The 56847-nt window shown below is 70.8% G+C and carries 48 protein-coding genes and 1 pseudogene (2 of these 49 cut by a window edge); 19 read left to right on the top strand and 30 right to left on the bottom strand.

Features of this window, described 5'->3' with window-relative positions:
• On the bottom strand, nt 1-485 hold the 5' portion of the coding sequence (locus AB0C46_RS08420) for a class I SAM-dependent methyltransferase (RefSeq protein ID WP_362826733.1). Its footprint begins 388 nt before the window's first position; 485 of the gene's 873 nt are visible here — the first part of the coding sequence; its start codon is at nt 483-485; the stop codon falls past the left edge of the window.
• A gap of 62 nt (nt 486-547) precedes the next feature.
• Nucleotides 548-1195, bottom strand: a complete 648-nt coding sequence (locus tag AB0C46_RS08415) for a TetR/AcrR family transcriptional regulator (protein ID WP_362826731.1) — start codon at nt 1193-1195, stop codon at nt 548-550.
• Nucleotides 1196-1715: 520 nt separating this feature from the next.
• Between AB0C46_RS08415 and AB0C46_RS08410 the strand changes: the two genes are divergently transcribed.
• Nucleotides 1716-2531, top strand: a complete 816-nt coding sequence (locus AB0C46_RS08410; RefSeq protein ID WP_362826729.1) for an SAM-dependent methyltransferase — start codon at nt 1716-1718, stop codon at nt 2529-2531.
• A gap of 78 nt (nt 2532-2609) precedes the next feature.
• Here AB0C46_RS08410 and AB0C46_RS08405 read toward each other — a convergent pair whose 3' ends face one another.
• Nucleotides 2610-3518: a helix-turn-helix transcriptional regulator gene (locus AB0C46_RS08405; protein ID WP_362826727.1), complete on the bottom strand. Its 909-nt coding sequence runs from the start codon at nt 3516-3518 to the stop codon at nt 2610-2612.
• Nucleotides 3519-3734: 216 nt separating this feature from the next.
• A complete protein-coding gene (locus tag AB0C46_RS08400) occupies nt 3735-3977 on the bottom strand; it encodes a DUF397 domain-containing protein (protein ID WP_362826725.1) in 243 nt (80 codons plus the stop codon).
• Between the two features lie 196 nt (nt 3978-4173).
• Here AB0C46_RS08400 and AB0C46_RS08395 point away from each other — a divergent pair, with 196 nt between their 5' ends.
• Together AB0C46_RS08395 and AB0C46_RS08390 are read left to right on the top strand one after the other, a co-directional pair.
• A complete protein-coding gene (locus tag AB0C46_RS08395) occupies nt 4174-4683 on the top strand; it encodes an ATP-binding protein (RefSeq protein WP_362826723.1) in 510 nt (169 codons plus the stop codon).
• Nucleotides 4684-4797: 114 nt separating this feature from the next.
• The gene (locus AB0C46_RS08390; protein ID WP_362826722.1) at nt 4798-5760 is read left to right on the top strand and encodes a LysR family transcriptional regulator; all 963 of its coding nucleotides are present in this window, start codon (nt 4798-4800) and stop codon (nt 5758-5760) included.
• Nucleotides 5761-5843: 83 nt separating this feature from the next.
• On the opposite strand, the gene meaB is transcribed toward AB0C46_RS08390, so the two are convergent.
• From meaB to AB0C46_RS08375, 3 genes are read right to left on the bottom strand one after another with little or no spacing between them, the layout of a single operon-like run.
• The gene (gene meaB / locus AB0C46_RS08385) at nt 5844-6851 is read right to left on the bottom strand and encodes a methylmalonyl Co-A mutase-associated GTPase MeaB (RefSeq protein WP_362826721.1); all 1008 of its coding nucleotides are present in this window, start codon (nt 6849-6851) and stop codon (nt 5844-5846) included.
• Between the two features lie 10 nt (nt 6852-6861).
• The gene (scpA, locus tag AB0C46_RS08380; protein ID WP_362826719.1) at nt 6862-9135 is read right to left on the bottom strand and encodes a methylmalonyl-CoA mutase; all 2274 of its coding nucleotides are present in this window, start codon (nt 9133-9135) and stop codon (nt 6862-6864) included.
• Complete coding sequence (locus AB0C46_RS08375) at nt 9135-11018, bottom strand: methylmalonyl-CoA mutase subunit beta (protein ID WP_362826717.1); 1884 nt, start codon at nt 11016-11018, stop codon at nt 9135-9137. Before AB0C46_RS08375 ends, scpA begins: the two co-directional genes overlap by 1 nt.
• Nucleotides 11019-11239: 221 nt before the next feature.
• Here AB0C46_RS08375 and AB0C46_RS08370 point away from each other — a divergent pair, with 221 nt between their 5' ends.
• A complete protein-coding gene (locus tag AB0C46_RS08370) occupies nt 11240-12517 on the top strand; it encodes a hypothetical protein (protein ID WP_362826716.1) in 1278 nt (425 codons plus the stop codon).
• 52 nt (nt 12518-12569) lie between these two features.
• On the opposite strand, the gene AB0C46_RS08365 is transcribed toward AB0C46_RS08370, so the two are convergent.
• The 4 genes from AB0C46_RS08365 to AB0C46_RS08350 all read right to left on the bottom strand — a co-directional run bounded on the left by AB0C46_RS08365 (nt 12570) and on the right by AB0C46_RS08350 (nt 16052).
• The gene (locus AB0C46_RS08365) at nt 12570-12971 is read right to left on the bottom strand and encodes a DUF1992 domain-containing protein (protein WP_362826714.1); all 402 of its coding nucleotides are present in this window, start codon (nt 12969-12971) and stop codon (nt 12570-12572) included.
• A 122-nt stretch (nt 12972-13093) separates the two neighbouring features.
• Nucleotides 13094-13753: a hypothetical protein gene (locus AB0C46_RS08360; protein ID WP_362826713.1), complete on the bottom strand. Its 660-nt coding sequence runs from the start codon at nt 13751-13753 to the stop codon at nt 13094-13096.
• On the bottom strand, nt 13750-15348 hold the full coding sequence (locus AB0C46_RS08355) for a HAMP domain-containing sensor histidine kinase (RefSeq protein WP_362826711.1): 1599 nt from the start codon (nt 15346-15348) through the stop codon (nt 13750-13752). Before AB0C46_RS08355 ends, AB0C46_RS08360 begins: the two co-directional genes overlap by 4 nt.
• On the bottom strand, nt 15345-16052 hold the full coding sequence (locus tag AB0C46_RS08350) for a response regulator transcription factor (RefSeq protein WP_362826710.1): 708 nt from the start codon (nt 16050-16052) through the stop codon (nt 15345-15347). The genes AB0C46_RS08355 and AB0C46_RS08350 overlap by 4 nt, the downstream gene beginning before the upstream one ends.
• A 150-nt stretch (nt 16053-16202) precedes the next feature.
• On the opposite strand from AB0C46_RS08350, the gene AB0C46_RS08345 reads away from it, so the two are divergent.
• On the top strand, nt 16203-16967 hold the full coding sequence (locus AB0C46_RS08345) for a polysaccharide deacetylase family protein (protein ID WP_362826709.1): 765 nt from the start codon (nt 16203-16205) through the stop codon (nt 16965-16967).
• A 304-nt stretch (nt 16968-17271) separates the two neighbouring features.
• On the opposite strand, the gene AB0C46_RS08340 is transcribed toward AB0C46_RS08345, so the two are convergent.
• The 3 genes from AB0C46_RS08340 to AB0C46_RS08330 form a co-directional block, all read right to left on the bottom strand.
• A complete protein-coding gene (locus AB0C46_RS08340) occupies nt 17272-17685 on the bottom strand; it encodes an SsgA family sporulation/cell division regulator (RefSeq protein ID WP_362826707.1) in 414 nt (137 codons plus the stop codon).
• Nucleotides 17686-18147: 462 nt separating this feature from the next.
• Entirely contained in the window at nt 18148-19794 is a 1647-nt protein-coding gene (locus tag AB0C46_RS08335; protein WP_362826705.1) for a PH domain-containing protein, read from the bottom strand.
• Entirely contained in the window at nt 19791-20309 is a 519-nt protein-coding gene (locus AB0C46_RS08330; protein WP_362826703.1) for a PH domain-containing protein, read from the bottom strand. Before AB0C46_RS08330 ends, AB0C46_RS08335 begins: the two co-directional genes overlap by 4 nt.
• Nucleotides 20310-20452: 143 nt before the next feature.
• On the opposite strand from AB0C46_RS08330, the gene AB0C46_RS08325 reads away from it, so the two are divergent.
• Nucleotides 20453-21103, top strand: a complete 651-nt coding sequence (locus AB0C46_RS08325) for a TetR/AcrR family transcriptional regulator (RefSeq protein WP_362826701.1) — start codon at nt 20453-20455, stop codon at nt 21101-21103.
• 221 nt (nt 21104-21324) lie between these two features.
• Here AB0C46_RS08325 and AB0C46_RS08320 read toward each other — a convergent pair whose 3' ends face one another.
• Nucleotides 21325-21738, bottom strand: coding sequence for an SsgA family sporulation/cell division regulator (locus AB0C46_RS08320; protein WP_362826699.1), 414 nt, complete (start codon nt 21736-21738; stop codon nt 21325-21327).
• A 461-nt stretch (nt 21739-22199) separates the two neighbouring features.
• On the opposite strand from AB0C46_RS08320, the gene AB0C46_RS08315 reads away from it, so the two are divergent.
• Nucleotides 22200-23441 carry an oxidoreductase gene (locus AB0C46_RS08315; protein WP_362826697.1) on the top strand — a complete coding sequence of 414 codons (1242 nt, stop codon included), beginning with the start codon at nt 22200-22202 and terminating at the stop codon, nt 23439-23441.
• A 269-nt stretch (nt 23442-23710) separates the two neighbouring features.
• Here the strand turns inward: AB0C46_RS08315 and AB0C46_RS08310 are convergent, their stop codons facing one another.
• Nucleotides 23711-24217 carry a MarR family transcriptional regulator gene (locus tag AB0C46_RS08310; protein ID WP_362826695.1) on the bottom strand — a complete coding sequence of 169 codons (507 nt, stop codon included), beginning with the start codon at nt 24215-24217 and terminating at the stop codon, nt 23711-23713.
• A 72-nt stretch (nt 24218-24289) separates the two neighbouring features.
• The gene (locus tag AB0C46_RS08305) at nt 24290-26020 is read right to left on the bottom strand and encodes an FUSC family protein (RefSeq protein ID WP_362826694.1); all 1731 of its coding nucleotides are present in this window, start codon (nt 26018-26020) and stop codon (nt 24290-24292) included.
• A 481-nt stretch (nt 26021-26501) separates the two neighbouring features.
• Between AB0C46_RS08305 and AB0C46_RS08300 the strand changes: the two genes are divergently transcribed.
• Nucleotides 26502-27119 carry a TetR/AcrR family transcriptional regulator gene (locus tag AB0C46_RS08300; protein ID WP_362826692.1) on the top strand — a complete coding sequence of 206 codons (618 nt, stop codon included), beginning with the start codon at nt 26502-26504 and terminating at the stop codon, nt 27117-27119.
• 66 nt (nt 27120-27185) lie between these two features.
• Here the strand turns inward: AB0C46_RS08300 and AB0C46_RS08295 are convergent, their stop codons facing one another.
• From AB0C46_RS08295 to AB0C46_RS08275, 5 genes are all read right to left on the bottom strand, one after another.
• A complete protein-coding gene (locus AB0C46_RS08295; protein WP_362826690.1) occupies nt 27186-27497 on the bottom strand; it encodes a hypothetical protein in 312 nt (103 codons plus the stop codon).
• Nucleotides 27476-28048, bottom strand: coding sequence for a hypothetical protein (locus tag AB0C46_RS08290; protein ID WP_362826688.1), 573 nt, complete (start codon nt 28046-28048; stop codon nt 27476-27478). The genes AB0C46_RS08295 and AB0C46_RS08290 overlap by 22 nt, the downstream gene beginning before the upstream one ends.
• 260 nt (nt 28049-28308) lie before the next feature.
• Entirely contained in the window at nt 28309-29112 is an 804-nt protein-coding gene (locus AB0C46_RS08285) for a DeoR/GlpR family DNA-binding transcription regulator (protein ID WP_362826686.1), read from the bottom strand.
• A 244-nt stretch (nt 29113-29356) separates the two neighbouring features.
• Nucleotides 29357-30238 carry a class II fructose-bisphosphate aldolase gene (locus AB0C46_RS08280; protein ID WP_362826684.1) on the bottom strand — a complete coding sequence of 294 codons (882 nt, stop codon included), beginning with the start codon at nt 30236-30238 and terminating at the stop codon, nt 29357-29359.
• Nucleotides 30239-30298: 60 nt separating this feature from the next.
• A complete protein-coding gene (locus AB0C46_RS08275; protein WP_362826683.1) occupies nt 30299-31204 on the bottom strand; it encodes an SIS domain-containing protein in 906 nt (301 codons plus the stop codon).
• Between the two features lie 326 nt (nt 31205-31530).
• On the opposite strand from AB0C46_RS08275, the gene AB0C46_RS08270 reads away from it, so the two are divergent.
• Nucleotides 31531-32985, top strand: coding sequence for a sugar porter family MFS transporter (locus AB0C46_RS08270; protein ID WP_362826681.1), 1455 nt, complete (start codon nt 31531-31533; stop codon nt 32983-32985).
• Between the two features lie 167 nt (nt 32986-33152).
• Here AB0C46_RS08270 and AB0C46_RS08265 read toward each other — a convergent pair whose 3' ends face one another.
• Together AB0C46_RS08265 and AB0C46_RS08260 are read right to left on the bottom strand one after the other, a co-directional pair.
• Complete coding sequence (locus AB0C46_RS08265) at nt 33153-33452, bottom strand: YciI family protein (protein WP_362826679.1); 300 nt, start codon at nt 33450-33452, stop codon at nt 33153-33155.
• Between the two features lie 179 nt (nt 33453-33631).
• Nucleotides 33632-35053: an amidase gene (locus AB0C46_RS08260; RefSeq protein WP_362826678.1), complete on the bottom strand. Its 1422-nt coding sequence runs from the start codon at nt 35051-35053 to the stop codon at nt 33632-33634.
• A gap of 274 nt (nt 35054-35327) precedes the next feature.
• Between AB0C46_RS08260 and AB0C46_RS08255 the strand changes: the two genes are divergently transcribed.
• Nucleotides 35328-36032: an endonuclease V gene (locus tag AB0C46_RS08255; RefSeq protein ID WP_362826676.1), complete on the top strand. Its 705-nt coding sequence runs from the start codon at nt 35328-35330 to the stop codon at nt 36030-36032.
• Between the two features lie 31 nt (nt 36033-36063).
• Here the strand turns inward: AB0C46_RS08255 and AB0C46_RS08250 are convergent, their stop codons facing one another.
• Nucleotides 36064-37251: a saccharopine dehydrogenase NADP-binding domain-containing protein gene (locus AB0C46_RS08250; RefSeq protein ID WP_362826675.1), complete on the bottom strand. Its 1188-nt coding sequence runs from the start codon at nt 37249-37251 to the stop codon at nt 36064-36066.
• A gap of 386 nt (nt 37252-37637) precedes the next feature.
• On the opposite strand from AB0C46_RS08250, the pseudogene AB0C46_RS08245 reads away from it, so the two are divergent.
• From AB0C46_RS08245 to AB0C46_RS08220, 6 genes and pseudogenes are all read left to right on the top strand, one after another.
• Nucleotides 37638-39151: pseudogene (locus AB0C46_RS08245) on the top strand (sialate:H+ symport family MFS transporter).
• A gap of 317 nt (nt 39152-39468) precedes the next feature.
• Nucleotides 39469-39861: an MmcQ/YjbR family DNA-binding protein gene (locus AB0C46_RS08240; RefSeq protein ID WP_362826674.1), complete on the top strand. Its 393-nt coding sequence runs from the start codon at nt 39469-39471 to the stop codon at nt 39859-39861.
• Nucleotides 39862-40040: 179 nt separating this feature from the next.
• Nucleotides 40041-41228, top strand: coding sequence for a CaiB/BaiF CoA-transferase family protein (locus tag AB0C46_RS08235; protein ID WP_362826672.1), 1188 nt, complete (start codon nt 40041-40043; stop codon nt 41226-41228).
• Between the two features lie 296 nt (nt 41229-41524).
• Complete coding sequence (locus AB0C46_RS08230; RefSeq protein WP_362827012.1) at nt 41525-42667, top strand: acyl-CoA dehydrogenase family protein; 1143 nt, start codon at nt 41525-41527, stop codon at nt 42665-42667.
• A gap of 64 nt (nt 42668-42731) precedes the next feature.
• The gene (locus AB0C46_RS08225) at nt 42732-43946 is read left to right on the top strand and encodes an acetyl-CoA C-acetyltransferase (RefSeq protein WP_127153985.1); all 1215 of its coding nucleotides are present in this window, start codon (nt 42732-42734) and stop codon (nt 43944-43946) included.
• A 34-nt stretch (nt 43947-43980) separates the two neighbouring features.
• Entirely contained in the window at nt 43981-46161 is a 2181-nt protein-coding gene (locus tag AB0C46_RS08220; RefSeq protein ID WP_362826671.1) for a 3-hydroxyacyl-CoA dehydrogenase NAD-binding domain-containing protein, read from the top strand.
• Nucleotides 46162-46197: 36 nt separating this feature from the next.
• Here the strand turns inward: AB0C46_RS08220 and AB0C46_RS08215 are convergent, their stop codons facing one another.
• Nucleotides 46198-46959 (bottom strand): MerR family transcriptional regulator, encoded by a 762-nt coding sequence (locus AB0C46_RS08215; protein WP_362826669.1) that lies wholly within the window; start codon nt 46957-46959, stop codon nt 46198-46200.
• A 553-nt stretch (nt 46960-47512) separates the two neighbouring features.
• Here AB0C46_RS08215 and AB0C46_RS08210 point away from each other — a divergent pair.
• Complete coding sequence (locus AB0C46_RS08210; RefSeq protein ID WP_362826667.1) at nt 47513-48973, top strand: amino acid permease; 1461 nt, start codon at nt 47513-47515, stop codon at nt 48971-48973.
• Between the two features lie 314 nt (nt 48974-49287).
• Here AB0C46_RS08210 and sph read toward each other — a convergent pair whose 3' ends face one another.
• From sph to AB0C46_RS08195, 3 genes are all read right to left on the bottom strand, one after another.
• Nucleotides 49288-50268 (bottom strand): sphingomyelin phosphodiesterase, encoded by a 981-nt coding sequence (gene sph / locus AB0C46_RS08205; protein WP_362826666.1) that lies wholly within the window; start codon nt 50266-50268, stop codon nt 49288-49290.
• 145 nt (nt 50269-50413) lie between these two features.
• The gene (locus tag AB0C46_RS08200) at nt 50414-52090 is read right to left on the bottom strand and encodes a hypothetical protein (RefSeq protein ID WP_362826665.1); all 1677 of its coding nucleotides are present in this window, start codon (nt 52088-52090) and stop codon (nt 50414-50416) included.
• A gap of 34 nt (nt 52091-52124) precedes the next feature.
• Complete coding sequence (locus AB0C46_RS08195; RefSeq protein ID WP_362826663.1) at nt 52125-52334, bottom strand: hypothetical protein; 210 nt, start codon at nt 52332-52334, stop codon at nt 52125-52127.
• A gap of 721 nt (nt 52335-53055) precedes the next feature.
• Between AB0C46_RS08195 and AB0C46_RS08190 the strand changes: the two genes are divergently transcribed.
• Nucleotides 53056-53907, top strand: a complete 852-nt coding sequence (locus AB0C46_RS08190; RefSeq protein ID WP_362826662.1) for an oxygenase MpaB family protein — start codon at nt 53056-53058, stop codon at nt 53905-53907.
• 67 nt (nt 53908-53974) lie between these two features.
• On the opposite strand, the gene AB0C46_RS08185 is transcribed toward AB0C46_RS08190, so the two are convergent.
• Nucleotides 53975-55462: a M1 family metallopeptidase gene (locus tag AB0C46_RS08185; protein ID WP_362826661.1), complete on the bottom strand. Its 1488-nt coding sequence runs from the start codon at nt 55460-55462 to the stop codon at nt 53975-53977.
• Between the two features lie 355 nt (nt 55463-55817).
• On the opposite strand from AB0C46_RS08185, the gene AB0C46_RS08180 reads away from it, so the two are divergent.
• Nucleotides 55818-56847 carry the 5' portion of a Xaa-Pro dipeptidyl-peptidase gene (locus AB0C46_RS08180; protein WP_362827010.1) on the top strand. Its footprint extends 887 nt past the window's final position, so 1030 of the gene's 1917 nt are visible here — the first part of the coding sequence; it begins with the start codon at nt 55818-55820; the stop codon falls past the right edge of the window.

Raw genomic sequence — 56847 nt, 5'->3', positions numbered from 1 at the left:
AGCAGTGAGCTGACGATCCCCGCCCAGGCGGTCAGATCCGGCAGGTAGCACAGCGCCCCCTTGCCGGTGTAGACCACGTCGAACCGCCGTGCGCCGAGCGCCTCCGGGGCCCGGTGCACATCCGCCTGGACGAACTCCATGGTCCGGCCGGCCTCCTCGGCGAGCCGCCGTGCCTCCGCGACCGCCGCCGCGGAGAAGTCGAGCCCCACCGTGTGCGCCGCGCCCCGTTCGGCGAACGCGGCCGTCTCGGTGCCCAGATGGCACTGCAGATGCAGCACGTCCCGCCCGGTCAGCTCGCCGAGATCGGCCCACTCGAACGGCGCGAACCAGTCCTCGGCGGTGCGGGAGCCGTCCAGTCCGTAGAACTCGCTGGCCACATGAACCGGGGTACGGGCGTCCCAGTTCGCCTGGTTGGCCAGGACCATCTCCCCGGCGGTGGGCGGGTTTCCCGGAAGGGGCGTCAGTTCACTCTTGTTCATGGTCATCCGTCCCTCCTACCCACCGGGCCGGGAGCCCACCAGTAGGGACGGCTGGACGACGGGCGCCCCTACCCCTCCGCGGCCGGTGTCGTCCACACCTCCCCGTCGAGGACATTGCGCATCCCCACCCACACCATGTTCATCAGCCGCAAGGTAATCCGCTCCGGGGGCTCGTCGGGATGCAGCACCATCCAGTCGGTGAGCGAGTCCGCCGCCCCGACCAGGGTGTACGCCACGAAGTCGGCCTCGTCGTCGGGGCGGGCGGGACCGGCGCTCTCCGCGCTGCAGGTCCGGACCAGTCCGGCGACCTCGGTCAGCACCGCCCGCCGGGTCTGCGCCAGCTCCGCCGCTATTGCCGGGCTCAGCTCCGCCGCCTGGCGGTGCAGCACCACCCAGCTGTCCGGGTGTTCGGTGACAAAGGTGAAGAACGTCAGCAGCCCCGCCCGCAGCCGCAGTTCGGGGGAGGGCGCGGGGCCCGCGGCGGCCCGGAACGCGGCCACCAGGCGCTCGGCCTCACGGCGCAGACAGGCGAGGAACAGTCCTTCCTTGGAGTCGAGGTAGAGATAGACCATCGGCTTGGAAATTCCGGCGAGTTCAGCGATCTCGTCGACCGAGGAGGCGTGGTAGCCGCGCTTGGCGAAGACCCCGATCGCCGCGTCGATGATCAGCTGCTCCCGGACCGGCCGGGGAATGCGTCGCCTGCGTGTATCGCTCATTCGTGCCAGCCTACCCCAGCCTTACTGTCGAGTAAGTTTACTGCGAAGTAAGGTGGCTGGGAGGGGGCGCTGCTCGCCGGTGCCGCCATCGACAGGTGTAAAGCGGGGTGACGGTGGTAGGCGTTCCCACGCAACGCTCCATTCTGCAACGGCAGTTGTCCGGGTGGCTGCCGAGGTGGACCGGATGCGGCAGGGCCCGGGTGTGTTCCTGGGCCGGGCCCGGACCGCACGGGGGGCGTGCCCGGCGTCGGGTGTCGCCGGCAAGGAACGGGCCGCCGCCCGTGAGTGGCGTGGTGGCGGCCCGTACCCCCGCCCGCGTCGGCCGTCATCTCTTTCCGCGCCTCGCCCGTGTGATGACACACCGTCACCTCACAACTGGGCACAAGGAACACAGTCGCTCGTCTGCAACAACCGCCGTCCGCTAGGTATGTTGGGGACTGCGGGGCGTGGTCGTACAATCACGCAACGATCGGCCGCTGCCCCCTGGCTGATGGCTGCCGAAGCGACGGGAAAGTGTGGAATGAGCCAAGAAACGCGACCGCAGTCCAGCGCCGTCGACGTCAGCATCCCGAGTGTGGCGCGGATGTACGACTACTACCTCGGCGGCAAGGACAACTACGCCGTCGACCGCGAGGCCTGCGAAGAGCTGAGCAAGGTCGTACCGAGCACCCAGGTGCTGGCGATCAACAACCGGCGTTTTCTGCAGCGGGTGGTCCGCTGGCTGGCTCGTGAACACGGCATCCGGCAGTTCATCGACCATGGGTCAGGCCTGCCGACCCAGGACAACGTCCACCAGGTCGCCCAGCAGGTCGACCCGGAGTCCCGCGTGGTGTACGTCGACAATGACCCCATCGTGCTGGCGCACGGCCGTGCCCTGCTGGAGGAGAACGCCAACACCGCCGTCATCCAGGCGGACATGCGGGACACCGGCGGCATCTTCGGCAGCCCGGAGGTCGAGCGGCTGATCGACTTCGACCGGCCCGTCGCCGCGCTGTTCGTCTCCGTGCTCCACTGCATACCGGACGCCGACGACCCGGCCGGTCTGATCAAGCGGGTCGCCGACCGGCTGGCACCCGGCAGCTTCCTGGTGGTGTGCCAGCTGGTCAGTGAGGACACCGCGACCCGCGACTTCGTCACCGAATTCATGCGGGTCAGCACCCACGGCCAGTGGGGCCGGGTGCGGCAGGCCCATGAACTGGCCGGGTTCCTGGAAGGACTGGAGGTCCAGGAACCGGGCCTGGTGGAGGTCTCCACCTGGAAGCCGGACGCGGACATCGGCCCCAAGCAGCTCACCCAGGAATGGATCGAGTACGGCGGCGTCGCCCGCAAGCCGTAGCGCGGACACCCCGCGATGCGGGAGCGGGGCGGGGCACCCCCGTGGATGCCCCGCCCCGCTCCGCCGCAACCGTGCGGATCAGCTGTCCTGTTTGAGCAGCCGCTCCAGGATCGCCACGGATTCCCGCGGCGACTCGGACTGTGCGCTGAGCCGGTCCATCACCGCGAGGTAATGATCCACATCATCGCGCTTGTCCAGGTAGAGCGCGCTGGTCAGCTGTTCCAGATAGACGATGTCGGGCAGATCCGGCTCCAGGAACCGCAGGATCGTGATCGGACCACCGGCCGCCGCCAGCCCACCGAGGCTGAACGGCGCGATCTGCAGGGTGACATTCGGCAGCTCGGTCATCTTCAGCAGATGCCTGAGCTGGCCGGCCATCACTTCCGGCCCGCCGAGCGGGCGGCGCAGTGACGCCTCGTCGATCACCGCCCACACCCGGGGCGCGTCCGGGACGGCCAGCAGCTCCTGACGCTTCACCCGCAGCTGCACCCGGCGCTCGATCTCCTCGGGCGAGGACCGCGGATGGCCGAGCTGCGCGACCGCACGGGCATAGTCCGGGGTCTGCAACAGGCCCGGCACGAACTGGACTTCGTACGTGCGGATCACCGAGGCGGCCTCTTCGAGGCCGATATGTGTCTCGAACCAGCCGGGCAGCACATCGCCGTACTGATGCCACCAACCGGGGCTGCTGGTCCGGCGGGCCAGCTTGAGGAAGTCGGCGCGGACCGCCTCGTCCGTGACGTGGTAGAGCGTCAGCAGATCCGCGACATCCCGCTCCTTGCAGCTCACCCGGCCGAGCTCCAGGCGGCTGATCTTGGCGTGCGAGCCGCGGATGGCGTCCCCGGCGGCCTCCCGGGTGATGCCCGCGCCCTCCCGCAGCCGGCGGAGCTGGGTGCCCAGCACGATGCGCAGGACGGTCGGGCCGCCCCGCGGGTGGTCGAGATAGCGGCGCAGGGACGGACCGCTGCTCGGCTGCGCGGCACTCATGCCGGAACCTCGCTTCGATGGGCCTCGCACGGGCGAGGCGCGCGCCTTTCGATGGCTCTCCCCCCACCTTCGGCCGGGGGGACTCCCCTGCGGCGCTCGCTCATGCTGACTCCCCTGAGTGGTCGGGCGAACGCCCAGTGTCCCACCGCCCCGAGGCTGCGTACAGCCGGGGCGACTATCCGGTCGACATATGCGCCAATCGCGGCGGCGTCCGCGTCAGTTCCGGGCTATGAGATCGTCGAAGTCGCCGTCCTTGGCGCCCTGGACGAAGGCCGCCATCTCCTCGCGGGTGTAGAGGAGCGCCGGGCCGGAGGCGAACCGGGAGTTGCGCACCGCCACTCCGCCGTCCGAAAGAACCGCCAGTTCAACGCAGTTGCCACTGGGGTTGCTGCGGCGGCTCTTGCGCCACACGGCGCCTTCGATGCTGGTCGCCTGCATGCCGTTGCTCACCGACTCCATCACACCTGCTCCCTTGCTGGAGGGCATTCCTCCGACCGATGCCGGGCCCGCGATCACCTTGGCGTGAACGAGCCCCTGTGCCGCCGTCCTTACCGATGTAATTGCAGATGCACTTGCACCGGGCGACGGCTGCCGAGGATATTAACCCTCCGAGGCAGTCCGGCCCAGCCCCGAAATCCCCTTCGCGGAGATGTTGATGACCACACATCCGGCAGAGACCGTGCACGACGCGCTTCGGGAGGAACCCGGTGAGGACACCTGGTGGACCCCTGCCCCGGACGGCTTCGCCGCCTGCGCCCTCAGTGGCTCCGCACGCACCGTGCCGGAGGCCCGCCGGTTCACCCGGGCGACCCTCGAAGGCTGGCAGGTGTGCGCCGGCCTCGCCGACGACGCGGTCCTGGTCGTCTCCGAACTCGTCAGCAATGCCCTGCGCCACGGCTTCCAGGACCCCGGACCGGACGGCGAGGGCACCGCGGCACCCGCACCCTTCTGCAATGCCTGGCTGGCGCTGACCCGGCAGGAGACCACCGTGCTGTGCGCGGTCTCGGACGCCGGCCCCGGCGCCCCCGTCATCAGGCCGCAGGACGCCCTGGCGGAATCCGGGCGCGGTCTGCACATCGTCGATCTGCTGAGCGACTCCTGGGGCTGGACGCCCCCCGACCGGTCGGGGAAGACGGTCTGGGCGGCGATGTCGATGCGCGGCTGAGCCCCGCCCTACGGGAGGCCGCGCCTGGCCCGTTCGGGGAGAACGGGCCATGAATCTGCCGTATGTGACGATTCCCGGGTCGCCGTCATCTCAGCGGAAAGGCCCGAGAAGTCGATGGATCTGCTGTCCCTGCGCTACTTCCGGGCGGTCGCGCGCCGGGAGCACATCAGCCGGGCCGCCGAGGAACTACGGGTCGCCCAGCCCTCGGTGAGCCGGACGATCGCCCGGCTGGAGGCCGAACTGGGCGTGCCGCTCTTCGACCGGCACGGCCGCACCATCCGGCTCAACCGTTATGGTGCTGCGTTCCTGGCCCGGGTCGAGCGGGCGCTGGACGAACTCGACGACGCCCGCAGGGAAGTGGCCGATGCGGCCGGACTCGGCGACGGCGGGATCGCCGTCGCCGCGGAGACCCTGCTGCCGCTCACCGAGCTGCTGGCGGGATTCCGCGCCGCCCACCCCGGGGTCACCGTCCGGTGCCTCCAGTCCACCCCCGAGGTGATGCGGGATCAGCTGCGGGCCCGGGAGGTGGACTTCTGCATCGCCTCGCAGCCGCTGCCCGGACCCGGTCTGGGCGCGGTGCGGCTGCTGCACGAAGAGGTGCTGCTCACGGTCCCGGCCGGGCATCCGCTGGCCGGCCGGGAACGCGTCACGGTCGAGGAGATCGCGGAGGAACCCTTCATCACCACCCGGCCGGGCCACTGGCAACGGGTGCTGCTGGAGCGGCTGTTCACCGCGATCGGGCGCCGCCCGGTGATCTCCTGTGAGGGCGACGAGCCGGGCGCCACCCACTTCCTGGTCGCGGCGGGTCTCGGCATCGGTCTGATGCCCTCGCTGGCCCGCCCCGACCTCGCCGCGGTGCCGCTCGCCTGGCTGCATCTCGACACCCCCGACTGCGTACGGACCCTGAGCCTGGTCCGGCGCGAGGACAGCTATCTCTCCACGGCCGCCGCGCGCTTCCAGGACCTGGCCGTCGCCCATTTCGCCGAACGGGCACAACGCGCCGTGCCTGCAAGGGAGTTGCGGGAATCCGAGGTGTCAGTCGCCGCCGCGTATGAGGGAGGTGTCCTGGACCGATGAGGTGTCGGTGAACGGGGCCGGTGCCGTACCGAGGCACCGTGATCGCGATCTCGTCCCCCGAGGGGTCCTCCCCGGGGGAGCTCCTATCCCTCTCCTGCTGCGCGATCCGTCAGGCCGAACGCCGTCAGCAGCCGTTCGGCGGCCAGTGTCGCGGTGATCTCGCCGTCGCGCACCGCACGTTCGACCTCCGGACCCAGCCGGCGTACCTCGGGGTGTTCCTGGAGGCGGTCGATCAGCCGCTCGCGCACCATCGACCAGGTCCAGTCGACCTGCTGGGTACGGCGGCGCTCGGCCAGCGCCCCCGTGGACTCCAGCAGGGTGCGATGCTGCTCGACCCGCTCCCAGACGCCCTTCAGGCCGGTGCCTTCGCGGGCGCTGCAGGTCAGCACGGGTGGCGTCCAGGCCGCGTCCGGCGGCTGCAACAGCCGTAGCGCACCGGCCAGTTCGCGGGCCGCGGAGCGGGCGTCCCGCTCGTGCGGGCCGTCGGCCTTGTTGACGGAGACCAGGTCCGCCAGCTCCAGCACGCCCTTCTTGATGCCCTGGAGCTGGTCGCCGGTGCGCGCCAGGGTCAGCAGCAGAAAGGTGTCGACCATGCCCGCGACGGTGGTCTCGGACTGGCCGACACCGACCGTCTCCACCAGGACCACGTCATAGCCCGCCGCCTCCATCACCACGATGGACTCCCGGGTGGCCCGTGCCACCCCGCCCAGCGTGCCGGACGTCGGAGAGGGGCGGACGAACGCCGCCGGGTCGGTCGCCAGCCGCTCCATTCTCGTCTTGTCGCCCAGGATGGAGCCGCCGGTACGGCTGGAGGACGGGTCGACGGCGAGCACCGCCACCCGGTGTCCCATCCCGGTCAGCAGCGTGCCGAGCGCGTCGATGAAGGTCGACTTGCCGACGCCCGGCACCCCGCTGATGCCCACTCTGCGGGCCGCGCCGGAGTACGGCAGCAGCTCGACCAGCAGCCGCTGGGCCGCCGCCCGGTGATCCGGGCGGGTGGACTCGACCAGGGTGACGGCGCGGGCGATCCAGGCCCGGGAACCCGCCCGGACCCCCTCGGCGTACCGTTCGACATCGATCGTCGCAGGCATGACCCCCCGCTCAGAGCTCGTGGCCGAGGACCGATGCCAGGTCCCGCACCAGATCGTGGGCGGCCTCGGGGATCACCGTGCCGGGCAGGAAGACCGCGGCGGCGCCCATGTCGCGCAGCGGCTGCACATCCTTCGGCGGGATCACCCCGCCCACCACGATGGTGATGTCCTCGCGGTCCTCCGCCGCCAGCGCCTCCTTCAGCGCGGGCACCAGCGTCAGATGGCCGGCCGCCAGCGACGACACCCCGACGATATGGACGTCCGCCTCCACTGCCTGGCGGGCCACCTCGGCCGGCGTCTGGAACAGCGGGCCGACATCCACGTCGAAGCCCAGGTCGGCGAAGGCCGTGGCGATCACCTTCTGGCCGCGGTCATGGCCGTCCTGGCCCATCTTGGCCACCAGGATGCGCGGCCGGCGGCCCTCGGCGCGCTCGAACTCGGCCACCAGCGCCCGGGTGCGCTCCACACCGGAGGAGGGGCCCGCTTCGTCTCGGTACACACCGGAGATCGTACGGATCTGGCCGGAGTGCCGCCCGTAGACCGACTCCAGTGCGTCCGAGATCTCACCGACCGTCGCCATCGCGCGGGCCGCGTCCACCGCCAGCGCCAGCAGATTGCCCTCCAGCCCCTCGCCGGCACCGGACTTCGCCGCCGCCGTCAGCGCCCGCAGTGCCGCCTGGCAGGCGTCCTCGTCACGCTCGGCCCGCAGCCGCTTGAGCTTCTCGATCTGCTGGGCGCGCACCGACGAGTTGTCGACCTTGAGGACCTCGATCTCCTCGTCGGTCTCCACCCGGTACTTGTTGACGCCGATCAGCGCCTGCCGCCCGGAGTCGATCCGCGCCTGGGTACGGGCCGCGGCCTCCTCCACCCGCAGCTTGGGGATGCCCGCGTCGATGGCCTTGGCCATCCCGCCGGCCGCCTCGACCTCCTCGATGTGCTGCCAGGCCCGCTGCGCCAGATCGTGGGTGAGCTTCTCGACGTACGCACTGCCGCCCCACGGGTCGATGACCCGGCAGGTGCCCGACTCCTGCTGCAGGAACAGCTGGGTGTTGCGGGCGATACGGGCGGAGAAGTCGGTGGGCAGCGCGAGGGCCTCGTCGAGGGCGTTGGTGTGCAGGGACTGGGTGTGCCCCTGGGTGGCGGCCATCGCCTCCACACACGTACGCGTGACGTTGTTGAAGACGTCCTGCGCGGTCAGCGACCAGCCCGAGGTCTGTGAATGGGTGCGCAGCGAAAGGGACTTGGGGTTCTTCGGCTCGAAGCGCTGCACCAGGCGCGCCCACAGCAGCCGGGCCGCCCGCAGCTTGGCGATCTCCATGAAGAAGTTCATGCCGATCGCCCAGAAGAACGACAGCCGTGGCGCGAAGGAGTCCACATCCATGCCCGCCTCGATACCCGCGCGCAGATACTCCACCCCGTCGGCCAGGGTGTACGCCAGCTCCAGGTCGGCCGTCGCGCCGGCTTCCTGGATGTGATAGCCGGAGATCGAGATGGAGTTGTAGCGCGGCATCTTCTGCGAGGTGTACGCGAAGATGTCGGAGATGATCCGCATCGAGGGCTGCGGCGGGTAGATGTAGGTGTTGCGGACCATGAACTCCTTGAGGATGTCGTTCTGAATGGTCCCGGCCAGCTTCTCGGGCGGTACGCCCTGTTCCTCCGCGGCCACGATGTAGAGCGCCAGTACGGGCAGCACCGCGCCGTTCATCGTCATCGACACGGTCATCTTGTCCAGCGGGATGCCCTCGAAGAGCTGCCGCATGTCATAGATGGAGTCGATGGCGACGCCCGCCATGCCGACATCGCCGGTCACCCGCGGGTGGTCGCTGTCGTAGCCGCGGTGCGTGGGCAGGTCGAAGGCGACCGACAGGCCCTTCTGGCCGGCGGCGAGATTGCGCCGGTAGAAGGCGTTGGACTCCTCGGCGGTGGAGAAGCCGGCGTACTGCCGGATCGTCCAGGGCTGGTTGACGTACATCGTCGGGTACGGGCCGCGCAGATACGGCGTGATGCCCGGGTAGGTCCCCAGGAAATCCAGCCCGTCGAGGTCCGCCTCGGTGTACAGCGGCTTGACGTCGATGCCCTCCGGCGTCTCCCAGGTCAGATCCGCCACGCCCTTGCCGGTGGCCTGCTGTACGGCCGCGGTCCACTCATTGGACCCGCCGGCGGCGTCCGCGGTGACCGGGCCCCCGAGGTCGACCGTGCTGAAGTCCGGGATGGCGCCCGAGGGCGCCGGGGAACCGTGCGGCGGCCGGCCGGCGGCGCCCGTCTGCTGCGTCGTCTCCTCCATCACGCCACCTCCATGACATCCAGGGCCGAGGACAGCACCTCGACCGCGTCGCAGCCGGTGAAGACGAAGGAGTCCACACCGGCCGCTGCGAATTCGTCCTGCCGCTCGCCCGGCTTGCCGGCCAGATGCACCCGTAGCGCTCCCGCCGACTTCAGCGCGGCCGCCACGGCCGCCCCCTGCTCGCCGTACACCGCGTCGCTCGCACACACACAGGCGATCCGCGCGCCACTGCGGGCGAACGCCTCGGCCACCGACTCCGCATCCACCGGAGCGGGCTCCTGGACCGTCTCGATGCCGCCCGCCTGGAACAGGTTGGCGGCGAACGCCACCCGCGCGGTGTGCGTCGCGACCGGGCCCAGCGCGGCCAGGAAGACCTTCGGGCGGGCCTCGCTCGCCGCCAGATGCGCATCGGAGCGCGACCGCAGCCGCTCGAAGGCGTCATCCCTGCGCACCCGCGGCAGCCCTCCGCCGATCGGCGCGGGCGCCGGCTCGCGGTGTACCGGCGGCTCGGCGAGGTGCGGGAACTCGCTGACACCGGTGATCGGTTCACGGCGGTGGGCGAGGTCCCCGGTACGGCGCTCCCAGGTGTCGGCCAGCCGGCCGGCGATCATCCCGGAGCGCAGTGCCGCGGCCTGGCCGCCGGCCCCCTCGATCTCCTGGAACCACGCCCAGGCCGCGCGGGCCAGCTCATCGGTGAGGCTCTCCACGTACCAGGAGCCGCCCGCCGGGTCGATCACCTTCGACAGATGCGACTCCTCCAGCAGCACGGACTGGGTGTTCCGGGCGATCCGGCGGGCGAAGGCGTCGGGCAGGCCCAGGGCGGCGTCGAACGGCAGCACCGTCACCGCGTCGGCGCCGCCCACTCCCGCGGACAGCCCGGCGACCGTGGTGCGCAGCATGTTCACCCATGGGTCCCGCCGGGTCATCATCACCGTGGAGGTGACGGCGTGCTGGCGCTGCGCGGAGGCGGCGGGTGAGGCCCCGCACACCTCGGCGACCCGCGCCCACAGCCGGCGGGCCGCGCGCAGCTTGGCGATCGTCAGAAACTGGTCCGCGGTGGCGGCGTAGCGGAACTCCAGCTGCCGGCAGGCGTCGTCGATGCCGAGGCCGGACCCGGTCAGCTGCCGCAGATAGGCGACGCCGGTGGCCAGCGAGGTGCCCAGCTCCTCGGCGGCCGAACCGCCCGCCTCGTGGTACGCCAGCGCGTCGACGGCCAGCGCCCGCACCCCGGGTGCGTCGGCGGAGCAGCGCGCGGCCAGCCGGGCGGCCGACTCCAACTGGAGGCGCAGCTTGGCGTCGTCGCCCGTGCGGGCCAGCAGACCGAGCGGGTCGGCGCCCAGGCAGCCGACGGCCTCGCGCAGCGGCGCACCGGACGCGGTGTACAGCCGCAGCAACTCCTCGGCGGCCGCCGCGAAATCGGCACCCGCGTCCAGCACCACCGCGGCGAGATCCAGATAGACACCCCGCAGCGCCTGCTCCAGACCGGCCACCGGCACCCCGCCGTCGCCGACGGTCAGCCAGAGCGAGGTGACGCCGTTCTCCAGATCGGCCAGGACCGATTCATTGGCGCGCTGTGGATCGGTGTGGACATGGCGCTGGCGTACGTCCCACCCGGCGACGGTCGTGCCCTCGGGCCGGCCGGCCCGTACGAACGGTGGGAAGCCCGGGTGGCCCAGGGCGGTCGTACTGTCCTCGGCGGTGTAGAGCGGGCGGATGCGGATGCCGTCCTGGAGATCGGTGGTGAGCGCGTCCTCGGCGGCGGCGCCCGTTGCTTCTGCGACGCCCGATTTGCGCAGCACGCCTTCGGCGAGGCGCTGCCACTGTGCGCGGTCGGCATCCGGGAAGGCTGCGGCCAGGGGGAGTTCGGGGGACTCGGCGGTCATGGCAGCAGGCTAGGCGAACGACCGTTAGCTGGAGCAGGGGCCCCAGCTGTGACCTTGCACTCGTTGACCGTACAGAAATGTTGATATCCATGCGCCGGATGGGGCAGGTGAGGCGTGTCGCCCGTAGCGCACGGACGCGTTCGGTGCCCACGGGGCGTGCCTGCCCCGGGCCGTCGGTGCAGGTTCAGTACGGTGGGCGCGGCACCCGACCGAGGAGCGCAATGCCCAAGGCGCCGCTGACCCGCACCGTGACCGGCGCCACGCTGCTCCTGGCCGCCGTCGCGCTCCTGTGGACGCTGCCGCGGACCGCCACCCCCGGCCGCGCCGCGGACTGCACCGGACGCCGGATCGCCTACTGGTCCGCTGATTCCCGGCATACCGCGGAATTCGCCCGTTACGGCGATGACAACACCCGGGTGGACGACTGGACCGGTGGCGACGGCACCCACTCGGTGCGGCTCCCCGACGGCCGGACGCTCTGGCTCTTCTCCGACACCTTCCTCGACCGGGTCCAGGCACCGCCCAACCCGCGAGGGGAGAATCGCCGTTGGCGCAGCTCTGACACCGGCGGCACCCCGTTCCTGCGGCACAACTCCGCCGTGGTGATGTCCCGATCGGGCCGGCTGGAGCGCACCCTGACCGGCGGCGCCGCGGCCGCCCCCGGACCGTTCTTTCCCGACCCGCCCGGTGGCGGCTGGCGCTGGCCGGTCCGCGCGAGCGTGGAGCCCCGCAGACCGGGATCGGCCGAAAAAGTGGTCCGTGTCCTGCTGTGGAACCGCGCCCCCGGAAGCGGGCCATGGATCTTCGGCGTGCCGCGCAGCACGGAGGTCGCCACGCTCTCGCTCCCCGGCCTGCGCCTGGAAGGCATCACCCGGACCGTCGCCCCGGCCTCCGCCGCGGACCCGGGCCGGCGCGTCCTCTACGGCGCGGCGGCGGTCCGCGACGGCGGCTGGACCTATGTCTTCGGCAGCGACGACCCGCCGTCGTCACCGGCCTCCAGCGCCTCGCTCGCACGGGTCCCGGCCGGGCGGCTCGGGGACCCCGGAAGCTGGCGGTTCTGGGACGGCGCCCACTGGCAGCGGCAGGCCGGGCGGGCCCGGCCGGTGCTGCGGGCCGGTGGCCGGCGCGGCGTCGGCAGTGCGTTCACCGTCGTCCGCGACGGCCCCGCCTGGGTGCTGATCACCATGGACACCGGGGGAGACGGGGCGGCCGGGCTGCGGGCCCTCACCAGCTACTGGTCCTGCTCACCCCAGGGCCCCTGGCACGGGCCGAACGGCTGGCTCACCCCGCCCCGCCCACCGGCCGCCGACCCGCAGTACCTCGCCGTCTACAACCCGCAGGCACACCCCGAATTCACCGCGGCCGGGGAGCTGCTGCTCAGCTACGACATCAATTGGCTCGGCCCGCCCGGCGTGCCGGCCGACTCCCGGCTCAACGGCGATGTGGACCTGTACCGGCCGCGGTTCCTGCGCGTGCGGCTGGGGCCCGCCGGGCCGTGACGCCGGGGCGCGGGGGCATGGGGACCGGCGGTCGGGCCCGGTCCGCCACGGATCAACTCCCGTGCTGCTCCTGCCACTTACGGGCCACCTCGTCGATGTCGAACGGTACGAGGTTCAGCGGAGGGCCTTCGAGCGGGGTGCGGAGCGCCGCGCTGATGCGCTCATTGACCGCCGTCAGGATGCGGCGCAGCGCCGCCTCGGTGGGAGCGCCGGCCGCGGCCTCCAGGGAGTCCTCCGCCTCCTTGCGCAGGGCGAGGGTCGGCGGCAGGTAGGAGAGGTGCTCCCGGTGCATCTTGTCCTTGATCCACCACATCTCGTCATACGGCTGGTCGAGGTGGGGGAGGGGCTTGCCGGCGCCCGGGAGGTCGGCGAAGTCGCCGCGCTCCGTCGCTTCGCGGATCTGCTTGTCGATCCAGGTCTCGAAGGTGACACCGGGGGGTTTGCGCTCGGTCATCGCGTGAGTCTCCCGAGGGTTCAGGGGCCGGTCGGCCGATCTTCTCCAGAACGGTGCGGGGAGGCGGGTGCCTGTTTTCACGGTAACGCGGGGCCGGGGCGCGCGGGGCGGTCCGTGGCGGTTCAGCCCGCCGGACTTGGCTCCGTGCCGGACTCGCCCGTGCCGGACCCGTCCTCGTCGCCCGGGCCGGTACCCGTCGGACTGGGCTCGACGACGGGAAAGGCGTTGTTGCCGCCGCACACCATCGGGCCGACCTTGTCGGTCTTGCTCACGAGCGTCACGGTGACCCGCTCCGGCGCCCGGTCCCCGGGCACCCGGGCGTTGGCCGCGGTGCACACCAGCTGGTTCAGCGAGGCGGAGTCCGGCAGCTCGACGTTGGCCGGCAGGGTGATCACGACCGAGCCCTCGCCGGTGTCGGCGGTCGGCGGGGCGAGGAATTTCGGCAGCACACTGGACAGGCCACGCATCCGCTCCGCGTGGTTCGGCCCCTTCATGAGCAGCCGGATGGCCTCCTCCGGGTCGGCCGGTGTCTTCGCCGGCCGGGTCGCGGAGCGCAGCCCGGAAGGCCCGTAGAAGAACAGCTGGACATCGGCCTCGGGCTGGCCCGGCGACTTCACGCCGGTGGCGGGCTCACCGGCGTCGATGACATCGGTGGGTGCGATACCGCAGCCGGTCAGCCCCCCGGACAGGGCGCCGGCCAGCGCCCCGGTGAGGACACCCCCCAGGACGAGCCGCCGGGCCCGCACCGCACGCAGGGCGTTCAGGGCGTTCGTCGCGCTCATACGTGGTTCTCTTTTCCGGCTTCGAGACGTGCGCCGTCCCGGTTGTCGTCCGCGGTCTCCTCTGCCGCCCAGGGGCCGTCCGGTGGGCCGGCCGCCTTCTCGGTCGCCGCCGCGGCGGTCTCGCCGTGGCACAGCGGCAGATCCACCGTGAACACCGCACCCGCCTCGGGGGAGTTGGCGGCGCGCATGATGCCGCCGTGCAACCGTACGTTCTCCATCGCGATGGCCAGCCCCAGGCCACTGCCCTCCGAACGGGCGCGGGCGGAGTCCGCCTTGTAGAAGCGCTCGAAGACATGCGGCAGAACCTCGGGGTCGATACCGGGCCCGCTGTCGGAGATCTCGATCAGCAGCCGGTCCGCGCCCGGCTCCGGGGTGTGCAGCCGCACCCGGACCGGCTCGCCGCCGTGGTGCAGGGCATTGCCGACCAGGTTGGCGACCACCACATCGAGCCGCCGCGGATCGAGCCGGGCCCGTACGTCGGCCGGCAGGTCCGCCGTCACCCGCTTCTGCCAGGCCCTGGCCTGCAGGGTCTTGCGGATGGTCTCGGCGACGTCCACCTCGTCGAGATGGAGCGCCGCGGCCCCGGCGTCGAACCGCGAGACCTCCATCAGGTCCTCCACCATCCGCGCCAGCTTCCCGGTCTCCTGGCTGATCAGCCGGACCGCGGAGGCGGTGTCGGGGTCGAGGGAGTCGGCGTCCTCGTCGAGCACATCGGTGACCGCGGACATCGCCGCGAGCGGCGTCCGCAGCTCGTGCGAGACATCGGCCGCGAACCGCCGGGCGTTGGACTCCAGCCGGCGCAGCTCGGCCATGCTCTCCTCCAGCCGGGCCGCCATGTCGTTGAACGTCCGGGACAGATCGGCGAGTTCATCGGCGCCCTTGACCTCCAGCCGGGTGTCCAGCTTGCCCTCGGCGATCCGCCCGGCGGCCTGCCGCAGCCCCCGTACGGGCCGGAGCACACCGCGCGCGGCGAGCAGCGCCGGGATCACGGTCAGCACCAGCACCGGCAGCGCGCCCCGCTGGGCGGCGCTCACCAGCGCCTCGACATTGGATTCCTCGGCGCTCAGCGGGAGCTGGGCGTAGACGGACAGCGCGGAGGCCTTGCCGTCCGACTGCCGCACCGGCATCCCGATCAGCAGCCACGGATCCCCGCTGCGGTCCACCCGCTGGAAGGCCGGCACATGGCGCTTCTCCACCGACCCCTTGAGCCCGGCGGGTATCAGGACATCGCCGCGCACACTCCCCTCGCCACTGTCCCGCACGCCGCGGTAATGCACCGAAATATCCCAGTCCCGGGACTTCCCGGAGCGCTCCAGCTGGACCCGGAAGGAGTCCAGGTCGGCCTGCGACGGCGGCACCGGGAGCTCGGGTGCCAGCGAATTGACCTGCGCCCGCAGGTCGTTGACAGCGATGTCCTGGGAGCGCTGGAGGATGGCGTTACGGGCCTCCTGGTAGGTCAGCAGCGCGGTGGTCAGCGCACTGACCGCGGCCACCACCAGGAATCCCACGACGAGCCGGGCCCGCAGCCCACGCAGCAGCTGGGGGTTCCCGCCCCGGAGGTGGGGGAGACCCGCCCAGCGGCGGGGGCGCTTCACAGGGGTCCGAAGCGGTAGCCGAAGCCACGCACGGTCTGGACGTAACGGGGGCTGCGCGGGGTGTCCTCTATTTTCGTCCGCAGCCGCATGACACAGGCGTCGACCAGCCGCGCATCGCCGTGGTAGCTGTGCTCCCACACCTGCTCCAGCAGCTGCTGGCGGCTGAAGACCTGCCCCGGGGTGGCGGACAGGAACAGCAGCAGTTTCATCTCTGAGGGGGCCAGCGCCAGGTCCTGGCCGGCCTTGCCCACGACCAGACCGGCGCGGTCTATGGCCAGTTCGCCGTAGGTCTCGACCGGGGCCGGACCCGGCTCGGCGGCGGCGGGCGCGCCATCGGCCGGCAGTGCGGTACGGCGCAGTACGGCACGGATGCGTGCTTCGAGGACTTCACCGCGGGCCGGTTTGACGATGTAGTCGTCGGCCCCGGCCTCCAGCCCGAGCACCACATCGAGGTCGTCGCCACGGGCGGTGAGCATGATGATCGGCAGCTGCCGCTCGGCGCGGATCAGCCGGCAGACTTCGAACCCGTCCTTGCCGGGGAGCATCAGATCCAGCAGCACGATGTCCGGGCGGAAGGCCGGCAGGACATCGAGGCCCTCCTCGCCGCTGGCCGCGGCGGCGACTTCGTGGCCGCGCCGCCGTAGCGCGAGGGTCACTCCGTCCCGTACGGCGGCGTCGTCCTCGATCAGAAGTACACGTGGCATGCGTCCAGTATCAATAAGTTTCATGATGGATCGGTAACAGGAGCAGCCTGCTCGATCTTTCGTGCATCTGTCGTGGTGCAAGGCGGTGCGTGGGAAGCACCCACCGCCGGTCGGAACGCACACGCGCACGGTACGAGGGACGGGATCGGGATGGCACGGGGCTTCGGTATACAGGGCGGCATCATCGGAGTGGCCGCGGCGGCCGTGGTGGCACTCGCGGCCGGGGGAGCGCTCATCTTCTCCGGATCCGGCACGGACTCCAGCGCGGCGGAGAACGCCAAGCAGCCCAAGCAGGCGCCCCGTGTCGTACCGGTCGACCCCTCCCTCGTGCATGCCTCGGACCGTCCCGGCCGCAGCCTGAACATCACCATCGACGACGGCCCGGACCCGGTCTGGACCCCGAAGGTGCTCCAGGTGCTGAAGGAGCAGAACGTCAAAGCGGTCTTCTGCATGATCGGCCCGCAGGCCAAGGCGCACCCCGACCTGGTCAAGCAGGTGGTGGCCGCGGGGCACAAGCTCTGTGACCACACCATCAGCCACGACACCGGTATGGATCACAAGTCACAGAGCTACCAGTCGCAGCAGATACTCGACGCACAGAAGATGATCGAGGACGCGGCGGGCGGCGCAAAGGCCGAGTACTACCGCGCCCCCGGCGGCGCCTTCACGCCGTACAGCCGGAAGCTGGCCGCGGACCGCGGCATGCGGCCGCTGGGCTGGAACGTCGACAGCAAGGACTTCGAAGGCGGCAGCGTCGAGACGATCGAGGCAACGGTGCGCGGTGAAATCCCCAACGGCCCGACGGTCCTGTTCCACGACGGCGGTGGCGACCGCTCCCGCACCGTCGAGTCGCTGGAGCGGCTGCTGCCGTGGATGAAGCAGCAGGGCTACGGGTTCGGGTTCCCGAAGCGTTAAGGCGATCAGCCGGCCGAAAGCCCCTTTGCGGCTAGCGAGATAGGTCAGGCCCTTGGCTGTCGACCGCGCTCAGTACCAAGTACGTCGGCGCACCGCCGATCCTCAAGGGCTTCTGCCTGTAGAGACCGGTCCCGCGCCCGACATCCGTGTAGTCCCCGATGAAGAGTTCCCCCTCACCGGTGGTCCAGACGACGTTGCGTCAGTCGGAAGAAGCGGCTTCCCTGCGGGCTTCGGGCCGGCTCGGGGGACGGTTCCAGGGGTGACGGTTCCAGGGGGGTGACGGTGCTGCCGCCCCCGCTTCGCCTCACGCCGCGCCGAACAGCTCCGCGAGGCCGCGCTCCATTCCGAGGTAGGCCGGCTCGGCGCCCGCGGGCACGGCCTCGTAGGAGCGGGCGAGGAACCGCCGTACGTCCGCGGTCGTCAACTGGACCATGGCGATCCCCTCGTCCGCGTGGAACTCCATCACCGTGCGGTCCGGGCCGGACGGCCGCACCCGCACATCGCCCCGCCCGGCCGGCACCCGCAGCCCCTCGTCGAGCAGTTCGCGGGCGAACGCCCAGTCCACCGCCGAGCCGTCCAGCGAGATCTCCGGCGGGAAGGACATCCGCACCGCCAGCGGGTCGGCGGGCTGATAGTGCAGCACCGCGGGGACCGCGTGCGGGCCGGGGGCGGTGGCGATGAGGCGGACCTGGACGGCTTGGTCGATGACGGGGTTCATCGCGCTGCTCCCTCACGGCTGTCGGGAATTGGGCAAACACTCATCCAGTAGGACGCTGTGCCCGGCCTCGTCGTGCACGTGACATGGGTGTGAGGTATCTCATGTTGCGGTGGTGGTGGATTCGTGCCGCGCCGCAGCGTGTGTGCAGGTCATACGGTCCCGGCCGGGCGTAGACCTGGCACCCCGGACGTTGCGCGGGGGTTGCGGAGCCGCGCCAGGTGCGCCAGGGGGCGAAGCAGCCGCCCGGTCCCGCACGCGGCGGCGGCCCGCCCTTGATGGACGGGCCGCGGTCATGCGCGTCAGCTGCCGTGCGCGTCAGCCGCCGTGTGCGTCGCTGACGTGTGCGTCAGACGCCGTGTGGGCCGGCTGTCGACGGCGCCGGCCGTCGTGGCCGGGGAGTTCGCCCCCCGCGGCCCAACTGCCCGGCAGGCGGCGCGTGCTCCCGCAGGAACCGGCCTGCCGCTACCGCAGCCGCTGTTCCGGCAGGTGTTCCGGCCCGGGGTGCACCAGGAACTCGTCCAGGATCCCCGGGGCCGCCGTCGTGGCGAAGGCAGGGGCATCGGCGGCCGGGAGGTCCGGGATGCGGTAGCCGTTCTCGCCCGCCGCGACCGCCGCGGTGAGCGTGACAAGACCGGCCCGGCGGGTGAACGGCGAGGTCGAGAACGTCCAGGCGGCGATGGCCTCGCGCTGGAGGGCGACGGTGTCGCGGCTGAAGGTGCCCGAGCGGGCGACCAGATACGGGCCGTGCAGGCCGTGTCCCAGATTGCGGTACGCGTCCCGGGCCAGCCACAGCGTCATCGCCGTGGTGATCACCGCGTAGATCCATGCGCAGTGCAGCAGGACGGGGGTGAACGCCGCGCCGAGACCGGCGAGGACGGCGGTACCCGGCAGGACCACGAACAACAGGCCGCGTACCCGGCGTCGGCGCAGGGCGACCCGGGGGTGCGGCGTCAGCTCGGCCGGCGCCGCGCTTCCCGGGAAGGGCGAGCGCAGGACGCCGCCCGCCACCCGCAGTGCCTGCGCGCGAGGCGCGGGTGGCAGCAGCCCGCTGCGCTTGCGGTTCTCCTCGCGGTTGCCCAGCCCGCCTGCCACCGCGCGCACCAGCGCGCCGCCGCCGGCCCGCAGCAGCAGCGGTTCCCGCAGTGCCACCCCGCGCAGCCGGGTCCGTTCGATGGTGACCGCGCGGGTGGTGAGCAGCCCGTGGCGCACCCGCAGGGTGCGCGCGTCGGTCCACTCCAGGCAGTAGTTCCACCAGTTCTCGACGTACAGGACCACGGCGCCGACCGCGCCGAGGGCGAGGATGACGAGCAGCGCCGCCGGGATCGTCAGCCAGAGTGCGCTGGCACCGAATTCGGTGAACGCCCGCTGGACGAAGCCGAGTTTCCAGGCCTCGATGCCGATGCCGTCCAGGGCCCGGTAGACCGCTCCGGCCACCACGAAGACCCCGCCGATGACCCAGAAGGTGAGCGGCGCATAACGCAGCCAGCGCCAGTCGATACGGGCCACCACCGGGTCGTTGGCGACCGCCTCGGCGTCGGCATACGCGAGCAGTTCCGCGCGCAGCCGTTCCGCCTCGGCGACCGTGAGCGCCTCCAGCGACAGTTCGCTGCTGCCGTCCCCCGAGCCCGCCGTACCGGCCCGCAGCACGGTGACGCCCAGCACTCGGTGCACCGGTGTCGCGGTCAGGTCGACGGTGCGGATCCGGTGCAGCGGCACACTGCGCAGCCGCCGGGTCAGCAGCCCGCTGCGCACGTCGAAGGTGGGGGAGGCGCCCCCGCCCGGTCCGTCACGGTGCTGGGGCACGGTGATACGGAAGTCCGTACGGGCCCACCGGATCAGGCCGAGCGTGGTGACGACGGCGAACGAGGCCGCGATGGCGGCGAGCGTGATCCAGGCCTCGGTGTTGATCCGCCCGCCGGTGGCCAGCGCCGTCAGCGCCAGCGAGCCGAGCGGTGCCGCCATCCAGCCGCAGTGCACCAGAAGGGTGCGCGGATCCAGCCGCCGCCACGGCGTCTCCTCGAACGGCGCCTCGGGTGCGGCGGCGGGCCCGGAGCCGGCGGACGCGCCGGGGTGTGTGCCGGGCGTACCGGGTTCCCGTGGCGTGCTCATGCGGCATCACCCGGTACGTCCTGCGCGGCCTCGCTGATCCGGTGGGACAGCTCCTCGGCGTCCGCGTCGGACAGTCCGGCGATCTTGATGTCGCCCGCGGTCGAGGCGGTGGTGACGGTCACCGTTGCCAGCCCGTACCGCCGCTGGAGCGGCCCGCGCACGGTGTCCACCGTCTGCACCCGGCTCAGCGGCGCGATCCGCCGCTTCTGCCAGAACCAGCCGCCCGCCGCATAGACCGCCTGGCCGCCGAGCTCCCAGGCGTGCACCGCATACCGCCACCGCGGCATCACCAGGAGGTAGCCGAGGGCCGGCAGCACCAGCACGACCAGCAGCAACGGGCCCAGCCACGGCAGCGCACCCGGGAAGAAGAGCAGGGACAGGACCGCCATGGTGAGCGCGGTGAGCAGCATCGGGCCGCTGAGCGTCAGCAGCGCCTGGAGCGTCCACCAGCGGCGGGCCCGGGGGTCGACACGGTGGCGGGGTGGTCGCAGCAGCGGGGCGGCGTGCTCGGGCATGAGGGGTCACCGGTTTCCAAGTCAAGCGTATTAAGTAGCGGTACGTTATAACGGTACAAGCGACTTGTAAAAGCGGGCCAGGTCTCCTCTCCGGAATCGACCCCGCGCGCGAGGAACCGCGCACCGTAAGAGGGAGGTCATCCGTGCCCAAGAAGGTGGACCACGAAGCCAGGCGCCAGGAGATCTCCGAGGCGCTGTGGCGGATCGCCGGCACCCGCGGTCTGGACGGGGCGAGCCTGCGCGATGTCGCCGCGGAGGCCGGCATCTCGCTCGGCCGGCTGCAGCACTACTTCCGCACCAGGGACGAGATGCTGCTCTTCGCCCTCCAGCACATCAACCGGCTCGCCGGGGACCGGATCCGGGCACGTATCGAGGCGCTGACCGAGGAGCCGACGCCCCGTCAGGTGCTGCGGGCCTGTCTGTCGGGCATGCTGCCGCTGGACGACAGGAGCCGTGTCGGGCTGCTGGTCAGTGCCGCTTACTACGCCCGCGCCGTCCATGACGAGGCCCTGCGCGCCGAGGCCAAGAACGGCATCCCCCAGCTCCGCGCCTTCTTCGCCGACCAGTTGCGGCGGGCAGCGGACCGCGGCGAACTGCCGCCGGAGCGCGCCACCGAGGACGAGGCGATGCTGCTGATCAGCATGGCCGAGGGGCTCGCCACCTACGTCCTGCTGGATGTGCACGGCCCCGAGACCGCGCTACGGCTGCTGGATCTGTATCTGGAGCAGCTCTTCGGGGCGGAGCGGGCGGCGGAAGGCGGGGCGGAGCGGGCGGTGGCGGCCGGGGAAGGGTGAGTAGCGGACGCCCCGGCGTCGTCCGGTCGGGGTCGCGCCGTGAACGGGGCGGCGGTCGTTCCGCGTCCGGTCGGGTCGCGCCGTGAACGGGGCGGTGGCCGTTCCGCGGGGGTGCGCCGGCGGCAGGCGGCATGCCACAGGTGAGTGGTCGGCTCGCGAGGGGGGCTCGACACCGTGGCGTGCCGGGGCTCCGGGGGGCTCCGGCGCTGACGGGAGGTGGCTTACGCCTGGCGCAACAGGGCGGCGAGATCGGCCTCGACGTCCAGATGCCGCGCCTCATCACCCTTCGCGACGAGCTCGTACGACTGCGTCAGAAAAGCTCTCAGCTCCTGCGTCTCGAACTGCACCACCGCCATGCCGCCGACGGCGTGGAACTCCACCACCACGGCATCGGTGTCGTACGGCCAGATCTGCACATCGCCCGCCCCGGCGGCCCCGTGCAGCCCCTCCTCCAGCAGCTCGCGCCCGAACGTCCAGGTCACCTCCGCCCCGTCCAGCGACGCGGCCGGCGGAAAGACCAACCGCACCGCGAAGGGATCGGCGCGGTCGTAACGCAGGCTCGCCGGAATCACCTGCGACCGGGGAGCGGTCGCGATGAGACGGGCCTGAACGGCTTGGTCGATGACGCTGGACATCGCCGACTCCCTTGCATTCGGTGGGGTTCATTTGATTCTTCGACCACTAAGACGCACGGGTTATCGCGCCAGGTGCATTGGATTCCCATGTGACCTGCATCACGGGCCTTTGAATGTACGCATTTGCCCTCTTTGTAGTGCCCCCGACGCTCGCGATCGGCCCTTGGCGGCTCAACTTGATGGCCCGTCAGGGGTGATGGCGCGTCACCGTCGCGGCCCATCGGACACTGAGGGCTCGCCGGGGGGTGCAGGCAGTAACGGGCGGGGGCGGCCGGTGGCGGTGGGCGGCGGTCTGGACGGGGCGTTCCGGCTGGGCTAGCTTCCAGCCCAAAACCAGAGCGGGGTGGGGCGAAATGCGGCGTACGGGACGTTTGTTGTGTCCGGGCTCGGACCGAGGGGCGAACGGGGGGGCGAACCGGGGGGGCGAACCGGGGGGGGCGAACCGGGGGGCGAACGGGGGGATGCGCCCACGCGGAGCCGGACGCCGGGCGGCCCTCACGGCCGGTGCGGCGGTCCTCGCCGCGCTGGCGGCCGGCCCGGTGGCCGTGGCCCGCCCGGCGAACACCCCCACGGTCGCGACCTTCACCACGACCTCGCATGCGACGGCTCACGCCCCGGCCCGGGAATCGCTGTCCACGGCACCACCGTCCATGGCACCGCCGTCCATGGCGCCACTGTCCACGGCGCGACTGTCCACTGCACCACTGTCCGCGGCATCCCTCGCCACCCCGCACGCCGGCTGGCGCCTCAAGGACAGCGGTAGCACCGCCCGCTTCCGCGGCCTGGCAGCCGTCAGCCGTACCACCGCCTGGGTCGCCGGCACGGCCGGTACCGTGCTGCGCACCCACGACGGCGGCAAGCACTGGAGCAACATCTCCCCACCCGGTGCCGGGGCGCTGGAGTTCCGTGACATCGAGGCGCTCGACGCGCGCCGCGCGGTCGTCCTCGCGATCGGCGAGGGTGCGGCCTCGCGCGTCTTCCGTACGGATGACGCGGGCGCCACCTGGACCGAAAGTTTCCGCAACCCCGACCCACGGGCCTTCTACGACTGCCTGACCTTCTTCGACCAGCGGCACGGCATCGCGCTCAGCGACCCCGTCGACGGCAAGTACCGCATCCTGTCCACCGGGGACGGCGGCCGCAGTTGGCGGGTACTGCCGTCGGACGGCATACCGTCGGCCCAGCAGGGTGAGGCCGCATTCGCCGCCAGTGGCCAGTGCCTGGTCTCCTCCGGCAGCCGTGACGCCTGGATCGCGACCGGTGGCGCGGCCACCGCCCGCGTCCTGCACACCACCGACCGCGGCCGTACCTGGTCGGTCACCGACACTCCGCTGCCCGCGGGCGACCCGGCGCGGGGCGTCTTCGCGCTCGCCTTCCGCGACCGCAGTCACGCCCTTGCGGTCGGCGGCGACTACCGCCCCGACCAGCCCTCACCCCACGCCGCCGCGGTCAGCGGCGACGCCGGCGCCACCTGGACGCCGGCCGCCGAGCCCCCGACGGCATACCGCTCCGGCGCCGCCTGGCTCCCGCACTCCCGCCGCCTCGCCCTGGCGGTCGGCCCGTCCGGCAGCGATCTGACACTCGACGGCGGCCGCACCTGGCGCACCTTCGACCACGGCTCGTACGACACCGTCGACTGCGCCCCCGACCTCGGCTGCTGGGCCGCGGGCGAGCGGGGGCGGATCGCCCGACTGGAACCGTGACGGCGGCCGTCGGGGCGGGATGGGGCGGGGTGAGGCGGGATGGGGCGGGGCATCGGGCGTGTGGGGGTGTCGGCCGCCGGGTTCGTCGAGTGAGCCGGGCGCGCCATTCCTGCGTGGGCTGGCCGTCCCTGCGTGGATGTGCCGTCCCTGCGTGGGCTCGCCGTCCCTGCATGGGCCCGCCACTCCTGCCCGGGCGGACATTTTCCTGTCCGGGCGGGCACTCTCCTGTCCAGGTGGACACGCTCTTGTCCGGATGGCCGCCGTCCTCCTCAGTCCAGCAGGCTGCCGAGCCGCCCCTCCAGAACCACCAGCAACTCGCCCAGCGCCGTGGAGAGTTCCTCCTGCCGCTGATCCCCGATGCCGTCGAGCAGTGATGCCTCGTACCGCAGCTGTTCGGGCAGCAGTCGGTCGATGGTGTCGCGTCCCTCGTCGGTGAGCGAGAGATGACTGACGCGGCGGTCCCGGTCGTCGGGGCGGCGGACGATCAGCCCCCGTTCCTCCAACTGCCGTACGCGTTTGGTGACCGCGGCACCGGAGGCGAAGGTTTCGCGGGCCACCCGCCCGGGGGTCAGTTCGCGGTCCATCCGGCGCAAGGTGCCGAGGATGTCGAACTCGGGACGGGTGAGTCCGGCCCTCCGCAGCGGCGCGTCGGCCGCCTGCTGCAGCAGCGCGGAACAGCGGTTGAGCCGCCCGATCACCGCCATCGGGCCGGTGTCCAGCCCGGGGTGCACCTGCTGCCACTGGCGCAGCACCCCCGCGACGATGTCCTCGGTCACCCGCAGTCTCCTCTCGGCTGTGCCGTACGCCCCTAATTGTGCCTGCCGTACGGTGCCGGGCGGGTGCATGGGTCAGGCGGCAAGTGTCGGCGCCGAGAGCCGCCGTACGAGACCGGCCAGTGCCCGGTGGCCTTGTTGTTCGGCGTGGGTGATCCGCTCCTCCGGAAGGGACCGCTGCCACCACTCACCCGCCGCGACCTCCACGGCCTCTCGGAGCTCGACCAGACACCCCGCCAGCCGGTCGCGGGCCCAGCCGATGTCCCGGGCGTCGTCGGCGCCGACCGCGGGCCCCGCCGTGAGCAGCCGGAACGCGACGGCCTCTGCGGCCGCGACCTGCCCCAGGGCCACCTCGATACGGTCCGCGGCACGCCGGTTGGTGACCAGGACGCAGCAGGCCAGGCCCACCGCCGCCCCCACCACGGTGTCGATCCAGCGGTCGGCGATCAGCGTCGTCGCCGGCACCGGACTGCCGAATTCGGTCAGCAGCAGCGCCATCGGTGTGACGCACACCGAACCGAGCCAGTAGTTGCGGGTGATACAGGCCTCCGCGCCGAGCTGGCAGGCCAGCGCGAGCGCGATCATGGCGAGCGGCCCGAGGTGCATCAGCGGCAGCAGCGCGGTGTAGAGGAGCAGCCCGAGCAGATTGCCAAGGGTGCGCTGCAGCGCCCGCTGCCAGGAGAGCGTGGTGTTGGCCTGGTAGATGGAGGCCGCGGTGACCACGGCCCAATACGGATGCCCGACTCCAACGGCCATCGACGCCCAGCCCGCCAGCACACACCCGGCGGCGACCCGCGCGCCGATGGGCAGCAGCGGTGACCCGGGCGCCAGCCGGGTGAGCACCGCCCGCACCCCGCGCGGGTGACCGGGCGCGGGCCGCCGTGGCCCCGGCGCCTCCGCGGCGACGCCCGCCAGCTCCTGGGCCTGTACCGCCGAGAGCACAACTTCGGGCAGCGGCCGCCCGCTTCGCAGTTCACGCGCCCAGCCACCCAGCCGGTCGGCCTCGGGCCCGGCAACACCGGCTCCGGCGCACCGGGCTTCGCGCGGCTGGTCCTCGGCGGAAGCCTCGACCGTGTGCCCCGTGCCCCCCAACGCCGACTCGGCGCGCACCAGCAGCCGTTCGAGCCCGGCCCGCGCCGCGGCCTTGGCCGGGGTGTGCACCGGGACCAGGAACAGCGTGTGCCAGGCGGCGTTCACCGCGGCCGCGGTGGCATGGCGGGCGTGCGGTACCCGGGCCGGTTCCCCGCCGCCGGTGCCCGCTTCCGTACGCAGCAGCGCCGCGGCGGCCTCCAGCGCGCGGGCGACAACGATCCGCTCCGGCCCCTGTGGCCGTATCAGCGATGGAGCCATACAGACCAGCCAGGCGAGTACCCCGGCGCCGAGCGCCAGCGCGATGTGCAGGGGCACCTGCCCGGGGTGCTGCGGCACGAAGAACGCCGACGCGGCGATAAAGGTCAGGATGAGATTGCCGGGCGGGCCGATGCGCGTCGCCTCACAGACCACCTTGTGGACCGCGGCGAGCAGCGAGGCGCACACGACGAGCAGCGCGGTCGAGGTGATCAGCGATGCGGCGGTCAGCGCTATGCCGAGGCTCGCGACCATCCCGAGCACCACCCACGGCAGCGTGCGGGCGCGGGCAGCGTACGGCAGGCCGTGCGCGTACAGGGCGCACATCGCCCCGGCCGAGGTGTAGAGGATCAGATCCAGCCGCCCCAGCGCCCACAGCGTGAGGTCGGGGATGGCCAGCGCCGCCAACGCGCTGAGCGCCGGCTTGTGCCAGATGTCGACGGGGCGGCGCAGTCGCACGGCACTCCTGACCGGCAAGGGCCGGGCCGGCACCACGCTCCCCGGGACACGCCGCGCACTCTTCCCGGACGGTTTGGCATGCTTCCCCATGAGGAGAAGGTTAGCAGGTGTTTTGCAGGTGTTTTACTCGTGAAATATGTGCGGGGGCGCTTCCCGGCGCCGCCGTAGGCCGGCCGACAGACGGGAGGGGCGGGGATGAGCGGGAAGGTGGACGAGAGACGGGAGAGGTGGAGGTGAGCGGGAAGGTGGACGAGAGACGGGAGAGGTGGAGGTGAGCGGGAAGGCGGATGAGAGGCGGGAGAGATGGGTGACGGGCGGGAGCGGCACGGGCGAGCGGGAGGGGGAGGCGAGTGTTGGGTTGGAGGGGTGGGCGAAAGGCTGGAGAGGCGAGTGATGGGCTGGAGGGGCGGGCGGCTGGCAGGAGAAATGCAATCGACGAGCGGTCGACAAGTGGGGTGGTGTGGAGGGTGACAATGGCCGGGTGCCAGCCGCCAAGAAGAAGACGACGACCGCGAGCGCCTCGCCCGAGCGTCGCCGCGAACTGCTCAACATCGCGGCGGAGGTTTTCGCCGCGCACGGCTACAACGCCACCACCGTCCGCCGCATCGCGGACGAAGCCGGGATGCTCGCGGGCAGCCTCTACTACCACTTCGACTCGAAGGAATCGATGCTGGACGAGATCCTGTCCAGCTTCCTGACCGAATTGTGGGACGGCTATGACGCCGTGCTCGCCGCCGGACTCGGCCCCAGGGAGACCATCGAAGCCCTGGTCACCGAGTCCTTCCGGGAGATCGACCGGCATCGCGCGGCCGTCGCCATCTACCAGAAGGAGTCCAAGCACCTCGCCGCACAGCCCCGCTTCGGCTATCTCGCCGACTCCCAGCAGAAATTCAAGAAGGCCTGGCTGGGCACCCTGGAACGAGGCGTGGCCGACGGTGCTTTCCGGGCGGACCTCGACATCCGGCTCACCTATCGCTTCGTCCGCGACACGGTCTGGGTGGCGGCGAGCTGGTACCGGCCGGGCGGGCAGCACAGCCCCGAGGAGATCGCCCGCCAGTACCTCTCGATGGTGCTGGACGGTATCGCCGTACGCGCCTGACCCGCTCCCGCAAGGGGCGGCGGTCCCCGCAACCGCCGCGACCCGGCCACGCCAGGCCGTGGCCGCTCAGCAGGGAATGTTCTTCACATACAGGGCCCGTGGCGTCCCGGTCGTGGCGTAACGGACGTCCTTGGTCGCCCCCTTGGGGAGGCTGCCGCGGGGGTCGTGGTGATGCGGGACGACGATGGTGAAGCACGAGGTCCGCTGAGTGCACAGATTCGTCAGGCGGACATAGCGCTGGTGGTCCTTGCTGAAGTACTTCCGCACCTTGACGCACTGCGGCGCCCGGCCCGCGGCGGCCGCTTCCGAGGCGGTGGCCAGTGTCAGCGAGGCGCTGCACGCCACGGTTACCAGCGCTATGGCAATGATCTTCCGCACGTGATCTCCCCCGTTGAAAATCTTGGAATCCCCTCGCGAACCCCTACTGTATTCGCACGTTCATTCCCCATTGTCCATAGCCGCCCAATGGAAATCAGCCCCGGGTGCCACACAGGGACACAAGCGCGACACAAGCGCGACCCTTTCGGAACCGTGCCGGGCCGCCGGGCTACAGCTCGTCGATGCGCAGACGGTGCGGTGCGCGGCGGGTTCAGCTCCGCCAGGTTCTCCGGTTCGTCCTGCCAGGCCCAGTGCTCCATGGCGACACCGATCGTGTCGAGCGAGGCGCAGGCCAGTAGCCGTACCTCCATGCTGTTCTCCGGGGTGCCCTTGCGCGCCGCAGGCACCGGCACCAGCTGGTCTTGCAGCTCCCGGCCCGCCGCGAGCCATCGCATCCGAATGGCCGGAACGGTGCTCATGATCCGGACCAGCCGACGGGCCTGTCCGGGGACCGCGAGCCGCCGGGCCGAGGCCGACGAAGCGAACGACACCTGCACGACGCCGCTCAGCGGTTCATCGACGGAGCGGCCGGCCAGCGCCTCGGCGAGCATGCCGACGCTGCATGGCCACGCCCGGCCCGAGCAGGTCGCCCCGCTGCTCGTCTGGCTGACCTCCCCCGAGAACACGCATGTCACCGGCCAGGTCGTCTGCCTCGACGGCGGCGCCGACGCGGCGGTCCGGGGGACGGCGTCTGGTAGGCGGCAACCAGGGCCCTGGATACGGCCCCCGGTCACGAGGCGCACCCGAGGAATTCCCACAGCTCAAGGAATTCCTGGCAACGACGTCTGCTGTCGTCCGAGGGACCGGCGAGTTATTCGTCGGCAGACGGGCGTGCCGTCACCACTCTCAGCCCCCGGTCCGCGAACTCACGGCGGGTCGCCTCCTTCGCTCCGTTGTCCGTGATGAACGTGTCAAAGACATCCGCGTCGCCGACCCGGGCGAAGCAGCGCTCGCCGATCTTCGACGAGTCCGCGACGACCACGGCACGCCGGGCACGCTCGGCCATGAGGCGGTTGACCCGGGCCTCCGCTTCGTCGTGCACTGTGGCCCCCATCATCGGGTCCATGCCGTTGGCCCCGATGAACGCGATGTCGATGGAGATCTGCTGCAGCACCAACTCGCTGAACGGACCCACCAGTTCGAACGACCGTGAGTGTGCAACCCCGCCGGTGAGCACGATCTTGATCTGCGGCCGCACCGCCAGCTCATTGGCGATGTTGAGGGAGTTGGTGACGATCGTCAGATGCGGTTGCGGGCCGGCCTCCGCAAAGTCCGGACGGGTGGCGAGCACCCGGGCGATCGCCGTGGTCGTCGTGCCACCGCTCAGCCCGACCACATCACCCCGCTCGACGAGCTTCGCCGCGGCCTTCGCCACCGCCTCCTTCTCCTCCGACCGGTGAGCGTGCTTGTAGCGGATCGGCAGGTCGTACGCCACCGAACTGAGGACCGCCCCGCCCCGGGTGCGGGTCAGCAGTTGCTGCTCGGCCAGGGCGTCCATGTCGCGCCGCATCGTGGCGGCCGAAACCTCCAGCGCGGTCGCCGCCTCCTCGACGTCCACCCGGCCTCTGTCCCCGAGCAGCTCAAGCAGTGCGTTCATCCGTTCATGGCGCTTCATGGCGTGAGCCTAATTCGTTTCGGTACACCACGGTGACGCCCGGTAGGCGCCCCGGTGGCCGCTGCCGCTGCTGCCGACGACGGCACCTGGGCTGACGCCGACGTCGGCACCGGGGTCGGTGTCGGCCCCGGACGGGACGGTGGGGTCGGTGTCGGCCCCGGACGGGACGGTGCCGTGCCGGGGTGCCGTCGCGGGGACTCTGCCGTGACGAGGGGTGACCGGGGCGGCCGTCGCGTCCGCTGGTTCACCCCCGTGCAGGCGCCTGGGCTGCGTACTGGCCCGGAACCGTCGCCGGAGTGCCCAGCACCCCCAGCAGCCTTGCCGCTTCCTCGGCCACCGCCTCCCGGGCCGGCTTGAGGTACTTACGGGAGTCGATGAGCGAGGGATCGGCGCCCAGCGTCTGCCGTATCGAGCGGGTGAAGACGGAGACCAGATGCGTGGAGATATTGATCTTCGTCATTCCGGCGGCGATGGCGCGGCGCAGCTCATCGTCCGGCACACCCGAAGAGCCGTGCAGGACCAGCGGTACCGGCAGAGTGGTGTGCAGTGCCGTGATGAGGTCCTTGTCCAGTACGGCCGTGCGCTCATGCATCGCATGTGAGGAACCGACGGCCACGGCGAGGGCATCCACGCCTGTCGCGCGGACATAGGCCAGCGCCTCGTCCGGGTCCGTGCGCACCCCGGGCGCATGGACCCCATCCTTGCCGCCGACCTCGCCGAGTTCGGCCTCGACGTAGGCGCCGCGGTCATGGCACCAGGCGGCGAGTTCGGCGGTGGTGGCGACGTTCTCTTCGTACGGAAGGGCGGAGGCGTCCACCATGACGGATCCCACCCCGGCGGTGATGCCCCGATGGACGAGGTCCGCATCGGTGATGTGGTCGAGGTGGACCGCGATCCGGGCCGTGGAGTCCTCGGCGAGAGCGAGCGTGGCACGTGTGATGGGCAGCAGGCTGCCGTGGTAGCGGATGCAGTTCTCGCTGATCTGAAGGATCAGTGGGATACCGGTGCGTTCGGCGGCGGTGACGAGTGCCTCGGCAGTTTCCAGATGGATGACGTTGAAGGCCGCGGCACCGACCCGCGCCTCACACGCGGCGTCGACGATCGATGAGGTCGGAACGAGTGGCATGGGATGCCGGCTCCCTTCTCCCTTGCGGGCGGGGCTGGTCGAGGTGGGGGAGGTGGGCGTCTACGAGGCGGCCGGCGTCTCGAGCATCACCGAACGGGTCAGGCTGCGCGGGTTGTCCGGGTCCAGACCGCGGGCGCGGGCCCGCGCCAGCGCCACCCGCTGGACCAGCACCAGGTCAGCCAGTGGATCGCGCGCATGCTGCACAAAGCGCGCACCGGTCCGCACCACATCGGCCTCCAGTCCGTCCGGTGCCTGACCGAACAGCCAGGTCACCCGGCCGGGTGCGGCTATCGCGATCGGACCGTGGCGGTACTCCATCGCGGGGTAGGACTCCGTCCAACTCTGCGATGCCTCCCGCATCTTGAGCGCGGCCTCATTGGCCAGACCGAACGTCCAGCCCGAGCCGAGGAAGGAGAACTGCTCGGCGTCCACCCACTCCTTCTCCAGCGGGGCGGTGAGTGCCTCCTCCGCGTCGGTCACCGCCCGGGAGACGTCCTCGCCCAGGTGCGCGCGCAGCAGTGTCAGCGCCGTCGTCGCGAAACGGGTCTGCACCACCGACCTCTCGTCGGCGAACGGCAGCGTGACCGTCTCGTCGGAGAGCGCCACCGCCGGCGTCTCGGGGTCACCGATGATCGTTACCGTCGGGATGCGCCCCTTGACGGCGTCGAGTACGCGCAATACCTCGGTCGTGGTGCCGGACCGGGTGATCGCCACCACCGCGTCATAGCCGCGGTCGCTGCCGAGGAATGCCTCGGACGCGGCGAACGGATCCGTCACCCCCTGTCCGGCCGCCTCACGCAGGGCCGCATACGACTGGGCCATGAACCATGAGGTGCCGCAGCCGACGACGGCCACCCGCTGTCCGGCCTTCGGCAACGGTCCTGCCGCTGCCCCGATCCGTGCGGCCTGCCGCCAGGTCTCCGGCTGACTGCGCAGCTCCTGCTCCATGTACGAGGTCTCGCTCATGGCCCACCCTCCCGTGATGTGGCAACCGAATGCGTGAAACGAATGCGTGAAACTGCAAGATTTGGCTTTGTTGCAATCGACTGTACGCAGGATCTGGACCGCGATCCATCCCTCGTACGAGTGGATGCGCCAGAGGGGGTGAGGGTGTAAGGGGTCGGTCAGGTGCTGGGGTGTGGCGGGACCGGGGCGAGTGTGGGGGTGAGCGGAAGGTTGGGATGGGGGAAGGGAAGTGTTGACAGCTGCTCGAAACACGCCGAATACTCGCAAGATCAGTCATGAGTGATTCGTCATGCAGAAGGCCCGCTCCGCCGCACAGAGGACTTCCCATGTCCATTGCCACGCTCTCGGCGACGCCCCCGCCGCCGCCCAAGACCGCACACCGCACCGGCAGGCTGTTCGCGCTCACCGGTGCCGTCGTCGGCGTCATCTACGGCTACGACACCGGCAGCATCTCCGGTGCCCTGGTGTTCCTGAGCAAGGACTTCCATCTCACCGAGACCGAAAAGGGCCTGGTCAACAGCATTTTGGTGTTCGGCTCCATCGTTGGCGCGCTGATCGGCGGCAAACTCGCCGACGCCCTGGGCCGTAAGGCTGCGATGCTGATCGTCGCCGGCTCGTACGCCGTATTCGTCGCCCTCTCCGCGGTCGCGCCCAACATCGTCGTGCTGGACACCGTCCGTTTCCTGCTCGGCATCGCCATCGGTATCTCGATCGTCGCCGCCCCGCTCTATGTCGCCGAATCGACCCCGGCACGCATCCGCGGAGCCTCCGTCGCCGCCTACCAAGTGGCCACGGTCGCCGGCATCGTCCTCACGTACTTCGTCAACTGGGGCCTGTCAGGCGGCGGGCACTGGCGCTGGATGCTCGGCCTCTCCGCGATCCCCGCCGCACTTGTCCTGATCCCGCTGCTCCGGCTGCCGGACACCCCGCGCTGGTACGTCCTCAAGGGCCGCACGGAACGAGCCGTCGAGGTCATGGCCATGACCGACCCCGACGTCGATCCGCGTGCGGAGGTCGCGGCCGTGGAGGCCGCTCTCACCGAAGAGAGCGGTGGGTCGGCGCGCTCCTTGCTGCGCAAGCCCTACGCCCGTGCTGCGGTCTTCGTCGTCGGACTCGGATTCTTCTGTCAGATCACCGGCATCAACGCCGTGACGTACTACAGCCCGCAGATCTTCGAGGAGATGGGGTTCACCGGAAACGGCCAGAACTTCCTGCTGCCGTCCTTCGTCCAACTCGCCTCGCTGGCCGCGACGGTGCTCGCCATCCTCATCATCGACCGGCTCGGCCGCCGGGTGGTACTGCTCTGCGGCATCGGCACGATGGTCGTCATGCTCGCCGTCCTGACGGCGGTCTTCGGCATGGGCGAGTTGCAGGGGGCGACGACCTGGGTGGGGTTCGGCGCCATCCTCCTGTTCACCGCAGCCTTCAACTTCGGCTTCGGATCGCTGATCTGGGTCTATGCGAGCGAGGCGTTCCCCGCCCAACTGCGCTCGACCGGGGCCTCGGTGATGCTGACCGCCGATCTGGTCGCCAATCTTCTGATCGCCCAGTTCTTCCCCTCCCTGATGGTCTGGGCGGGCGCGGCCCGGACCTTCGCGGGCCTCGGCGTCCTCGCCCTTGCCGCTCTGGTCTTCGCCTCCGTCACCGCACCCGAGACCAAGGGGCGGCAGTTGGAGGACATCCAGGACTACTGGCGCAACGGGGGGCGCTGGCCCGCGCCGGCCTCGGCAAGCCCTGGACCGCTCGGCAATGCAGCGGTGCCTCCGACCACGACTTCGTAGCTTCGAGGTATCGGGAGCGGTAGGCGGCGGCAAGGGCCGCCGTCCGCCATGAGGAAGGGCGGACGGCTGCGGAGCGGCTCCCTGGGCGGAGCGAATCCGGCGAAGGAGCAGGGGGCCCGCCGCCGAGGACGACAGCCCGGCGGTCCGAGCCCCAGGGTGCCGGTGCTTCAGGAGGGCAGCTGTTCCCGGTACTGCTCCAGTGCCGGCGCGGTCGTCGTCGCCACGAACTCCGTGATCCGGTACTCACACACCCCGGCGAGGGTGAACGGGTCCTCGGAAACGATCCGCTCGACGGCGGCACGGTCCATCCCGGCGGCGAGAATCACGCCCCCGTCCCGTGGGACCTTGCGGCCGGCGGCGAGGAAATGCCCGGCGGCGTACTCCTTCTGCAGCCACTCCACATGCTGCTCCAGGACGGCGTCGACGCGTTCGATGGGCGCGGTATAGGTCAGTTCCAGTACGAACATAGCTGCAATATAGAGGAGCCGCGGGGCGGGGCCGTGGCATCCTCCCGCGAAGGAATGCGCAGGCCAGGGCGGTACGCGGGATGCCTTGGCAGCTGACGATGCGAGGTGCGGCTGCTTCCCCCGCCGCCCGGGGCGGCCGCTCCCGGCCAGCCGCCACCGATCGGGAGCGGACGCCGGCATCAGGCCGTAGGCAGGTCCGGGCGGCGCCGCCCGTGCCGTGTTGCGCTCTCATAGGCATGACCGGCCTGGAGGACGGCGAGATCGGCGCGCGGTGCGCCGATGAACTGCAGCCCCACGGGCAGACCGCCCGGAGTGAATCCCGCGGGAACCGAGAGGGCGGGCACGCCCAGGACCGAGATGAGGTAGGCGGACCGCATCCAGTCCAGATAGCTGTGTGTGGGCCGGCCCGCGACCTCGTGCGGATACTCCAGCTCCGCGTCGAACGGCGTGACTTGACTGACCGGGGCGAGGAGCAGGTCGTACCGGGAGAAGAAGTCCAGCATGCCGAGATACAGCCGGCTGTGCGTCGCGGTGGCCGTGCGGAGGTCGGCCATGGTCAGCCGGCGGCCCTCTTCGATGTTCCAGACGATGCTGGGTTTGAGGGCCTGCCGGTCGGAGTCGAGCAGGTCACCGAGGGCCAGGTCGAAGCTGTGCGCCCGCAGCGTACGGAAGGTCTCGTCGGCGCCGGTGAGGTCCGGGCAGGCGGTGTCGACGCGCCAGCCGAGCTCCTCCAGGACCCTCAACTGGGGCTCCAGAACGGCGAGCACCTCCGGGTCGGCCGGCGCGAATCCTCCTAGGTCGGGTGCCCAGGCGATCCGCAGCCCGCGCAGGTCGCGGTCGAGCGGCACACGGAACGCTGCTCCCGGGGTCTCCAGACTGAGAGGGCAGCGCGGATCCGGACCGGCCATCGCCGACAGCAGCAGCGCGGTGTCGGCGACGGTCCGCCCCATGGGGCCCGGAACGGACAAGGTGTCCCAGAGGTCGCTGCCGGGGTGCGAAGGGACGCGGCCCGGCGTCGGCCGCAGCCCGACCACATTGCAGAAGGAGGCGGGGTTGCGGAGTGAGCCGCCCATGTCACTGCCGTCGGCGAGGGGTTGCAGCCCGGCCGCCAGCGCCGCGGCGGCGCCACCACTGCTGCCGCCCGCCGAACGCGAGAGGTCGTACGGATTGCGGGTGGTGCCGAAGACCGGGTTGAAGGTGTGCGAACCGGCGGCGAATTCGGGGACGTTGGTCTTGCCGAGGCGGATGGCGCCCGCCCGCTGCAGCCGGTCGACCAGCAGATCGTCGTCGTCCGGGATGTGGTCGGCGAAGAGCGGTGAGCCGTGTGTGGTGCGCATACCGCGGGTGAGACGGGTGTCCTTGAAGGCGATCGGCAGTCCGTGCAGGGGCGGGACGGTCGCGCCCTGGACGAGTCGTTCGTCGGCGCGTGCGGCGGCGGCGAGGGCGCCCTCGGGGTCGAGGGTGACGAGGGCGTTGACGGCCGGATTGACCTGTTCGATGCGGTCCAGAAGGGCCTGTACGACCTCGCGCGCGGAGAGGTCGCGGCGGCGCAGCCGGGCCGCGAGGTCGGTGGCATCGAGCTGGTGGAGCGCGTCGGACATCAAGGACCTCCGGGGGCATCGGGGAGGCAGGCGCCGGGGGAGCGGGCAGGCGGACTCTTCCCGGCGGGCGTCCCCGTGAAAGCGCCCCCGTGAAAGCGTCCACGTCAACACCGGCTGGGTTCACGCTCATCACGGTACCGAGCACCACTGACAGTGAGCCCTGAACGCCATGCCCTTGCGCCTGATGCCCTGCGCCTTGCGCCTCGTGCTTGAACCTTGAGCCGATCCGTCCGGTCATGGGCTCGATCACCGGTTCGGTAGCGTTGCGGCCATCATGGACACTCCCGGAATGATCTCCTGCGACGACGAACTGCGGGACTGGCCGGCCGACGAAGCCCAGGCGCGTGCGGTCCAGGACCGGCTGCGGCCCTATGTACGGCTCGACGAAGCGGGTCCGGAACCGGGGTTCGAGGGCACTGTGGTCGGGGTGGACGTCGCCTACGACGACGAACGAGACGTCGTCGCCGCGGCCGCGGTGGCACTGGACGCCCGCACCCGCGCCGTCGTCGACCGGGCCACCGCCGTCGGGCAGGTCTCCTTCCCGTACGTCCCCGGACTGCTCGCCTTCCGCGAGATCCCCACCGTGCTCGACGCTCTCGGCCGCCTCGCCCGCACTCCCGGCCTCGTGGTCTGTGACGGCTACGGGCTGGCGCACCCGCGCCGCTTCGGGCTCGCCAGCCACCTGGGGGTGCTGACCGGGCTGCCCACCATCGGAGTCGCCAAGAATCCCTTCACCTTCCGGTACGCACCTCCTGGCCCGGATCGTGGCGCCACCTCGCCGCTTCTGGACGGGACCGAGGAGGTGGGACGTGCGCTGCGTACCCAAAAGGGCGTCAAGCCGGTCTTCGTCTCCGTGGGGCACCGCACCGATCTCGACCGGGCCTGTGCGCACACCCTCCACCTGGCGCCCGACTACCGTCTGCCGGAGACGACCCGTGCCGCCGACGCCCTGTGCCGGAGGGCGCTCGCCGACGCCTGACGGCGGGACAGGGGGCGGGCCCGGGCCCGGGCTACTCCTGGACGACGCCGAACTTGATGCCCGCATCCTGGAGACGAGCCGTCAGCGCCTCCCCCATGGCCACCGCCGTGGTCACCTGACCGGCCGTCTCCGGCAGGTCGTCGAAGGCCAGGCTCAGCGCCGACTCGGCGAGCATCTTTGCCGTCTCCTCGTAGCCGGGGTCGCCGCCCGAGACCTCGGTGATCAGACGGGTGTCACCGCCGGAGGCGACGAAGCGCACCTTGAACCAGCTGCGCGCACGCCGCTCGGGGCTCGGCCCGTCGCCCGGCTCCAGACGCCCTGCCAACCAGCGCCGCGCGGGCGGCACCTGGGCGAGCGCGCACAGGGCCCCCGCCCCGAGCACCCCGCCGACGGCGATCGGCAGCCGCCGCACACCCGCGTAGTGGCGATAGCGGAAGTCTGGCCCGTAGCGGTCCAGCGCGGCGGCCGAGCGGGCGACGATCTGCGGATCGAGGGTCGGCAACGGCACACCCCAGGTGCGTGTTTCGCTGCTCCGAACAGGCGGGCCGAAGGGCGCGTGCACCGTACGGCCGGCCGGTTGTGCTTCGGCCTGCTGACGCTCGCGGGCGGCCCGCGCCATGGCGACCGGACGCGAGGCGGCGGTCAGCGCCGAGGTCAGCGTGCCGCCGGAGAACGTCGCGTTGGTCCGTACGAAGCCATCGATGCGTACGGGGACGTCTTCGGGGAGGAGCCCCACGGTGTAGCGGACCCCCAGGTCGTACGGGACGGAGTCGAACCCGCAGGCGTGCACGAGGCGCGCGCCGGAGGCGCGGGCCGTGGCCTCGTGCCGCACGTACATCCGGTCGATGAACTCCGACTCACCGCTCAGATCGACATAGTCGGTGCCCGCCGCGGCGCAGGCCGCCACCAGCGGTTCGCCATGGATCAGATACGGGCCGACGGTCGTCACCAGCACCCGGGTATCGGCGGCGAGGTCGCGCAGTGAGGCGGGATCGCTGCTGTCGGCCCGCAGCAGCGGCAGGTCGGCACAGGACGGGTCGGACTTCGCCAACCGGTCGCGCAGCTGCTCCAGTTTGGCGGTGCTGCGCCCGGCCAGTGCCCACCGGCAGCCCTTGGGGGCATGTGCGGCCAGGTAGGCGGCGGTGAGAGCGCCGGTGAAGCCGGTCGCGCCGTAGAGGACGAGGTCGTAGGCCCGTCCGGAGGTGTCCTGCCGTGGCATCGCGCATCCTCTCGATCGCTCACTGGCCCTGGAGTCCGGACCCTGGGGAGTCGTCGTTGCCCCGTCAATGTCCGCTCCCGGCGGCCCTCTTGGCCGCCCTGTGGGTGACACGGAGTCTGGCATGCAGTCTTGACAGAGTGTCTACGTGGGGCCAGATTCACGGATGGCGCGATGATGTAGGACGTCCAATGTCTGGTGCTGCCGGTCGTCACTCGTCCCGGTGCCCTCCCGGACCGGACCCTACGGCAGGAAGCCGGACGCCATGCCCTTTGGCCCGTCCGTTCCCGCACCACGTACCGATGCCGGAGACAGGGCGGCGGTGAGCCGCCCTTCGTCCCCGCACGAACCGTCCGCCGACTGCCGGAGGAGGCCGGGTTGCTGTGATGATGCCCCCCACGGACACCCCTGAGCGGGCGCGGAGATGGTGGCAGGAGGTCACCCCGCCCCAGTGGAAGGCGATGTTCGCCGCCTGGATCGGCTACCTCCTCGACGGTTTCGACTTCGTCCTGATCACCCTGGTGCTGACCGAAATCGCCGAGGACTTCCGGCTGAGCACCGCCACGCCGCCTCGCTGATCTCCGGCGCCTTCATCACCCGATGGCTGGGCGGCGCCGTCCTGGGCGCGATGGGCGACCGCTACGGCCGCAAGGCAGCCATGATCAGCAGCATCCTGCTCTACTCGCTCGGCACCTTCGCCTGCGGATTCGCCTGGGACTACACCAGCCTGTTCGTCGCCCGGCTGGTGATCGGCCTGGGCATGGCGGGGGAGTACAGCGCCAGCGTGACGTATGTGCTGGAGAGCTGGCCCACCCGATGGCGCAACCGTGCCTCCGGATTCCTGATCTCCGGTTATGCGGGCGGCACGGTCCTCGCGGCCGAGCCCTACACCTGGGTGGTGCCCCACTGGGGCTGGCGCTGGATGTTCTGGATCGGCGTGCTGCCCGTCCTGGTCGCCGTCTGGGTGCGCAGGGCGCTGCCGGAGGCCGGGGACTGGCAGCAGGAGATCGGCGCCGCCGCCACCCGTTCGGCAGCGGAGCGTCCGAACCCCTTCCGGCCGTTGTTCACCGGCCGGATCCGCTCCGTGCTCAATACGGCCCTGGCGGTGGCCGCCTCGGTGGCGCTGTTCTGCGTCTTCACACCCGTCGGCACGGGACATGTCCCCTGGCTGTCCGCCGTCGCGGCGCTGTGCCTGACCGCTTTCGCCGCCCAGCTCGGCGGCCGCCGCGGATGGCTGTTGTATGTGTCCCTGATGGTGACGGTGTTCTGCGCCTTCCTCTACAGCTGGCCGATCCAGGCCCTGCTGCCCACCTACCTCAAGACCGACCTCGGATACGCCCCCGGCCAGGTCACCGACGTGATGTTCTACGCGGGCTTCGGCACCATGGCGGGCTGCTGGCTGGCGGGCTTCGCCGGCGACCGCCTCGGTACCCGTCGCGCCTACGCGTGCACGCTGCTCGCGTCACTCGTCTTCGTCTTCCCGGTCTTCGCGGTGCAGGACAGCCTGCCGGCGCTCGGTGCGCTGCTCTTCGTGCTGCTCGCGCTCAGCCAGGGCATCTCCGGCATCCTGCCGAAGTACCTCGCCGGCCACTTCCCGACCGCCACCCGGGCCGCCTCTGTGGGCTTCGTCTACAACGTCGGGGCCCTGGGCGGGGCGGTGGCGCCCGTTCTCGGCGCCCATCTGGCCGAAGGTATGTCCCTGGGCCGGGCTCTCGCCGTGCTCACCTTCGGGCTGACGCTCGTCGTCATCCTTCTGGTGGGCGGCAACGTCCCCCAGCGGCTGGGGCGGCTGGTGGACCGTCAGGCGCCCGGCGACCACCTGGTGCCGGTGGCCGGGGGAGCGGGGACCGTGCCCGCGGCGTCCGGCTCCGCTTCCGGGGAGGTGTCGCCCGGCTCGGCATAGCGGCGCCCCGGGCGGCCGGGCGCCGGGGCCGTTGTCCGCCGCGCGCTCCGGGCGGGTCGGCGAGGACGGCAGCGGCGCTGTCGCCTGTCGCCGGCGCCCAGGGACACGGCGTAGCCCCCGGCCGCTGTGGAAGTCGAGCGGTGCGGCGGCGGGTTGCGGGTCGGACAGGGCGTCATATGTCCCTCGGCCGGCCCGCCGTCCGGCGCTCCGCGGGCCGTTGTCAGTGGTCGCCGTTAGCGTGGAATGCGTGGGTCGGCCCGCGCGGGACGAGCGGGCGGCCGGGCGGCATTGCAGGCGGTGTCGCAGGGGGAACGGACATGGAGGAGCGCATGGCGAAGGCGGCCGGGCCGGCGGCGGTGCGGGAGCGGGTGCGGGCGTTCGCGCTCGGGCTTCCCGGGGCCGTGGAGGAGTTTCCCTGGGGCGAGAGCGTCATCAAGGTCAACAAGAAGGTCTTCGTCTTCCTCGGCGTCGACGACGGCAGCCATCCGCTCGGGGTCACGCTGAAACTCAAGGACCCGGAGGCGCATGCCCATGCGCTGACCTCGCCCGGCGCCCGGCCCGCGGGATACGGCCTGGGCAAGTCCGGATGGGTGCAGGTCCCCCTGGAGGAGCAGGACGCTCCGCCGGCCGAGCTGCTCTGCGACTGGGCGGAAGAGTCGTATCGCGTCATAGCCCCCAAGAGGCTCATCGCCGAGCTCGACGGGGCATAGCGGCGCAGCGGCGGCAGGCGCGCAGAAGGCCCGTGACGGTGATGGCGATTGAGCCTCGTCGGCGCGGGCCTTTGCTGTGGTGGCCACTTGGCACGGGGGGCTTGTGGAAAGTGGAACACGTTCTTAACATCACGAGTGTTACATCAGAAGTGTCACAGTGCGGAAGGGCATGGGGCGCGATGGCAGAGCCAGGCAACGGCCCACTGAGCGGGGTGCGGGTGGTCGAACTCGCGGGCATCGGCCCCGGCCCCTTCGCGGCCATGCTCCTGGCCGACCTCGGCGCCGATGTCGTCCGTGTCGACCGGCCCGGAGGCGCGGGACTGGGCATCGATCCGGCCTACGACATCACCAACCGCAACAAACGCTCCGTGCTGGTGGACCTGAAGAGCCCCGACGGGGTGGCGCAGGTGCTCGAGCTGGCCGAGCGCGCCGATGTGCTGGTGGAGGGGTACCGCCCCGGTGTGGCCGAGCGGCTGGGGGTGGGCCCGGAGGAGTGCCTGGCGCGCAACCCCCGGCTGGTCTACGGGCGGATGACGGGCTGGGGGCAGGAGGGCCCGCTCGCCGACACCGCCGGACACGACATCGGCTATATCGCCATCACGGGCGCGCTCGGCATGATCGGCCCGCCCGACGGCCCGCCCGCCGTCCCCGCCAACCTCGTCGGTGACTACGCCGGCGGCTCCCTCTACCTCGTCATCGGCGTGCTCGCCGCCCTCCAGCACGCCCGCACCGAGGGCGGAAAGGGCCAGGTCGTGGACGCCGCCATCGTCGACGGCACGGCTCATCTGACGGCGATGATCCACGGCATGCTGGCGGCCGGCGGCTGGCAGGACCGGCGCGGCGCCAATCTGCTCGACGGCGGGACGCCGTTCTACGGGGCCTACGAGACCGCCGACGGCGGCCATATGGCGGTCGGCGCGCTGGAGCGGCGGTTCTACGGCGAATTCGTCCGCCTGCTGGGCATCGAAGAAGAGGCCCCCAGCCGCGATGACCTCGCCGCGTGGGGCGAGCTGCGTACCGTCATCGCCGCCCGCTTCAAGACCCGTACCCGCGAGGAGTGGACGGCCGTCTTCCAGGAGTCCGACGCCTGCGTGGCGCCCGTGCTCTCCCTGCGCGAGGCCCCGCGGCATCCGCATCTCGCCGCCCGCGGCACCTTCGTCGAGCACGGCGGGATCACCCAGCCCGCGCCCGCGCCGCGTTTCTCGCACACCCCCGGCGCGGTACGCAGACCACCGGCGCGGCCCGGCGCGGACACCGAAGAGATCGCCCGCGACTGGCAGGCCCCCGGCCTCCTCGCCCCGCCGCCGGCCGCCCCCGCCCCGCCCGCCGGCCCGAGCCGCACCGAACAGAAGGACACCGCCGGCTGATGGAACGCGCCCGCACGCTCCGGTCCGCGGCCCACCCGCGCCGGGCCGCAGAGGAGGCCACCGCCATGGCCTCGGCCGGCCTCGGCGCCCTCCGCGCCCGAGGCGGCCGGGCCGGGTGCGTTCCCCGCACGGAAGCCGCCCGGCGGGCCCGCGGGTACGTCCGCGACCGGACCGGGGGCTTCCGGGAGGCGGACAGGGCAACGCTGCACGTCCGCCCCGTAAGGGCGGAGCCCGCCGAGTTCACCGAGACCGTCAGGAACTGGCTCCGAGGAGGGCCCGCAGACATGACCGCGCAGATGAAGCGTCAGATCTTCACCGAGGACCACGAGGCCTTCCGAGAGATCGTGCGGACCTTCCTCGCCAAGGAAGTGATGCCCTACTACGAGCAGTGGGAGAAGGACGGCATCGTCAGCCGGGACGCCTGGCGGGCGGCCGGCAAGCAGGGGCTGCTGGGGCTGGCGGTGCCGGAGGAGTACGGCGGGGGCGGGCAGCACGACTTCCGCTACAGCGCGGTGCTGGCCGAGGAGTTCACCCGGGCCGGCGCCGCCGGCCTCGCCGTGGGCCTGCACAACGACATCATCGGCCCGTATCTGACCACCCTCGCCACCGATGAGCAGAAGCGCCGCTGGCTGCCCGGCTTCTGCAGCGGCGAGATCATTACCGCCATCGCCATGACGGAGCCCGGCGCCGGCTCCGACCTGCAGGGCATCCGCACCCACGCCGAGGACGCCGGCGACCACTGGATCCTCAATGGATCCAAGACCTTCATCTCCAACGGCATCCTCGCCGACCTGGTCATCGTCGTGGCCCGGACGACGCCGGAGGGCGGGGCGCACGGTCTGAGCCTGCTGGTCGTCGAGCGCGGCATGGCGGGCTTCGAGCGGGGCCGCAACCTCGACAAGATCGGGCAGAAGTCCCAGGACACCGCCGAGCTGTTCTTCCAGGACGTCCGCGTCCCCAAGGAGAACCTGCTCGGCGAGCTGAACGGCGCCTTCGTCCATCTGATGACCCACCTCGCCCAGGAGCGGATGGGCATCGCCGTCGCCGGTATCGCCGGCGCCGAACATCTGCTGGAGATCACCAGCCAGTACGTCAAGGAGCGTGAGGCGTTCGGACGGCCGCTGGCCAAGCTCCAGCACATCCGCTTCGAGATAGCCGAGATGGCCACCGAATGCGCCGTCACCCGCGCCTTCCTCGACCGCTGTATCGCCGACCACTCCGCCGGCGAACTGGACGCGGTGCATGCCTCGATGGCCAAGTGGTGGGCCACCGAGCTGCACAAGCGGGTCGCCGACCGCTGTCTGCAACTCCATGGCGGCTACGGCTATATGGCGGAATACCGCGTGGCCAGGGCCTTTACCGACGGCCGTATCCAGACGATCTATGGAGGGACCACCGAGATCATGAAGGAGATCATCGGACGTTCCCTGCTCGGCTGACCCCGGACCGCCCGCGGTCCCACCCGCTGCCCCTGCCTCCACCTCATGCGAAAGGCTTGTTGACTTGAGTACCGAAGCGTACGTATACGACGCGATCCGCACCCCGCGCGGCCGCGGCAAGGCCAATGGAGCACTGCACGGCACCAAGCCGATCGACCTGGTCGTCGGCCTGATCCACGAGGTACGCCGCCGCTTCCCCGGACTCGATCCGGCCGCCGTCGACGACATCGTGCTCGGCGTCGTCGGACCGGTCGGCGACCAGGGCTCCGACATCGCCCGGATCGCGGCGATCGCCGCCGGGCTGCCCGACACCGTCGCCGGCGTACAGGAGAACCGCTTCTGTGCCTCGGGCCTGGAGGCCGTCAACATGGCCGCCGCCAAGGTGCGTTCGGGCTGGGAGGACCTGGTCCTGGCGGGCGGCGTCGAATCCATGTCGCGGGTCCCGATGGCCTCGGACGGCGGCGCCTGGTTCGCCGACCCGATGACCAACTTCGACACCGGCTTCGTCCCGCAGGGCATTGGCGCCGACCTGATCGCCACCATCGAGGGCTACACCCGGCGCGATGTCGACGAATTCGCCGCGCTCTCCCAGGAGCGCGCTGCCGAGGCATGGAAGGACGGCCGCTTCGAGCGCTCCGTCGTCCCGGTCCGCGACCGCAATGGTCTGGTGGTCCTCGACCACGACGAGCACATGCGCCCCGGCACCACCGCCGACTCCCTGGGGGGCCTCAAGCCGTCCTTCGCCACCATCGGCGACGCGGGTGGCTTTGACGCGGTCGCCCTGCAGAAGTACCACTGGGTCGAGAAGATCGACCATGTCCATCACGCCGGCAACTCCTCCGGCATCGTGGACGGCGCGGCGCTCGTCGCCATCGGCTCCAAGGAGGTCGGCGAGCGCTACGGCCTGACCCCGCGGGCCCGCATCATCTCCGCCGCGGTCTCCGGCTCCGAGCCCACGATCATGCTCACCGGCCCGGCGCCCGCCAGCCGTAAGGCCCTCGCCAAGGCCGGGCTGACCATCGACGACATCGACCTCGTCGAGATCAACGAGGCCTTCGCGGCCGTCGTGCTGCGCTTCGTCAAGGACATGGGCCTGAGTCTGGACAAGGTCAATGTCAACGGCGGCGCCATCGCGCTGGGACACCCCCTCGGTGCCACCGGCGCGATGATCCTCGGCACTCTGATCGACGAGCTGGAGCGGCAGGACAAGCGCTACGGCCTGGCCACCCTCTGTGTCGGCGGCGGTATGGGCATCGCCACCGTCATCGAGCGCCTCTGACCGCCCGTCCCATCCCCCTTACGGAGAAGCCACAGTGAGCGAGTCCCCTGCGTCATCGACCATCCGCTGGGAACAGGACGAGACCGGCATCGTCACCCTGGTCCTGGACGACCCCGACCAGTCCGCCAACACCATGAACAACGCCTTCAAGGCCTCCCTGACCGCGGTCGCCGACCGCCTGGAGGCCGAGAAGGACAGCGTCCGCGGCATCATCTTCACCTCCGCCAAGAAGACCTTCTTCGCCGGCGGCGACCTGCGCGATCTGATCGCCGTCACCCCCGACAAGGCCCAGCAGGCATTCGAGGCGGGCAACGGCATCAAGCGCGATCTGCGGCGCATCGAGACCCTCGGCAAGCCCGTCGTCGCCGCGATCAACGGCGCGGCGCTGGGCGGCGGTTACGAGATCGCGCTGGCCTGCCACCACCGCATCGCCCTCGACACCCCCGGTACCAGGATCGGGCTGCCCGAGGTCACCCTCGGTCTGCTGCCGGCCGGCGGCGGCGTCACCCGTACGGTGCGGCTGCTCGGCATCGCCGACGCGCTGCTGAAGGTGCTGCTCCAGGGCACCCAGTACAACGCCACCCGCGCCAAGGACGCCGGCCTGATCCATGAGGTCGCGGCCACCCCCGAGGAACTGCTCGCCCAGGCCCGCGCCTTCATCGAGGAGCATCCCGAATCCCAGCAGCCCTGGGACGTCAAGGGCTACCGCATCCCCGGCGGCACCCCGGCCCAGCCGAAGTTCGCGGCCAACCTCCCGGCGTTCCCCGCCAACCTCAAGAAGCAGCTCAACGGCGCCCCCTACCCGGCCCCGCGCAACATCCTCGCCGCGGCGGTGGAGGGCTCCCAGGTCGACTTCGAGACCGCGCAGACCATCGAGGCGCGCTACTTCGTCGAGCTGGTGACCGGCCAGATCTCCAAGAACATGATCCAGGCGTTCTTCTTCGATCTGCAGGCCGTCAACTCCGGCGCCAACCGCCCCAAGGGCATCGAGCCCCGCACGGTCGAGAAGGTCGCGGTCCTCGGCGCCGGCATGATGGGCGCGGGCATCGCCTACTCCTGCGCCAAGGCCGGGATGCAGGTCGTCCTCAAGGACGTCTCCCTGGAGGCGGCGCAGAAGGGCAAGGCGTACTCCGAAGGCCTGCTCGACAAGGCGCTCTCCCGCGGCCGTACGACCGAGCGGCAGCGCGATGAGCTGCTGGCGCGCATCACGCCCACGGCCGAGCCGACGGATCTCGCGGGCTGCGACGCCGTCATCGAGGCGGTCTTCGAGGACGTGGGCCTCAAGCACAAGGTCTTCAAGGAGATCCAGCACATCGTCGCGCCTGACGCGCTGCTGTGCTCCAACACCTCCACGCTGCCCATCACGCTGTTGTCCGAGGGCGTCGAGCGCGACCAGGACTTCATCGGGCTGCACTTCTTCTCACCGGTCGACAAGATGCCGCTGGTGGAGATCATCAAGGGCGAGCGGACCGGTGACGAGGCGCTGGCCCGCGCCTTCGACCTGGTCCGCCAGATCAAGAAGACCCCGATCGTCGTCAATGACTCACGCGGCTTCTTCACCTCCCGCGTCATCGGCCACTTCATCAACGAAGGTGTGGCGATGATCGGGGAGGGCCTCGACCCGGTCTCCGTCGAGCAGGCCGCCGCCCAGGCCGGCTACCCGGCCAAGGTGCTGTCCCTGATGGACGAGCTGACCCTCACCCTGCCGCGCAAGATCCGCGAGGAGACCAAGCGGGCGGTCGAGGAGTCCGGCGGCAGCTGGCAGCCGCACCCGGCCGACGCGGTCATCGACCGGATGGTCGACGAGTTCGGCCGGCCCGGCCGCAGTGGTGGCGGGGGCTTCTACGAGTACGGCGAGGACGGCAAGCGCACCGGTCTGTGGCCGGGGCTGCGCGAGCACTTCGCCCAGAAGGACGCCGCCGTCCCGTTCATCGACATGCAGGAGCGGATGCTCTTCTCCGAGGCGCTGGACACCGTCCGCTGCTTCGAGGAGGGCGTGCTCACCTCCGTCGCGGACGCCAACATCGGCTCCATCCTCGGCATCGGCTTCCCGGGCTGGACCGGCGGCGTGATCCAGTACATCAACGGCTACGAAGGTGGTCTGCCCGGCTTCGTGGCCCGCGCCCGTGAGCTGCAGGAAGCCTACGGAGACCGGTTTGCGCCGTCCGCGCTGCTGGTCGAAAAGGCCGAGAAGGGCGAGAAGTTCAGCGACTGACCGGTCAGGGGGGCGGGCCCCGGCGGCCCGCCCCCGTCACCCCTCGGGGGTGCGGCTCCCGTGGCTCCGGTCGCCCTCCATGCCGAACGACTCCCGCAGCTCCTGCTTCATCGACCGCTGGAAGGCGGTCACCAGTGCCTGTACCACCATCGGCTGCATATGGGCCGAGAGCGACTTCATCCGCGCCATCTCGTCCTCGTCCGGCCCGCCGCCCCGGTTCGGCTCCCACACCTCGTCCTTGAAGAGCCGGCTCAGCTCCCGGGCCGCCGAGCGGGTGTGCTCGATGACGACGCTGCGCGCCGCGAGGATGGTCTCCAGGGAGATCGGGACGTCCAGCAGCCGGGTGCCCAGGTGCAGCAGCCCCGGGTCGACGCGGAAGACCCGGGGATCATCGGTCCGTACGAGCACACTCATGGCCGCCAGCCGGTCCAGATCCTCCTCCGTCAGCGCCCTGCCGACCCGCCGCTCCAGCTGGTCCCGGGTGGCGTCCTCGGCCTTGTCCGGGATCCAACTCGCCACCAGCGCCCGGTGGATGGCCAGATCCTGGGCGCTCAGATCGGGCGGCAGCTGCTCCAGATAGCGTTCGATCGCGGACAGCGTCAGGCCCTGGTGCTGGAGCTCCTCGATGAGGGCGAGCCGCGAGAGGTGGTCCGGTCCGTAGCGGCCGACCCGGCGGGGACCGATCTCCGGCGGTGGCAGCAGACCACGTGTGCTGTAGAAGCGGATCGTGCGGACCGTGACGCCGGCGCGGGCGGCCAGTTCGTCGACCGTCAGGTCGGGGGTGGCGGGCTCCATCATGTTCAACAGTATTGCTGTCTCACCACTTGTGTGAAACCTCCTGAACCCTCTTCCCCCTGTGCGCAGCGCTGCCGCTGGGCCCCGAGCACCATCCGCCGGTTTCCGCTCGCTCGGCGTACGACACAGCGAGATCGTGCTCCTCATCACCAGGTCGTGCCCCTCATAAAGGGCAACCGCCCCGAATACCGGCTCAGCGACCTCGCCCCGGTGCATTCCGGTCGGTCCTGTGACCATCCCGACGTGCGGGCCGAAGTGGAGCGCGCTGTCGCGGAGGCAAACGCGCGTCGCAGCCGATCGGAACACGTCAAGAAGTTCTCCTTGCCGGCCGAGGAGTGGCGTCCGGAATCGGATGAACTGAGGCCCTCCTTGAAATTGTGAGGCCGGGAAATTCACTAGAAATACGGACAAATCTTGGATGGCCTATACACGCTGTGATCTTGCCCACAGACGGGGGAGCCCTCTTCAGGGAAGGTGTGCCGTCGGCCGTCCGCGTGATCCGCGGGACTTCCAGGCCATGGCTTCAGCGCCTGCCCGAAAGCGAGATGCACCACCAGTGAGCACAGAAACCGTCACCGAGACAGCCCACAGGTCACCTGACGGGGGGCGCGGCACGCAGCAGGATGCGGGCGACGCGGGCTATAGCAAGGGCCTCAAGGGCCGGCATGTGAACATGATCGCCATCGGTGGAGCGATCGGTACCGGCCTCTTCCTGGGCGCCGGTGGCCGACTGCACTCCGCCGGACCCGCGCTGGCCATCGCCTACGCGGTCTGCGGCATGTTCGCCTTCTTCGTCGTCCGGGCCCTGGGCGAGCTGGTGCTGCACCGACCGTCGTCCGGTTCGTTCGTCTCCTACGCCCGTGAGTTCCTGGGGGAGAAGGGCGCCTACGTCGCCGGCTGGATGTACGTCGTCAACTGGTCGACGACCGGTATCGCCGACATCACGGCGATCGCCCTTTACACCCACTACTGGAGCCTGTTCACCGATATCCCGCAGTGGGTCATGGCGCTCATCGCGCTCGCGGTCGTGCTGACCGTGAACCTGATCTCGGTGAAGATCTTCGGTGAGCTGGAGTTCTGGTTCGCGATCATCAAGGTCGCGGCGCTGGTCGCGTTCATGCTCATCGGCATCTTCCTGCTGGCCACCCAGCACCCGGTCGGCGGGCACACACCAGGGCTGGATCTGCTCACCGACCACGGCGGGCTCTTCCCGACCGGTCTGCTGCCCGTGGTGATCGTGCTCCAGGGCGTGGTCTTCGCCTACTCCGCGGTGGAGCTGGTCGGTGTGACCGCCGGTGAGACCGACGAGCCGGAGAAGGTCGTGCCGAAGGCCGTCAACTCCATCATGTGGCGGGTGGGCGTCTTCTACGTCGGCTCGGTGATCCTGCTCGCGATGCTGCTGCCGTGGAACAAGTACGTCGGCGGCGAGAGCCCCTTCGTCACGGTGCTGTCCAACGTCGGTGTGCCGGCGGCGGGCGACGTCATGAACCTCGTGGTGCTGACCGCGGCGATGTCCAGTCTGAACTCCGGGCTCTACTCGACCGGCCGCATTCTGCGCTCCATGTCGATGGCGGGCTCCGCGCCCAGGTTCGCGGGCCTGATGAACCGCAACCAGGTGCCGTACGGCGGCATCATGCTCACCTCCGCGGTGTGTGTGCTGGGTGTCGGGCTCAACTACGTCATGCCGGGCGAGGCCTTCGAGATCGTGCTGAACATCGCGGCGCTGGGCATCATCAGCACCTGGTGCACGATCATGGTCTGCCACATGGTGTTCGTGCGCCGGTCGAAGGAAGGCCTGGTCGACCGCCCGCGCTTCCGGCTCCCCGGCACGCCGGTCACCGATATCGTCACCATCGCCTTCCTGCTCGGCGTCATCGTCCTGATGTGGTTCGACGACGGTGTCGGCCGGCAGACCGTGATGCTGATCCCGGTCCTCGCCATCGCGCTGGTCGGCGGCTGGTTCGCGGTGCGCGGCCGGGTGAGCCGGATCGCCGCGGAACGCGAGCTGTCGAAGTAGTCACGCAGCGGTTGACGTAGTCACGCACCAGCGGACGCCTGCGTCATCAAGGGCGGTCGAGGAAGCCGGAAGGCTTCCGCGACCGCCCTTTCGCCTCGTCGGCTCCGGCGGGCGGCGGGCCCGGAGGCCCGGCCCGATGAACCCGGCCGAGGGCAGGTCCAACGCCGCCATCGCCGGCGGCCTGCACATCAGCGAGAGCGCCGTCGCCAAGCACCACGATCCCCGGGCGGCGCGCCGAGCTGCGGAAGACGGAACTTGACGCGCCGCCGGACGACGAACGGCCGCAACCCGGCCCGGTGCGGCCTCAGGGGCTACTAGCCGACGGTACCTGTGACGGGGTAATGGTCCGAGAGATTGGTGTACGTGTAGTCCTTGCCCCAGCTGGAGACCGTCCAGGGCGCCGACTCCTCCTTGGTCACGGTGTTCCGCCAGCCGGCGGGACGGGCGTGGCCGTTGCGGTACAGGACGTAGTCCAGGTCCTCGCGGGGGTCGTCCGGGTAGCGGTACTTCGCTATGGAGTTCTCCTGGGTGTCGAAGGAGTAGGGGTGGCCCGTGCGGCTGTCGGCGGGCGCCAGGTCGGCATTGCCGAGCAGCGCGTCGTACTCGGCGCTGTGGGAGTCGACGTTCAGATCGCCGGCGACCATCACCGCCTCGTCCGCCGGGATGTTCTTGGCGTCCAGGAAGGCGTCCATCTCCTTGAGTTGCTTGGCGCGGTCACCCGCCGCCTCGCCCGCCGCGCAGCCCGGGTCGGTGGACTGGGTGTGGGTGCCGACCACATGCACCTTGGTGCCGTTGGCATCCAACACGGCATAAACGAAGCCCTTGTTGGAGAGGTCGTCCGCACCGCAGGCGTCCTTGTAGACGTACTGCTCCTTGCGCAGGATCGGCCACTTGCTCAGCACCGTGACCCCACCGTCCTCCGGGGTCACGGCGGAGTAGGCGCCGCCGGTGGCGTCCCAGCCGCTCCGGCTCCGGCCCATCACCGGAGTCTGGTGCGGATACTGCGCGGCGGCCCGGGACTTCAGCGCCTCGGAGGAGGAGTTGTCGAACGCTTCCTGGAGCACGACAACGTCCTGGCCCTGGAAGAAGTCCGCGGCCGCGATCGCCTGGGCGCGGTGGTCCTGACCCCAGTTGGGATAGAGGTTCTTGCTCATGAGGAAGACGTTGTAGCTGAGCACCTTCAATTGGGGGGTGGCGGCGGCTGACGCGGAGGGGGCCGCGGTCGCCACCGTGACCGCGGCGAGGGCCGTGGCGAGGGCGGCGATCCGGGGCTTGCGCAGCGCTGAGTGCGACACTGAATCTCCCTGTGGGGGGTGGGGACATGAACCAGCGTCGCTTATCCAAGCAGCTGAGGTTACTTCCAGGTAACCGTCTGGTGGGCGCGAGATTGACGGACCGAAGCTTTTGTTGAAGAGGCCGGTGCCCCGGGTCAGGGCAGGGCTACGGGCCTGTGCGGACCGCGCCGCAGGCCGTGTGTACGGCGGCCAGGGCGGTGACGGCGCTCTGGGTCCAGGACATCATCGTCCGTTCGCGGGTCGACGGATCGTCGCAGGCCGGGCGGCCGAACGCGCCGCAGGAACTCTGCTGGGTGAGAAGGAAGGAGACGGTGTCGCGGGTGATGCGGTGCTGCGCCCGCCCGGCGCGAGCCGAGTCCCGGACGAAGCCGGCGAGATGCCCCAGGTGGTAGTTCTTCCAGGCGCCGGGCAGGTCGGCGGCGGCCGTCTCCGGCGCCGGGTGCGGCGCATCGGCTCCACCGGTCAGCGCGGCCGCACGCTGCGGGGTGAGCAGCCCCAGACCGACGAGGCGCCGGACGTTGTGCACTGCCTGCGGCGGCACCCGGTCCAGGAGTTCGACGGCGGCGACGGTGGACTTGAGAAACAGGTCGAGTGAGGCGCAGGTGATCCCGTGAGCCCGCAGCCCGTGCGCGAATTCACCGACGACCTCCATCCCGTGCCCCTGCCATACTTCCGCGTCCGCGTCCGCGAGACGGGCGGAGAAATCGAGGAGCAGGGGGCGGGCGAGCTCGGGTTCCGCCAGGGCCTCGGCCGCATGCGCGACGGCCGCCGCGGCGGGCAGGGACGTGGCCGGGGCGTGGCGCCCACTCGTGTCTGCCAGCCACACCACGGCCCGCCGTAGCGGCTGCTCCACGGCCGGGCGGGGCGTCGGCGCGGACGGCCGGGGCCTCCGCACCACCCTGGGACTGCGGTCCAGGAGCGCGGCCAGGGCCGCGACGATGGTGGTGTGGTAGCCGGTGGCCCAGTGCCGGTACGCGTCGTCGCCGTCGGCGAGTCCGGGGTGGACCACACCGGCCGGCCCGTTGACCCGCCCGTCCGCCTCTTGCACCGCCGTGAGGAACTCCCATGCCCGGCGGGCTTCCCCGGAGTCCCTCACCCCGAGGCATAGCAGGCAGCACAGAAGCTCCCCCACCAGGTCGGCATTCTGCTGGCCGAGGGTGAGCACCAGGAGCGCTTCGAGCAGTTCCACCGCCGCGCCCGGATCGAAGTCCCGGGGCCAGCGGGGCTCACGGAGACCGAAATCCGTGGCGTAGAAGATCGTGTGGGTGAGGGCGTAGATATCGCGATCGCTGAGCTTGATGACATTCGGGCGCTGGCAGAGCAGGGTGAACGGCAGGACGTCGTCCATGGCCGGCAGGGTGTGCGGGACGCCGCACAGCTCCAGGGTGTGCAGCAGATCGAGCTGCCGGTACGGAATCCGCTCGAAGGCCGCCGCGTATCCGCCGGCCGCGGCCTGAGTGAGCAGTTGCCGGAATTCCGGGTCCTCGCGTCCGCAGAGTCGGAGTGCCGCATAGGTTCCCGCGTACAGCAGGAGGGCGGCTTCGTCCCGGGCGATCAGTTCCCGGTAGGAGGGGCGGGCCGCGATCCCCTCGACCTGGTCGAGGAGGTCGGCGTAGTCGCCGTCCAGTGGTTCCGGGGCGAGGCGCGCCCGCAGTCCCACGAGGAACGCGGTTTCGATGAGGGCCTTGCGGGCGAACAGCACCCGGTCCGTGGCGGCTTCGGCCGGGTCGATCAGAGTGCGGCGCGCAGCGAGCCAGGCGACTGCCCGGGACTCCACCGCGCGCCTTTGTGACGAGCCGTCACCGGGTTGCGTCGTGTTCATGGAATGCCTCCCGGCGATCGGCGCGGTCTATGGATCAGTTGCCCGCAGCGGAGTCGTCGTCCGCGACCTGGTTGGCGACCACGAGGACGTAGCGCTCCCAGGCGAGCACGTAGCCGGCCACGTCGTCGAGCTGGCTGACCTGGTCGACGACCCGCGAGAGCGGAACGCTGAGGTCGACGAGTCCGCTGGTCCTCAGAAAGTCGAGAGCCTTGCGGGCATCAACCGGAGGGGGAGGGCAGGACATGGGTTGCTCCTTTTGGGTGGTTTGGAAGGACAGTGCGAGTGTCGCGTTCCGTGACCTACTTGTCACTATCCGCGCCTGATGGGAAAAGTGGGGATTTGATCGCCCCAGCTCAGGGGTTTATCTCGCGGGAAAACCACTCTTGAAGGTGAATGTCGACTATGGGGTCAAGGTGGTTTTGGTGGGGTGATGTCGCACGGACGGGTGTCGAGTGGCGACGTATACTTCGCCGCCCTGCTCGGCGGGCCGGAATCCAGAGGCCGTGCCACAAGGGGTGAATCAAGCGGCGAATCAAGCGGCGAGCGGCCCGTCGCTGATGCCTGTCAGTGGTGCCGAACCCCTTGCGCCTGTCTGCTTGCACCCGTCCGCGTCCAACTCGCGTGCCCGCACAGCTGCTTTCGGTATCCTCCCGGCCCAGGGCCTCTGGCTTTTGCATCAGTCCGGGCCCGGTGGGGCGATGCCGCAGAGGTGTTGAGGAGTCGGCTCGCCCGCGGAAGCCGCCGATGCGCCCGCGCTGCGTGTGCGCCTCGGCCCGAGGCGGCCGGGAAGTGGTGGTGCCGGCTGCGGGATTTCGCCGGATCGGTGTGCGTGCCGGCCGGTGCCGCCGCCGTGGACCGCCGTGGGGCCTGTTCCGGCGCGCCGGGCGGGCGGGCAGGCGGACGGCGGTGCGGAGGGGACCCCGCGTCCGTCGATCGCGGAGAGTCACCGTATGATGATTAATACCATGAATGCGGTAAAAAATGACCCAGAACCCCCGCCGGTCGGAGGTGTGCTCTGGTCGCTGGCCGGGGACATCCGCATGCTGCTGACGCTGCCGCCCGCACTGGCCATGCAGGTTGCCCACCCGGCGGTGGGCGCCGGTGTGGACGACCACTCCGTGTTCCGTACGGACCCCTGGGGGCGCGGTGAGCGGTCGCTGACCTCGCTGCAATTGTGGGTGTACGGAGGGGAGGCCGCCGCAGCGGAGGGGCGCCGGCTGCGAGCGCTGCACCGGACCATCCAGGGGACCGACGCGCACGGCCGCGCCTACCATGCGCTCACCCCCGCCTACTACGCCTGGGTGCACGCCACCGGCTACCCCGTCTTCCGTCACGCGCAGCACTATCTCGGCCGCCCCTTCACCGAGGCGCAGGAGCGGCAGCTGTATGCGGAGTGGCTCCAGGTCGGCCGGGTCCTGGGGATCCATGACCGCGATATGCCGCAGACCATCGAGGAGTTCTGGCCGTACTACCAGAAGGTCCTCGACAACGAACTCGAAGAGACCGTCGTGGTCAGGGAGTTGCTGGCGACCGACCCGCCGTTGCCGGCTCCCGACCGCGGTCCGCGATGGCTGCGGCTGCTCCTCCGGCTGTCCTGGCCGTGGCTGCGCCCACGGTTCGCCCGCGTCCGGCGCTTCGTCACGATCGGGCTGATGCCGCCGGAGGCCCGGCAGGCCATCGGGCTGGAGTGGACGGACGCCCAGGAGCGCAGGCTGCGACGTCTCGGACGGGTCGTCCGCGCCGTGGTGCCGGTGCTCCCGGAGCGGCTGCGGTACATGCCGATCGCGCGCCGGGCCCGGGAGGCGGCGCGCGGGTGACGACGCGGCGCGCGTACGGAGCCGGGGGGTGCCCCGGCTCCGTCCCGTTCAGCGTCCGCGCACCGGCTCAGTGCCCGTGCACGTCGTGCGTCGCCGCGATCTGCTTCCACGATTTAGGCTCGGCGACCGGCGTCTGACGGGCGCCGAGGGCCTGCTTGGCCGCGCCCGCCGTGGGCTTGGACGGCTGGAAGAGCCAGGTGTCGAAGAAGCCGGACAGCTGCTTGCCGGACTTCTTCTCGGCGAACTTCACGAAGTCGGCCACCGACGCGTTGCCGTACTTGTTCTCCGTCGGCCAGGACTTGAGGAGGCCGAAGAAGACCTTGTCGCCGACCTTGTTGCGGAGCGCCTGGAGGGTCAGCGCGCCACGGTCGTAGACCGCGCCGTCGAACTGGTTCTCCGCGCCCGGGTTGCCCGGCTTGACCTTCCAGAAGGGGTCGTCGGCCGGGTGCTGGGCGTAGACATAGTCCGCCAGCTCCTGGGCGGTGCCCTCGCCCTCCTTCTCCGACCACAGCCACTGGCTGTAGGCGGCGAAGCCCTCGTTGATCCAGATGTCCTTCCAGTCCTTCAGCGAGACGCTGTCGCCGTACCACTGGTGCGCCAGTTCGTGCACCACGACGGACACGTTCGTGCCGCGGTCGAAGGCCTTCTTGCCGTAGAACGGGCGGGTCTGGGTCTCCAGGGCGTATCCGGCCGGCACGTTCGGGACGTAGCCGCCCACCGCGCTGAACGGGTAGGCGCCGAAGACGCTCTCCAGCCACTCGGTGATCTCGGTGGTGCGCTCGATGCTCGCCTTCGCCGAGCCCTCGTTCGCGCCGAGGTCCTTGCTGACGGCGTTGAGGACCGGCAGGCCGTTCGCGGTCTTGTCGGTGGTGATGTCGAACTTGCCGACGGCCAGCGTCGTCAGATAGGTCGCCTGCGGCTTGTCCGAGCGCCAGTTGTAGCGCGTCCAGCCCAGCTTGGAGGACTGCGAGGCCAGCACCCCGTTGCTCAGTGCCTGGGTGCCGTCCGGGACCGCCACCGAGATGTCGTAGGTCGCCTTGTCGGTGGGGTGGTCGTTGCTCGGGAACCACCACACGGCGGCGTCCGGTTCCTGCGCCACCACACCGCCGTCCGGCGTACGGGCCCAGGCGCTGTAGCCGTCTATTTTGAGCTCGGAGGGCTTGCCCGCGTAGCGGACCACGACGCTGATCTGCTTGCCCTTCTCCAGCGGCGTGGCCGGAGTGACCTCCAGCTCGTGCTTGCCGGACGTGGCGAAGGAGGCCTTCTTGCCGTTGATCCGGATCTCACTGACCTTGAGGCCGAAGTCCAGGTTGAAGCGGGAGAGATCCTGGGTGGTGGTGGCCAGCAGCGTGGCCGTGCCCTCCAGCAGGTCCGTCTTCGGCTGGTACTTGAGTCGCAGGTCGTAGTGGGAAACGTCGTATCCGCCGTTTCCGCTCTCGGGGTAGTAGGTGTCGCCCACACCCGGAGCGCCCGGTGTGAAGTCGGCCGCGGAGGCTGGGATCGCCATCAGCAGGCTGAGTGCGGCCGCGCCGGGGACGAGGAGTCTGTGACGCACGAGTCCTCCAACTCGTAGGGGGGATGGCTCTGTTCAGACCCTATGTACTGCGCCGGGTCAGCGTCATGTACATGGCCCGATCTGACACATGACCGACATGAACCACCATCCGTCCCTCCGGCCCGCCACGCGCCGCCGTCCCCGTCCGCCACGGCCCGCAGCGGATGGCGCCGCGGTCACGGCGGAAGATTCCGGACCGCCCGCGCGGCACAAAAGCGACCCATGGATCTTTTTTCGGACCTCGGCGGGCCCGTGGTGCCCGGACACGCTCTTACGCAGGGGAGTTGAGCCGCGCTACCGTCCGCCCGTGACGAATCCTGCGCGGATCCCCCGCATCCCCTTCACAGCGCTCGTGATGGCAGCCGTCGCCGCCCTGCTGTCCGCCCTGATCGGGCCGGCCGCCGCGCAGGCGGCGCCCGGTGAGAGCAGACCCGTCTACTCCTACGACCGCGCGATACGCGAATCGGTCTGGGTGGACACACGGCTGGACGGCGACGCGGACGGGAGAACCGACCGCGTCGCCGTCGACATCGTGCGGCCCGCCGAACCCGCACAACAGGGCCGGCGGATCCCCGTGATCATGGACGCCAGTCCTTACTACTCCTGCTGCGGGCGCGGTAACGAGAGCCAGAAGAAGACCTACGACGACCGGGGCAGGCCGGTCGGATTCCCGCTCTACTACGACAACTACTTTGTGCCGCGCGGCTATGCGACGGTCCTGGTCGACCTCGCGGGCACCAACCGCTCGGACGGCTGCGTCGACGTCGGCGGCCGCTCCGACATCCGGTCCGCCAGGGCCGTCGTCGACTGGCTCGGCGGCAGGGGCCGCGCCTACACCGCCCGGACGGGAGGTGAACCCGTCACGGCCGGCTGGTCCAACGGCAGCACCGGAATGATCGGCAAGAGCTGGGACGCCACCATCGCCAACGGCGTCGCGGCCACCGGCGTCAAGGGGCTGAAGACCATCGTCCCGATCGCCGGCATCTCCTCCTGGTACGACTACTACTTCGCCAAGGGCGCCCCGCTCTACGACTCGGGCCCCGACTCCCTCGCCGACGCGGTCGACAGTCCCGAGGCGCGCAAGCGCTGCGCCGCCGTGCAGAAGAAGCTCGCCGACGGCGCGCCCCGTACCGGCGACTGGACCGGTCTGTGGAGCGAGCGCGACTACGTCCGCAACGCGGGCAAGGTCCGCGCCAGTGTCCTCATGGTGCACGGCATGCAGGACCTCAACGTCCGGACCCGGCACGCCGGACAGTGGTGGGACGCGCTCGCCCGGCACGGCGTCGAGCGCAAGATCTGGCTCTCCCAGACCGGGCACGTCGACCCCTTCGACTACCGGCGGGGCGCATGGGTCAAGACCCTGCACCGCTGGTTCGACCACTATT

The sequence above is a fragment of the Streptomyces sp. NPDC048637 genome, from assembly GCF_040650675.1.
GTDB lineage: Bacteria > Actinomycetota > Actinomycetes > Streptomycetales > Streptomycetaceae > Streptomyces.
Note: the sequence above shows the minus strand (reverse complement) of the source record. Positions and strands in the feature narration are given on the sequence as shown.

Coding starts and splice junctions, on each gene's coding strand:
- AB0C46_RS08350 (WP_362826710.1), bottom strand. CDS start 16,052: ATGCCACGTGTACTTCTGATCGAGGACGACGCCGCCGTACGGGACGGA.
- scpA (WP_362826719.1), bottom strand. CDS start 9,135: ATGGAGGAGACGACGCAGCAGACGGGCGCCGCCGGCCGGCCGCCGCAC.
- AB0C46_RS08275 (WP_362826683.1), bottom strand. CDS start 31,204: ATGAGCGAGACCTCGTACATGGAGCAGGAGCTGCGCAGTCAGCCGGAG.
- AB0C46_RS08410 (WP_362826729.1), top strand. CDS start 1,716: ATGAGCCAAGAAACGCGACCGCAGTCCAGCGCCGTCGACGTCAGCATC.
- AB0C46_RS08375 (WP_362826717.1), bottom strand. CDS start 11,018: ATGACCGCCGAGTCCCCCGAACTCCCCCTGGCCGCAGCCTTCCCGGAT.
- meaB (WP_362826721.1), bottom strand. CDS start 6,851: ATGCCTGCGACGATCGATGTCGAACGGTACGCCGAGGGGGTCCGGGCG.
- AB0C46_RS08240 (WP_362826674.1), top strand. CDS start 39,469: ATGGAGGAGCGCATGGCGAAGGCGGCCGGGCCGGCGGCGGTGCGGGAG.
- AB0C46_RS08370 (WP_362826716.1), top strand. CDS start 11,240: ATGCCCAAGGCGCCGCTGACCCGCACCGTGACCGGCGCCACGCTGCTC.
- AB0C46_RS08200 (WP_362826665.1), bottom strand. CDS start 52,090: ATGAACACGACGCAACCCGGTGACGGCTCGTCACAAAGGCGCGCGGTG.
- AB0C46_RS08215 (WP_362826669.1), bottom strand. CDS start 46,959: ATGATGGAGCCCGCCACCCCCGACCTGACGGTCGACGAACTGGCCGCC.
- AB0C46_RS08395 (WP_362826723.1), top strand. CDS start 4,174: ATGACCACACATCCGGCAGAGACCGTGCACGACGCGCTTCGGGAGGAA.
- AB0C46_RS08250 (WP_362826675.1), bottom strand. CDS start 37,251: ATGCCACGGCAGGACACCTCCGGACGGGCCTACGACCTCGTCCTCTAC.
- AB0C46_RS08190 (WP_362826662.1), top strand. CDS start 53,056: ATGAATGCGGTAAAAAATGACCCAGAACCCCCGCCGGTCGGAGGTGTG.
- AB0C46_RS08335 (WP_362826705.1), bottom strand. CDS start 19,794: ATGAGCACGCCACGGGAACCCGGTACGCCCGGCACACACCCCGGCGCG.
- AB0C46_RS08280 (WP_362826684.1), bottom strand. CDS start 30,238: ATGCCACTCGTTCCGACCTCATCGATCGTCGACGCCGCGTGTGAGGCG.
- AB0C46_RS08390 (WP_362826722.1), top strand. CDS start 4,798: ATGGATCTGCTGTCCCTGCGCTACTTCCGGGCGGTCGCGCGCCGGGAG.
- AB0C46_RS08320 (WP_362826699.1), bottom strand. CDS start 21,738: ATGTCCAGCGTCATCGACCAAGCCGTTCAGGCCCGTCTCATCGCGACC.
- AB0C46_RS08260 (WP_362826678.1), bottom strand. CDS start 35,053: ATGTCCGACGCGCTCCACCAGCTCGATGCCACCGACCTCGCGGCCCGG.
- AB0C46_RS08255 (WP_362826676.1), top strand. CDS start 35,328: ATGGACACTCCCGGAATGATCTCCTGCGACGACGAACTGCGGGACTGG.
- AB0C46_RS08415 (WP_362826731.1), bottom strand. CDS start 1,195: ATGAGCGATACACGCAGGCGACGCATTCCCCGGCCGGTCCGGGAGCAG.
- AB0C46_RS08345 (WP_362826709.1), top strand. CDS start 16,203: ATGGCACGGGGCTTCGGTATACAGGGCGGCATCATCGGAGTGGCCGCG.
- AB0C46_RS08330 (WP_362826703.1), bottom strand. CDS start 20,309: ATGCCCGAGCACGCCGCCCCGCTGCTGCGACCACCCCGCCACCGTGTC.
- AB0C46_RS08265 (WP_362826679.1), bottom strand. CDS start 33,452: ATGTTCGTACTGGAACTGACCTATACCGCGCCCATCGAACGCGTCGAC.
- AB0C46_RS08360 (WP_362826713.1), bottom strand. CDS start 13,753: ATGAGCGCGACGAACGCCCTGAACGCCCTGCGTGCGGTGCGGGCCCGG.
- AB0C46_RS08230 (WP_362827012.1), top strand. CDS start 41,525: ATGAAGCGTCAGATCTTCACCGAGGACCACGAGGCCTTCCGAGAGATC.
- AB0C46_RS08285 (WP_362826686.1), bottom strand. CDS start 29,112: ATGAAGCGCCATGAACGGATGAACGCACTGCTTGAGCTGCTCGGGGAC.
- AB0C46_RS08340 (WP_362826707.1), bottom strand. CDS start 17,685: ATGAACCCCGTCATCGACCAAGCCGTCCAGGTCCGCCTCATCGCCACC.
- AB0C46_RS08235 (WP_362826672.1), top strand. CDS start 40,041: ATGGCAGAGCCAGGCAACGGCCCACTGAGCGGGGTGCGGGTGGTCGAA.
- AB0C46_RS08290 (WP_362826688.1), bottom strand. CDS start 28,048: ATGCTCGCCGAGGCGCTGGCCGGCCGCTCCGTCGATGAACCGCTGAGC.
- AB0C46_RS08405 (WP_362826727.1), bottom strand. CDS start 3,518: ATGAGTGCCGCGCAGCCGAGCAGCGGTCCGTCCCTGCGCCGCTATCTC.
- AB0C46_RS08400 (WP_362826725.1), bottom strand. CDS start 3,977: ATGGAGTCGGTGAGCAACGGCATGCAGGCGACCAGCATCGAAGGCGCC.
- AB0C46_RS08365 (WP_362826714.1), bottom strand. CDS start 12,971: ATGACCGAGCGCAAACCCCCCGGTGTCACCTTCGAGACCTGGATCGAC.
- AB0C46_RS08315 (WP_362826697.1), top strand. CDS start 22,200: ATGCGCCCACGCGGAGCCGGACGCCGGGCGGCCCTCACGGCCGGTGCG.
- AB0C46_RS08270 (WP_362826681.1), top strand. CDS start 31,531: ATGTCCATTGCCACGCTCTCGGCGACGCCCCCGCCGCCGCCCAAGACC.
- AB0C46_RS08195 (WP_362826663.1), bottom strand. CDS start 52,334: ATGTCCTGCCCTCCCCCTCCGGTTGATGCCCGCAAGGCTCTCGACTTT.